The following is a 57,121-nucleotide window of genomic DNA, read 5'->3' on the forward strand; positions in this document are numbered from 1 at the left end:
CGCGGGCCTCAAACGGACGGGAGACGCGGATGGAAATCACGGCGCTCGGCTATGTCGGCATCCAGTCGTCGCAGCTTGACGACTGGTCGCGCATGGCGACGGGCCTGCTCGGCATGCAGCAGGTCGACCGTGGTGGCAAAATGCGCGCGTTCCGCATGGATGATCGCACGCAGCGGCTGATCGTCGATGGCGCCGGGGATGCCGGCCTTGCGGTGATGGGCTGGGAGGTTCCCACGCGCGCCGAGCTCGACCGTCTGGCGGGCCGGCTCGACGACCATGGCGTCGCGGTGACGCGCGGCACGCGCGCGCTCGCTGACGAACGCCACGTCGGCGACGTCATCCGCTTCCACGATCCCGCCGGCAATCCGCTGGAGGCGTTCTGCGCTCCGGCGCTCGCCACAGAACCGTTCCGGCCGGGACGGCCGATCACCGGCTTTCGCACCGGCGCGCTCGGCATGGGCCATGTCGTGCTCAATGTCGAGGACGTCGAGCCGCTGCTGCCGTTCTACCGCGACCTGCTCGGCTTTCATGTCTCCGATTTCGGCCTGACGCCGTACAAGCTGTACTTCTTTCACGTCAACGGCCGTCACCACAGCTTCGCCATGGTCGGCTCGGGCCGCCGCGCGCTGCATCACTTCATGGTCGAGGTCGGCACGCTCGACGACGTCGGCCAGGGCTACGATCTCGCGCAGCTCGACGACGGTCGCATCGCCTACACGCTGGGGCGCCACACCAACGATCACATGACGTCGTTCTACGTCCACACGCCGTCGGGCTTTTTCATCGAGTATGGCTGGGGCGGCCGCGTCATCGAACCGGAGACGTGGCAGCCGCACGAGACCTTTGACGGCCCCTCGCTCTGGGGGCACGAGCGCCTCCACCTGCCGGACGACCAGCGCAAGCGGCTGCGCGACATGCGACTGTCCGCCGCCGCGCGCGGTGTGCGGGTGGCGGACCCGAAGGTGCCGCCGCTCGACTGCCCATCATTGAATTGCCCATGGCTCGATGCCGTGATCGGGCGGGAGTAGAGTCAGCCGAGCAGCGCCTGCAGGCGGTCGAGGAACGGGCGCTGGCCGTCGAGCATCTTGGTGCGGGCGCTCGGCAAATCGAACCACCGGGCGCGGTCGATTTCGGGGAAGCTGCGGGTCACGCCGCTGTTCGGTGGCCATACCATTTCGAAGGTATTGCTGCGGATCGCCTCCGCATCGACCTCGCCGGCAAAGGCGAAACCGATGACGCGCTTGCCGCCGCGCTGGCGCACCTCACCGAGTGGTGTGAGCGGACCATCGATGATGACGCCGATTTCTTCGGCGACCTCGCGCCGCGCGGTCGCCTCGGCGTCGGCGCCGGGCTCAATCTCGCCCTTGGGAATCGACCAAGCACCGTCGTCTCGGTTGCGCCAGAACGGTCCCCCGGGGTGGACCAGCAGCACTTCCACGGCATTGTCGCGGGTGCGATGGATCAGCACGCCTGCGCTCAAGACCGGCATTTGCGCGTCCTCCGCTCCGGCACCATGGAACTTTGGGTTCCGGTCGCCGTTAGCTGTCCATGAAGCACGCCCCCATTCGCGAGATCAACGCCGAAGACGGTAAGGCCGTCGTGCCGCCGCCGCCGGAAATCCTGGAAGACGACCCAGAACTGTCGCCGGAGGAGCAGGAGGAGGCGCGGCGCGCCTATCTGCTGCAGCGGTTCTGGATCAGCGGCCGCGGCTTCTGGGGCAGGGGCGGAGGGCGCTGGGCGTGGGCCTTCACGGTCGGCCTGTTCGTGCTGATCGTTGCCAATCTCATCATCCAGTACCGCATCAACGTCTGGAATCGCTCGATCTTCGATGCGCTGGAGAAGCATGATTCCGATCGGGTGTTCTTCCTCACCTCGATCTTCATTCCGCTCGCGCTCGGCAGTGTCGCCCTCGGCGTGCTGCAGGTGTTTGCGCGGATGTCGATCCAGCGGCGCTGGCGCGGCTGGCTGAACGACGCCGTGCTGACGCGCTGGCTCGCCCATGGTCGCTACTACCAGCTCAATCTCGTCGGCGGCGACCACAAGAACCCTGAGTCCCGCATTGCCGAGGATCTGCGCGTCGCGACCGACGCGCCGGTCGATTTCGCCGCCGGGGTGACCTCCGCATTCCTGTCGGCCACCACCTTCATCGTGGTGCTGTGGACCATCGGCGGCGCGCTGACGCTGTCATACGGCGGCAGCACGGTGACCATTCCCGGCTTCCTGGTGATCGCTGCCGTGGCCTATGCGGTCGTCGCCAGTGGCTCGATGACCTGGATCGGCCGCAACTTCGTCGCAGTGTCCGAGAGCAAGAACCAGGCCGAGGCGGACTACCGCTATGCGCTGACGCGCGTCCGCGAGAACGGCGAGAGCATCGCCCTGCTCGGCGGCGAGGAAGAGGAGCGTGCCGGTATCGACCGCTCGTTCGGCAACGTGCTGCGGCAGTGGGCGCGGCTCGCCGGCCAGCACATGCGCACGACTGTGGTGTCGCAGGGCTCCAGCCTGATCGCGCCGGTGATCCCGATCCTGCTGTGCGCGCCGAAATTTCTCGACGGCAGCATGTCGCTCGGCGAGGTGATGCAGGCGGCGTCCGCCTTCACCATCGTGCAGGCGGCGTTCGGCTGGCTGGTCGACAACTACCCGCGGCTTGCCGAGTGGAATGCCGGTGCGCGCCGCATCGCCTCTCTGATGATGTCGCTCGACGGTCTGGAACGCGCCGAGCAGGGCGACGGCATCGGTCGCATCAAGCGCGGCGAGACCGACGACGAAGCAATGATGCGGCTGCGCGATCTTTCCGTGACGCTCGACGACGGCACCGCGGTGGTCGGCGAGACCGACGTGCGCATCGATGCCGGCGAGCGCGTGCTGTTCGCCGGCGAATCCGGCAGCGGCAAGAGCACGCTGGTGCGCGCCATCGCCGGCCTGTGGCCATGGGGCGGCGGCAATGTCGATTTCCACCCCGACCGCCGACTGTTCATGCTGCCGCAGAAGCCCTACGTGCCATCAGGCACGCTGCGCCGCGCGGTAGCGTATCCGGCGGCCGAGGACGACTGGACGGTGGAGGAGATGGCACAGGTGCTCGAGAAGGTCGGCCTCGGTCATCTCAAGGACAAGCTGGAAGAAGATGCGCCGTGGGACCAGACGCTGTCCGGCGGCGAGAAGCAGCGCCTCGCCTTCGCCCGGCTGTTCCTGCACAATCCCGACATCGTCGTGCTCGACGAGGCGACCTCCGCGCTCGACGACAAGAGCCAGGACAAGCTGATGCAACTGCTGGGCGACGAGCTCAGGAACGCCACCGTGGTCAGCGTCGCGCATCGCCCGGAGCTCGAGGCGTTCCACAGCCGCAAGATCGTGCTGGAGCGCCGCAAGGGCGGCGCGAAGCTGGTCAGCGACATCGATCTCGTGCCCCATCGAGGCCGGCGCCGCCTGCTCGGCCGCTGGCTGCGCCAGCGGGCCGCGCCGCGCCCGACCTGAGCGCATGCGTACCGTCGGGCGCGGGGGCCGCGGTCACGGTCGCGGCGTGTCGCGTGCCGGGATCATGCACAATGCGCCAAGGAATGGCCCGAGCGCGAGGATCGCGAACGCCACCGCGTAGGACTGCGTCGCCTGAAAGCCGATGCCGACCACCAGCGGCACCAGGCAGGTACCGATCGATCCCAGCGCGCTCGACACGCCCGCGGCGGTGCCGGCGGCCTGGCCTCCGGCTTCTGCGGCCATCGCGTTCTGCAGCGGGCTGTAGACGAACGCCGTGAGGCCAAGCAGCGGCGCGACGATCCACAGGGCCGTCGCACTTCTCAGCGTTCCCATTACCAGCAGCAGGGCCGCGAACAGCAGCAGGTCGATCATGACCAGGATGCGCCGCTTGCCGCCGAGCCAGTCCGACAGCCAGCCGATCGCCGGCTTGCCGGCGATCGCCACGAGGCCATAGGTCGCGACGATGCTGCCGGCGATGACCGGCGGCAGGTTCAGGCCGTGGATCATCAGCGCGCTGGCCCAGATCGCAAAGCCCCAGGTGCCCCACACGCCTCCCATACCGGCGAGCGCGGCCCACATGAACTGGCGATTGGTGAGTGCGGTGCGCAGCTCGCGCCAGCCGATCCGCGGTGTCGGCTCGCCGGTCGGGGTGTCGCGGATCAGCACGAAACACAGCACGCCGAATGCCGAGGTCACGAGGCCGGCCGCCTGGTAGATGCCGCTCCATGGCAGATGGGCGAGAAGTTGCGGCACCAGCGCGTTGGTGACGACGACGCCGAGCGAGGTCGAAGTCATGAACAGGCCCATCGCGCGGCCGCGGTCGCGCACGTCGAACCAGCTCATGATCAGCTTGATGCCGGCCGACAGGTCGGCGCCGGCGGTCAGGCCCATCAACGCCTGCAGCACGAGACCGGCGGTGACCGACGTCGTCATGCCGAACGCCGCCGTGAATACGCCGAGCGGGATCAGGGCCAGGGTCAGTGTCAGGCGCGGGCCAAGGCGGTCGCTGGCGAGCCCCGCCAGCGCCGTGGACACGACGTAGCCGAGATAGAACGCCGAGACGAACGAGCCGAGCGCCGCCAGCGACAACCCGAACGATGGCGCCGCCGCGCTGCCAACGCTTGTCCAGATCAGGCGGTCGACGAACGACAGCAGGAAGCCGAACCACACGAGCAGCAGGATGATCCAGCGATAGGCCGAGGTCGTGGTGGTGCTGCATTCCATTGTGGTGGGCGCGCCACTGGCCTCGTCGGCCGTCATGGTCGGCATCGAGATCCTCCCGGGATGTCGTTGTTGCTTGATGGCGCGCGTCGTTGTCGGCGGCCCTGCGTGGAACGCAGCGCCGCGCAGAGCCGCGTCGCCATGGTCTGGTGGCGTAGAATATTGACATCGGTGCGGGAGGCGAACGAGTAATGCTTATCGCGCCGATAAGGAAACCATATGCCGCGGGCCTCGCAACCGGCATGCGGAATTCCATCCGCATCGCTGGCTCGGCGTGTCTGATCTCCGGGACATGGATCGCGCTGCGGGGCGGCTGCTCAGCCCGTTGCGCGACATGGCGCTATCCGTGCGCTGCCGATCCGGTGATGGGTCCGTTGATGCTGGCGCCGCCCGGAGCAGAACGGGAAGCCGGATGGCTCAGTCAGCCACTCCGGTCTTGAGCTGCCGGGCATAGTTCCTGGCGGCGTCGATCAGCGCTTCCAGTCCCTGTTTCGAACGTGCGGCGCTGGGCTTGGCCAGTTCCTGCAAGATCAGGCCGTCGATCCCGGCCACCATGAACCGGGCAAGCGCGGAGCTCGCAGCCGGAGACAGGCCGTCGGCGACCTGGGCCAGATGATGCCGGTAGAGCTGAACGTAGGCGCTGTACTGCTGGTCGGCCAGCCATTGCGCGCCTTCACGCAGTGCGTAGAGCGTCAACTCGTACTGGACGATATGCAGGTCCTTGGTGCGTGTGATCGAGCGCCACGCCGTGCGGAGCAGCCGCTCGATGCAGTCGTCGAGGTCGGCGCTGCTGCGGGCCTCTTCCCGAAGCGCCGGCATGGCGTCGTCGATCAGCTTCTCCAGGACGGCGACGAGAAGCGCGCTCTTGCTTTCGAAATGATAGTGCAGCGTCGCCAGCCGCACGCCTGATGCCGCGGCGATCTTGCGGGTGGTCGTTCCGAGGACGCCTGTCTCGCACAACGCGCGGATCGCGCCATCGATGATCTGGGCGCGGGTCTTGTCGCTTTTCGTCGTCACGTCCGTCATGGCTGTCTTCTTTGCCGCCCTCCGGCGGTTTGTCAATTCCGACGCGGGCGGCGGCGCCGTTCGTGGCCTCAGCCGGTGGGGCCGATCGCACGCGGCCCAAAAACTGGTCGAATGACCAATTTGGTCGCTTGACCAGATATGGCCGGCGTGGATATGGTTCGGGAACAACGAACGAGCGGCCGCAGGCTTGCGTGCCGCAATCCCGGGGAAGACGCCAAAATGGACGTGACTGAAGACCTGAAAAACGACCGGCTGACAAAGGACATCCTGTATCCGTTCGCCAATGCCGGCTTTCTGGCGCAAAATCCGCCGCTGTGCATCGAGGGCGGCGAAGGCGTCTATGTCACCGATCGCAACGGCAAGCGATATCTCGATGGTCAGGGCGGACTCTGGAACGTCAATGTCGGCCACGGCCGGCCGGAAATCAGGCAGGCCATCGTCACCCAGCTCGACAAGCTGAGCTACTACTCGCTGTTCGGCAGCACGACGACCCTGCCGTCGGTCGAGTTCGCCGAGGTGCTGTGCCGCCTCGCCGCGCCCGAGGGCATGACGCGCGTGTTCTTTTCGTCCGGCGGTTCGGAGGCGGTCGAGACCGCGATCAAGATCGCGCGGCAGTACTGGCACCTGACCCAGCCGGGACGCACCAAGTTCATTTCGCTGCGCAACGCGTACCACGGCGTGACGCTGGGGGCTCTGTCGCTCAACGGCAAGGCGGTCTATCGCGCACCCTACGAGCCGCTGCTGCCCGGCTTCTCTCAAGTCGAGACGCCTCATCTCTATCGCAACCCCTTCACCACCGATCCGGAAGAGCTTGGCCGGATCTGCGCCATGCTGCTGGAGCGCGAGATCATCCATCAGGGGCCCAACAGCGTTGCCGCCTTCATCGCGGAGCCGATCCAGGGGGCCGGCGGCGTCATCGTGCCGCCGCGAAACTTCTGGCCGTTGGTGCGCGAGATCTGCGATCGCCATGGCGTGCTGCTGATCGCCGACGAGGTCGTCACGGGCTTCGGGCGCTCCGGCAGCATGTTCGGGTGCCGGGCGTTCGGCGTGAAGCCCGACATCATGGTGTTCGCAAAGGGGATCAACAGCGGTTATGTCCCGCTGGGCGCGACCATGGTCTCTGCGCGCATCGCCGAAGCCTTCGATACCGACGATCGCAACGAGTTCTCGCCGCGCACCTTCATGCACGGCAATACCTATGCCGGACATTCGCTGGCCTGTGCGGCTGGCATCGCCAATCTGCGCATCGTCGAGGCGGAAAATCTCCCGGCCAATGCCGGCAGTGTCGGCGGCTACCTGCTGGAGCGGCTGGCGGGTCTCGCACCCAGGCATCGCAATATCGGCGATATCCGCGGCATGGGCCTGATGGTCGCTGTCGAGCTGGTGGCGGACAAGGACACGAAGAAGCCATTCGAGCTGTCGGAGCGATTTGGCGCGCGTGTGTGGGAGCGCTGCGTCGAGAACGGCGTGTTGATCCGGAATATGGCGGATACATTCATCATGTCTCCGCCCCTGACACTCACGAGAGCCCACGTCGACGAGATGGTGGACGTCTTCGACAGGGCAATTTCAGCCGTGGAATGAAGCGCGGCGCCGGGCGCTGCGTGCGCGCCCGGCGTGCCAACCGATGCGGAGCCGTGCCGATCGGGCACGGCGGGAGGACGGCTGCGCCGATCCCGGCGCGTGCGGACGTAATGCTGGCAAGCCATGACGAGGAGCAGGAGCCCATGTTGAAAAGAATAAGCGCGGCGTCCGGGACAAGACCGGTCATCGTGGCGTGGTTCGCGCTCGATGCGATCGTCGGACTGTTTCCACCGATCTATTGGGCTGCGAGCGGAGCCGATCCGCGCGTGATCGGTTTGCCGTTGTCGGTGTTCTACTTCGTGGCGGTCGGCCTGTTCATCTCCGCCAGCCTTGTCGTCGCCTATTTTCTCGACGAGTCCGCGCGCCCGCGCGGCTGACGGTGCGTTTCAAAAAACAATAATGAGGGGAGGCGTGGCACATGGTGGTCACATATGGGGTGGTCGCGATCTTTTTCGCGCTCGTGATCTGGATTCTTCAGAGGTCTTTCGTCGCCGATAAGTCCTTCACCGACTATGCGGTCGGCGGCCGGTCGTTCGGTGGCTTCTATCAGGCGATGTCGTTTCTCAACACGTGGTATCCCGGCGCGACGTTTGTCGCCTTCGCCGGGCTGTCCGCGGGGGCCGGCGTGCTCGGTTTCTATGGACTGACCTGCGGTCTGCTGACCGTCGTGGTGATGTATCTGATGGCCCAGCGGGTATGGATCTGGGGCTCGCAGTTCGACCTGCGCACGCAGGCCGATCTGTTCGCGCTGCGCTACAATTCCAGACACATTCGCACCGTCGCGGCGGTGATCGGCATCGTTTCGAGTTTTCCCTGGCTGATCCTCGGGCTGCAGGCGCTGGGCGTGGTTTTTCATGCGCTGTCGCTCGGACAGATGAGCTTTCCCGCCTGCGTCGTGATCGGCGTGCTGGTGATGGTGGTCCGTCAGTTCTGGACCATCCGGATGGGAATGCGCGGGGTGGTGATCTCCGACATGTTCCAGGGCATCGTCGCCTATATCGGCGGGGCGATCCTGTTGCTCGGCATGACGATCTGGCTGGTGACGACGCAAGGGGCGGGCTTCGACAAAATGCCGGCGCGGATGTTCGACATTCCCGGCTTCGGCTCGCCCACGGGGCCGCTCTATCTGTTCGCGCTGATGTTCACCGGCGCGCTCGGCGGATGGTGCTGGCCGGCGGTGTTCGTGCGTCTCTACACCGCCGATGGCGTTCGCAGCCTGAAGCAGTCCGCAGCGATCGGTGTACCGCTGTCCTATCTGTTCTACCTGGCGCTGACGTTCTTCGCGTTCTTCGGATCGATTTTTCCCGAGGTCCAGGCTGCTCCGCACGAGGTGTTCTTCATCGTCAGCCAGAAGGCCGGCGGGACCTGGATGCTGGCGCTGGCGGGAACGGTGGTGCTGGCGGCGTCGATGGGCGCGATCGACGGCGGCATCCAGGCCAGCGGGGCGCAGATCGCCAACGATATCGTCGGCAACTACGCGAAGCTCGAACACAGGCAGATGCTGCTGTCGGCCAAGCTCGGCATGCTGGCGATGACCATCCTCGGCGCGGTGATCGCCTGCTTCGAGATTCCGCAACTGTTCGCGCTTGCCGTCCTCGCCTACCAGGGCGTCATCCAGCTCGCAGTGCCGCAGTTCGTCGGCATCTTCTGGAAACGCGGCAACAAGTACGGCGCGACCGCCGGCATGGTCTGCGGCTTCGTGGTGGCGGTGGTGCTGGAGATGGCGCATCCGACCTTCGTGCCGTGGGCTTATGGCCTGACGTCCGGGGTGATCGCGCTCGCCGTCAATCTCGTGATCTATGTCGCGGCGGCCTACCTGATCCGGATGCCTGACGCCGAGCGCAGGCGGGTGGACGACATGTTCGCGAGCGTCGCACGGCCCGCGCCGGAGGCATCGGCCGTGACAGGGGCGGCGGTCACCGTCCTGGCGGCAGAGAGTGTCGCGCACCGCTAGCACGCCCGGACAGCGGCGAGGCCTTGCTCACGAGGCCTCGTGCTGCGGACGCATGCCGGACGAACAAACATCGTCGCCGCCGGGGCGCCGACAATATCAACGAGACATCAAGGGAGGAAAGGACGATGCATCGGGATCTTTGGCGATGGTCGGCAACCGAACTGGGGCAGGCGATCGGCGATCGCAGCATTTCGAGCCGGGAGGCGGTTCAGGCGAGCCTCGATCGCATTGCGGCGGTGAACCCGACGGTCAATGCGGTGGTGCAGGTGCTGGCCGACGAGGCGCTGGCGGCGGCCGATCAGGCCGATGCGGCGGTCAAGGCCGGCCTCGCGCTCGGGCCGCTGCATGGCGTGCCGGTGACCGTCAAAGTCAACATCGATCAGCGCGGTTGCGCGACCACCGATGGCGTCGTCGCATTTCGCGACGGGATCGCGACCGAGGATCATCCGGTGGTGGCGAACCTGCGCAAGGCCGGGGCGGTAATCGTCGGGCGCACCAACACGCCGGCGTTTTCCCATCGCTGGTTTACCGACAACGACCTGCATGGCGCGACCCGCAATCCATGGAGCCGGCGATTGACGCCCGGCGGATCGAGCGGCGGCGCCGCGGCCGCGGTCGCGGCCGGCATGGGCGCGATCGCGCACGGCAACGACTTCGGTGGATCGATCCGCTATCCGGCCTATGCCTGCGGCGTCGCCGGGCTGCGGCCGACGCCGGGGCGCATCCCCCAGTTCAATCCATCCTGGAAGAAAGATGCCCCGCTCACCGCGCAACTGATGGCTGTGCAGGGGCCGCTGGCGCGCTCGATTGCCGATCTGCGCGCGGGCCTCGCGGTGATGGCTGCGGGCGATCCGCGGGACGGCAACTGGATGCCGGTGCCGCTCGAGGGCGCGCGTCTGCATCATCCGATCCGCGCCGCGATCGCGCCGGACCCAGACGGCTCCACCGCGCCTGAGGTCCGCGATGCGGTTCGCGCCGCCGGACGGGCCCTCGCCGATGCGGGCTATCTCGTCGAGGAGGTCACGCCGCCGCGGTTCAGCGAAGCGGCGCAGCTTTGGCACGAACTCGTCATCAACGAGGAGCAGCGTTTCCTTGCGCCTGCGATGCGCCAGTTCGGCGACGAGAAGAGCCGGCGCAACATGGACAGCCACATCGCCTACGCACCGAAGCTGGACGGCGACCAGATCCTGGCCGGCTTCGCGCGGCGGCTGGGAATCATGCGCGCATGGCAGCTGTTCATGGAGCGCTATCCCGTCGTCGTGCTGCCAGTGTCGCATCAGCTTCCGTTCCGAAACGGCCTCGACCAGGAGAGCGAGCCGGAAGTGCGCGCCATGATCGATGCCCAGCAGCCGCTGCTGGCGGTTGCGGTCGTCGGCTGTCCGTCGGTGGTGGTGCCGACGGGCGTGGTCGGCGACAGCCCGGTCGGCGTGCAGGTGGTCGCCGGCCGCTTCCGCGAGGATGTCTGCTTCGATGCGGCGCAAGCCATCGAGGCGCGGGCGTCGATCAGGACGCCGATCGATCCGAGAGAGTAGGCGCGCCGCGCGTTCGGCCGGAGCCGACGTTTTCGCAGTGCACATGATTCAGGACGGCGTAGCCGATGAGCGGCCGCGCCGGCAGATGCCGGCTGGGCGCGCGGAGATTCCGCCGTCCGCAAACGACAACTCAAGGAAATCGGCCGGCGCGCGTCGGCCGGGGCAGTCGCAAAATCGGTTGCGACCACGAAGAGGGGGAGCGTCATGAGAATGAAATCGGCCGCGGTCACCGCCGCACTTGTTTCGGCACTGTCATCCATGCCCGCGGAGGCCTATGAGTTCGGTTATCCCGGCTGGGCGCAGAAGCCGGGCATCGTGGTCGGCAACGCCGCGACGGCGCCGCCGCCTGGACTGTATATGTTCAACCAGGTGTTCACGTATCAGGCCAACATCGTCGGTCCCGGCGCTCCCAATGTCGGCGGCAGCGCGACCCCGGTTCATGCGGCGGTTGAGGCCTCCGGCCTGCTATGGGTGCCCGGCTGGACGTTTCTGGGCGGGACGTACAATGCCGTGGTCGTCCAGCCGTTCATCATGGCGGACGTCGGCGGGCCGCTGAACCTCCAGCAGGCCGGCATGCACAACACCTACATCGTGCCCGCGGAACTGAGCTGGAGACTTGGCGACAGCGGCGTCTTCGTCAAGGCGGGACTGGGGATCTATGTCCCCAACGGCACGGTCACCGGCATCAATGGGCTGGGCAACGTCGGCAATCCGTGGTGGACCTTCCAGCCCGAGATCGTCGTGTCCTACCTCAAGGACGGTTGGAATCTGACGGCGAACGTCTTTCAGGAAATGAACACCCGCAGTACCGTCACTAACTACAGGAGCGGTGACGTGCTCCACGCGGAATTCACCGCAACCAAAACGATCGGCAACTGGACCATCGGTCCGGTGGCCTACTATGTCGGCCAGGTCAGCAACGATCAGTCCAGTTCATTCTATGGCGGCGCCATCAATGTCAATCGTTACAACATATGGGCGGCGGGCGCGCTGGTCGGCTATAACTTCGGGCCGGCGACATTGAACGTGTGGGCGTTCGATGAGATCTCCGCCCATGCGTCCGGAGGAACGCCGATCGGCGGCGCGGACACCGCTTCGATCACGAAGGGATGGAGCGTCTTCGCCAGCCTCAGCTATCGGCTGTGGGCGCCGGATGAACCGGCTGCGGCGCCGAAGCGGCCGCAGTTCTTCAAGTAGATGGCCGGTCACGATATCTGAAAGGCGCCTCGGGGCGCCTTTCTCGTCATCGAAACACGATCTTCTTCGAAACACGGCGTTGGCGGTTCATCGCCAGGCTGCCGGCGCGGGCGCGCGGATCGGCTGGGGCGGCCGGCACCGCTGCGCATGCCTGGATCGCCCGCCCACGGCCCCCCGTAATATTGACATCGCGGCACGAGACGAACGAATAATGCCGAACGTGCCGGTACGACGGCAGATGCCGCGGACCGCTTCGCCGGTCGCGGGGCGCGGTACTTCGGGTTCTTATCGCGATGGCTCAGCGCTCGTCTCCCACCTCCGGATCACGCATCGAGCTGCGGCGCGGGCTGCGCAGCCCGTTGCTCGACATGGAGCTGATCCGGGCGTTCGTCGCCGTCGCCGAAGCCGGCGGCTTCACGGCGGCCGCCGATGGCCTGCATCGCACCCAGGCGGCGATCAGCCTGCAGATCAAGCGCCTCGAGGAGGTTGCCGGCGCCAGCCTGATCGTGCGCGGTCCCGGCCAGTTCCGCCTGACCGACAAGGGTGAGGTGCTGCTCGACTATGCGCGGCGGCTGATCGCACTCAACCAGGAGGCGCTTGGCAGCCTCGATCCCGAGCGGGTCGCCGGCAAGGTGCGGCTCGGCGCCACGGAGCACTACGCCAGCCGCGTGCTGCCGCCGGTGATCGCGGCATTCTGCAGCGCGTATCCTGATATCCAGATCGAGGTGCATTCCGACACCTGGGCGGCGATGCGCGCCGCGCTCGGCGCGGAAGTCGATCTGCTGATCGGCATGAGTCGCCGCGACGAGCGGCGCGGCGTGGTGCTGCGCACCGACGAGGTGGTGTGGGCGACGTCGTTGGAGAATTCGCCGCACTTGCGCACGCCGCTGCCGCTGGCGCTGTCAGCCCCCGGCGCGATGTTTCGCCAGCTCGCGATCTCGACGCTGGAAGCGATCGGCCGCGACTGGCGTCTCGCCTATCTCAGCAAGCACACCGCGGCGCTCGAGGCCGCCGTTGCCGCGGGCCTTGCGGTGTCGGTGTTCAACCACACCAGCATCGGGGATCGCCTGCGTATCCTCACGCCGGAAGACGGCTTTCCGGCATTGCCGCCGATCGATATCACCATCGAGACGGCGGCAAGCGATCCGCCGCTCAGCATCCGCCGCTTCCGCGACTTCCTGATCGCGCATCTCAAGGCCTGAGCCGCGCGCCATAGCGTTTGCTAATGGCGCGGATTAATCTTTCTCGTTCGCCAAGCCCGGCTGCCGCATGTCAAACGACGATGGCGGTCGGCGCATGATGCCCGATGCGCGGCCCATGCGGGGAGAGATGAGCGTGCTTCAATCGGGACGGCTGGCCAGCGAGCAGTTTCCCAATGGCGAGTTGCGCCTGTTTGGCCTTCTCGGCGATCCCGTGGCCCAGGTCCGTGCGCCATTCCCCGCCACCGAGCTGATGCGCAAGGCTGGCGCCAATGCCGCACTGCTGCCCATGCATGTGACACCGGCGGATCTCGCAGATGTGTTCGCGGCGCTGTGCAGGATCGGCAATCTCGACGGCCTCGTGATCACGGTGCCGCACAAGCTCGCGATGGCCGCCCTGGTCGACGACCTCACCGAACGGGCGCGGCTCGCCGGCGCGGTCAATCTCGCGCGCCGCGACGGTGATGGCCGGTGGCGCGGCGAGATGGTCGATGGTTTTGCGTTCGCGCGCGGCCTGGCGCAGAGCGGCTTTGCGCCGCGCGGGCAGCGGGCCCTGCTGGTCGGCGCCGGCGGCGCGGGATCGGCGGTTGCCGCCGAGCTGGTGCGCGAGGGGGCGGAGCTGCGGCTCTACGACGCGTCGCGGCCGCGCGCGCAAGCGCTCGCGGCCCATCTGGCGCGCGGCGGCTTTCCCGGCGTGATGGTGCTCGACCGTCCCGATCCAGCCGGTTGCGCGCTGGTGGTGAACGCCACCCCGCTCGGCATGAAGCCCGACGATCCGCTGCCGGTGGATCCGGCCGCGCTCGACCCGGCGATGCTGGTTGCGGAGGTGGTGATGAAGCCGCCGGTCACCGCGCTGCTGGACCAGGCGAAGCGGCGTGGCTGTCGCATCCAGCTCGGCGAGGCCGTGATGTTCAACCAGCTCGACGCCATGGTCGGCTTTCTGCTCGACGGCCGTGTCGCCGGCGGCAGTGCGGCCGGCGGACACTGAATGCGCCGGGCGAGGTTCTTGTTCTGGCTCCCCGGCGAAACGCCCGGGCGCCGCTTTTCGTAGTCCGTGAGGCCGGGGTGATCGAACGATGGTGAAATTGGCAAGCCGCTACGACGTGGTCGTCGCGGGCGGCGGATCGGCCGGCGTCGCCGCCGCCATCGGCGCCGCGCGCAGCGGCGCACGCACGCTGCTGGTGGAGCGCTATGGCTTTCTCGGCGGCGCGATCACCAACAGCAACGTGCCGACCTATTGCGGCTTCTTCCGCCAGGCGGCGGAGCCGGAGCGGATCATCGGTGGTGTCGGCGCCGAGTTGCTGCAGCGTCTGGCCGAGGCCGGGCAGGACGTGACGCCGCGCCGCTCGAAGTCCGGCAACTGGATCGTGACGCTGGATGTCGAGGTGCTCAAGGTCGTGCTCGACGAGCTCACCACGGTGGATGGCCTCGATGTGGTGCTGCATGCCATGGTCACGGGGGCGCAGGTGTCGGATGGCGCGCTCCAGGCGGTGACGCTGACCGATCATGTCGGGACCATCGAAATTGCGGCGTCGGCTTTCGTCGATGCCAGCGGCGAAGCCGACCTCGCCACCCGCGCGGGCCTGCGGCCGCGGTTGACGCGCGGTGGCGCGGATGGCGTCTATCCCGCGTCGTTTCCGATCCGTGTCGGAGGCATCGCCGACCCGGCGCTGCTGACGCCGACGGTGCTCGCCAGCGCCACTGCGGCACTGCGCGCGGTCCATCCGGATCTGCCGCTGCGCGACAATGGCGGCATCTGGTGGCCGCTGCCGGCGGGCGGCGAGCTGTGGTGCATGGCGATCGATCTCGATGTGCAGGGCGCCGATTGCACCAGCCAGAGCGATGCCGAGCGGCTCGGCCGCAAGACCGCCCATGCCTGGCTCGCGGCGCTGCGCAAGCAGCCGGGGCTGGAGCAGGCCTATGTCATTTCCAGCGGGCCGCAGGTCGGCATCCGCGAGAGCCGCCATGTCGAGGCGGAGGAAATGGTGACCGCCCAGGCCGCCGGGTGCGGCGAGCGCCGCGCCGACGGCATTGCCCGCGCCGGCTGGCCGATGGAGGTTCATGCCGCGCCGGGGCGCGCGATCTATCACGCCATCGGTGGCGACGGCTTCTTCGACGTTCCCTATGGCGCTCTGTGCGCGCGGGGCATCCGCAACCTCTGGCTTGCCGGCCGCAATGTCGGCAGCGATGCGCTGGCCTATGGCTCGTTGCGGGTGATGGGCACGGCATTCGCGACGGGGCATGCCGCCGGCGTTGCCGCGGCGCGCGATCCGCGTCGCATCGCCGGTGCCGCCGTGGTGCGCGAGGCGCTACAGGCGCAGGGCGCGCTGGTGTGAGCACGGCGATGTGCCGCAGACGACACATAAGGGGAGATAGATCACCATGTTCACTATCGTCGACCGTCGTGCCGCCGGCCTGTGGCGGACGCTCAGCCTTGCCGTCGCGGCCATGATCGCCACGCTCGCCGCCGCCAGCGCACAGACGCCACCACTGGACGCAGGTCCCGTCGTCGCCCCCGGCGCAACACTGGAGCGCGTGTTCGACGGCGGCTTCTGGACGGAAGGGCCGGCGGTCGGGCCCGACGGGCGCATCTACTTCTGCGATATCACCATGACCTTTGCGACCGGCATGGAGGCCGGCAACATCTGGGTGTTCGATCCGGCGACCGGCAAGGCCACGGTGTTCCGCTCGCCGAGCGGCATGGCGGCCGGCATCAAGTTCGATCGCGAGGGGCGCATGGTGGTGACGCAGGGCGCCGATTTCGGCGGCCGCGCCGTGGTGCGCACCGACCTCAAGACCGGACGCAGCACCATTCTCGCCGGCCTGTACAAGGGGCGGCCGTTCAATGCACCCAACGACCTCGACATCGACAGCCAGGGCCGCATCTACTTTACCGATCCCCGCTACTTCGGCCACGAGCCGATCGAGCAGCCGGTGTTCGGCGTCTACCGCATCGACACCGACGGCGCGGTGCATCTCATCCTCGCCGACGTCGCCAGGCCCAACGGCATCGCGCTGTCGCCGGACGAGAAGACGCTGTATGTCGCCGAGCACGACTTCCTGCTGTCGGACCGGCGCATCGACAAGGTGCCGCAGCGCAACGGCTTCATGCGCCTGCTGGCCTACGATCTCGCCGCCGATGGCACCGCCAGCAACCAGCGCGTGATCGCCGACTACGGCAAGGAAGCCGGACCCGACGGCCTTGCGGTCGACGCCAGCGGCAACGTCTATGCCGCAGTGCAGGCGGCGAGCCGGCGCGGCGTGCATGTCTACAGTTCGAAGGGCGAGGAAATCGCCTATATTCCTGTGCCGAACGAGCCGGCGATCACCAACGTGGCGCTGGCGACGCGGGATGGCCGCACCGATCTCTACATCACTGCGAAGAAGAGCCTCTATCGCATCCACACCCTCATCCCCGGCCGCCCGCGCTGACGCGGCCGGCGCGACCTCAAGCTGGATACACGGACGAGATGATCGAGATTCCTCCCGAGCTGCAGGAGCTGCGCGGCAGCGTCGACAACCTCGATGCGGCGCTGATCCATATCCTTGCCGAACGTTTCAAATGTACGCGGCGGATCGGCGCGCTCAAGGCGGAGCTGGGCCTGCCGTCCGGCGATCCCCGCCGCGAGAAAATCCAGATCGAGCGCCTGCGAAGCCTCGCCCGCGCCGCGCATCTCGATCCGGATTTCGCCGAGAAGATGCTGGCCTTCATCATCCGTGAGGTGATCCGCCATCACGATCTCGCCTGCAACGATACCCAGTGAAATGATCAAGACGATGACGACGAACGATCTGCTCCCCGGATTTGCCCGCCGTGATATCGATCTCGGCGACGCCTGTATCGCCGCTGTCGTCGGCGGCGACGGTCCGCCGCTGCTGCTGCTGCACGGCTATCCGCAGACCCACCTCGCCTGGCACAAGGTCGCGCCGGTTCTGGCGCAGCGCTACACCGTGGTGGCCGCGGACCTGCGAGGCTATGGCGACAGCACCGGGCCGCAGGGCGATCCGGACCATGTACGCTACTGCAAGCGCACGGTGGCGAACGACCAGCTCGCCGTGATGCGCCATCTCGGCTTCGCTCGCTTCGCCCTGCTCGGCCATGATCGCGGCGCCCGTGTCGCCTATCGCCTCGCGCTCGACCATCCGGATGCTGTGGCGGCGTTCGTGTCGCTGACGGTGGTGCCGTCGATCGAGCTGTGGGAGCGCGTCGACCGGACGTTTGCGCTCGGCGCGTGGCACTGGTTCATGTTCGCCCAGCCCTTCGATCTGCCGGAGCGGTTGCTGGCGAGCGATCCCGACTATTTTCTGGAATGGTCGCTGCGCAAGATGACGCGCTTTCGCGATCGCCTGTCGCCGGCGGCGGTCGAGGCCTATGTCGCGGCGTTCCGCCGCCCGCAGGTGCGCCATGCGATGATGGAGGACTACCGCGCGGGCGCCAACATCGATCTCGACCATGACCGCGCCGACCGCGCTGCCGGGCGCAAGCTGCAGTGCCCGGTGCAGGTGCTGTGGGACGACAGCCGCACCGTGTTCGGCGAGACGCCGGTCGAGGTATGGCGGCGCTGGGCCGATGCGGTCGAGGGTGCGCCGGTCACCGCCGGCCACATGCTGGCGGAGGAGGCGCCCGACGAGGTACTGGCGCACGTCCTGCCATTCCTGGCGCGGGTCTATCCGTCATGACCGCCGCGTCCCGCCTGTTGTCGCTGGCGCAGCTCACGCTCCTCGGCGCCGATCCGATCGACCTGATCGATGCCGCCGACGCGGCCGGATTCTCGCATATCGGCATGCGCATCGTTCCGCCGATGCCCGACGTGCCGATGCGGCCGGTGATCGGCGATCTGCCGTACCAGCGCGCCATCCGCGCGCGCCTCGCTGCATCTGCGCTGACGGTGCTGGACGTTGAGGCGTTCTGGCTGACGGCCGCGACCGATCTGCGCGCGCTCGAAGCGGCCATCGCGTTCGGCGCCGAACTGGGCGCGCGCTATGCGCTGGTGGTCGGGAACGATCCGGAACGGGCACGCCTCGTCGACAATTTCGCCGGCTTCGCCGCGCTCGCGCGCAGCTATGGCTTGATGACCGCGCTCGAGTTCATCCCCTACAGCGAGGTCCGGTCGGTCGGAGAAGCCGCCGGGCTGGTGACCGCGGCCGGGCAGGCGGGGGCGGGCCTGCTCGTCGATGCCCTGCATCTCAGTCGTTCCGGCGGCAGTGTCGCCGAGCTGGCGCGGCTTCCCGCGGAGGCGATCCACTACCTTCACCTGTGCGACGCGCCGGCGGTGCCGCCGTCCGATGTCGCGGCGATGCGCGACGAGGCGCGCGCCAGGCGATGCTATCCGGGCGAGGGCGAATTGCCGCTGCGCGCTTTGCTGGCGGCTGCTCCGGCCCGCCCGGTCGGCATCGAGGCGCCGGACCGCCGGCGGTCCCACCTGTCGTTCGCCGAGCAGGCCCGCGAGGTCCGCGCGACGGCACTCGCCGTGCTCGGCGTCGATGATCGCTGACGACCCACGATGTGGACGGCGGCGCTTGCCCGCTCCTCCGCGTCGGCGCCGGGATCGGGCGTCAGACGGGGCGCAGGCTGATGGACGAGCCGTCGCTGCTGAACTGGATGCCGGCCTGCTCCAGCGCGTTGTACAGCTGCAGCTTGCTGGAATCGCGCAGGCTGGTTTTCTCGCTCTCGAAACGCAGAATGGTCGCGACCGAGACGCCGGACGCTGCAGACAGCGTATCGACGGACCAGTTCAGCATGGCGCGCGCGCCGCGCACCTGGGCGCTGGTGAAGGCCCAGTCGCGCTTTTCCGTATTGTTCGGCGTCGTGATCGGCGCGTCGTGCCGGATGAGGCCGATCCATTCCCGCACGTTTCCGCTCTCGGCGAAAATCGGCGCGCCAGTCACCGTCACCCAGCGATGAAGCCCGTCAGCATGCTGCAATCGGTAGCGGACGTTGTAAGGGCGGCCGTTTTCGAACGAAGCCTTCCATTCGGTCGTCACACGGATGCGATCGTCCGGATGGATCATTTTCGTCCAGCCGGCACTGGTCTGGATTTCTGGCGGTTGCCCGGTCAGGGGTTGCCAAGCCTGCAGCTCGACGATCGCGCCGTTGATGTCGGTCGTCCAGACATAGTCACCCGTCAGCTTGACCAGCATGCGGAACCGGTCGTTCTCGCGTTCGGCCGCAAGCAGGAGTTCGCGCTCCCTGTCGATGTTGAGGAGTACGCCGACTACACGCCTCAGTTGACCATCGGCGCCGACAATTGCGTCGGTATCGACGCGAATCCAGTGCACCGAGCGATCCGGATGAACGATACGAAAATCGCGACAAACCGACTGGCCATCGCGCAGCAGTGCGAACATCGACAGGAAGATGTCCAGATCACTTGCATAGACAACCGACTGCCATTCCGAGAAGCTCAGCAGTGACCGGACGCCGAGTCCGAGCGAGCGATAAAAACCATCCGTTCCGTAGATTTCGTTGGCTGCAAGATCACCGGACCAGAAGCCGAGACCTCCTTGGCGTTGCGCGACAGCTAAGAGGTGGGCGGATGAGGTCCAAAGCGTTCTTGATCGTTGATGCATTTGAGAAGAACGAGCCGTCGCAATATCTCTGATGAATATGTATGTGCAGAATCATACCATAATTGGAACAGCGCGTTTTCATTCATGTTTGTTGCGAGTGATATAATTTGCCGCGTTTCAGTTGACTTTTGTTCCAATTGATCCCTTTTAAGTCACATTTACACATGTGCGGAAAGCAAAAAGCAGCCGCGTGCTAGAGCCCCTTTAAGCGGGCTCTTCCTACCTTGCGTTCATCAACGGGTGGGACGATGCGGCACGCAGCAAGATCGGTATCGCGGCAAGCGCTTCGAGCAGCGGATGACGCAGCATGGCGCGTTCACAATGGAACGCTCCAGGCGATTTCCAGCATCGCGCTCGCCGATGGCGAGCCGATCGTCCCGACCGCGGTCATCAACGAGTTCCCTCGCAGTCATTTGTCACGTCATCACGCGGCGCACGCAGTCCTGGCATGCAGGTCGCTCGATGGCGCGGCGCTGGAATAGGAATGTGTCATGCTTCGTCGCCTGCTTTCCGAAAAGACTCTCCCGCTGTCATCCGTCGAGGCGCTGCCAGTCCAGCTGATGATCGCGAACGCTGGTGGGGAGGTCACCCATCTCACCGCGGCGATGATGCGGCTGCTGGCGAGCATCGCGCCTGCGCTCCAGCAAATCGCTCCAGACCTCGGCGGCACGATGGTCGGACGGAATCTGTTCGGCTGGCTCGATTTGGCTCTCGGCCGGAAGCTGGGCTGGGAAAAGTTGTTCGAAGGCCAGGCGGAACTTGTCAAGGTCGGCAGCCACTGGTTCGAGCTTTCAGCCGTGCGCCTGCGAGACAGCGGCGGCCGCGCAGCGGGCTTCGCGGTCGGCTGGAGCGACGCCTCGTCGCAGCGGCGCCGGATCGAGCTCGAAGCGCAAGCGCAGGCGATCGGACGGGCGCAGATCGTCGTCGAGCTGGCGCCGGACGGGCGGATCACCGCGGTGAACGACAATTTTTGCAGGCTTATGGGATATACCGCGGAGGAGGTCGTGGGGCAGCACCATCGCATGCTCGTGCCTCTGGCGGAGCGCGACGCCGCGGACTATCGCGAATTCTGGGCAGCCATCAATCGCGGCGAGGATCGGACCGGCCTGTTCAGGCGACAAGGCAAGGACGACCGGGCCATCTGGATTACGGCCTCTTGCGTTCCGGTTCTCGACGATGCAGGGCGCACGGTCGGGGTGCTCGAGGTCGGAACCGACATCACCGCGAGAAAGCGCGAAGCGGTGGAACTCGCCAGTTGCATGGCGGCGATCGGCCGGTCACAGGCCGTGATCGAATTCGATCTCTCGGGCCGCATTCTCGATGCCAACGATAATTTTCTGCAGGCGGTCGGCTATTCGCTCGCGGACATTCGTGGCCGTCATCACAGCATGTTCGTCGATCCGGCGGAGCGAGACTCTGACGCCTACCGCGCGTTCTGGACGAAGCTCGGCGAGGGCAGCTACCAGGCAGGAGAATTCCGTCGCGTGGGCAATGGTGGGCGCGAGGTCTGGATACAGGCCTCATACAATCCGGTGCTCGATCCGGATGGCCGGCCATTCAAGGTCATCAAGTTCGCGATGGATACGACCCCGCAGGTCGTCGCACGCATGAAGAGTGAACACGTGCGAGGCCTGATGGAAACCGTCGCAGCCGGCGCCGAAGAGCTCAATTCGTCGGTGCGCGAGATCTCGGACGCCATGGTGCGCTCGCGCGACACCGTGGTCGATGCGGTTGCGCGGGTCGATGCCGCAGACGATCGGGCGAAGCGGCTGAGCGACGCGGCACGGTCGATGAGCGGCATCGTCGAGTTGATCCAGGAGATCACCGGGCAGATCAATCTCCTGGCCTTGAATGCCACCATCGAATCGGCGCGCGCCGGTGACGCCGGCCGCGGCTTCTCGGTGGTCGCGGCCGAGGTCAAGACCCTCGCCAACCAGACGCGCCAGGCGACGGAGCGGATCGGCAGCGAGATCGATGCGCTCAATGGCATCTCGTCGGAGGTGCTGTCGTCGCTCGGCGGCATCAAGTCGGCGATCGAGAACGTCAGCCAGTACGTCTCGACGACGGCAGCCGCGATCGAGCAGCAGAGCGCTGTGACCGGCGAGATGTCCGCGAGCATGCAGCGCGCAGCCATGGAGGCGGCCAGCATCGGCCGATGATTGCTCTCTCAGTGCCAGAATGAGCCAATTTGTGACGGAGATGATGAAATGAATGAAGTGATTCAGTTTCCCGCGATGCGGAGTGCGGCGCAGCCTGCAGGCCGCCCTCAGCCGGGCAGTGAGTCTTTCGGTCCGACACGCGATCTCGGCTGGTTGCTCTATGCGATTATCGAGATCGAGATCGCTCAGGCGTCGCTGGCCAACGCCATCAACCGGCTGCCACCCGGCGTGGGGCGGGACCACCTGCAGGGCGAGGTCACCCGACTGAAGCGGCAGATGAGGCTGGCGCGCGACGCGATGGAGGAACTGGTGCGCATGTGTGACGGGGGCCAGAACGCGCTGCAGCGAGTCTAGCGACGGGCAGGGGCGGACGGCGTACGGGAGGGGGATATGCGGGCAATCATGGGCGCGCTGGGGTTGATGGACGAAAGCCGCGACGATGTTCTGTTGGCGCAGATCGAGGCGTTCAAGCGGCGGGCGCCGCTGCTGTACTTCGTCCTGATCGTCAATGTCGTCGCGCTGGCGGCGACCCATTATGCGGCGGCACCATCGCTTCTCTCCGTCTACGTGCCGGCCGGAGTGACCGTGCTGGTCGCCGTGCGCATGGTGGCGTGGTATCGTCGCCGTGACGCCGCGTTCGATCTCGCGCAAGCGCGAAAGAATGTGTTGCTCACGGCTGTGCTCGGCAGTCTCATCGGCGTGGTGCTCGTGCTGTGGTCTCTGGCGCTCTATCCCTACGACATCGAGAGGTCCGGCGGCTATTTGACCGGCCATGGCCACGTGGTGCTGTTCGTCGGCATTACCATGGTGAGCTGCGTCTTCCTGCTGATGCACGTACGCGCCGCAGCGCTCGCGATCATCCTGATCGTTGTCCCGCTGTTCTGCGGTCGCCTCATCATCATCGGGCAACCGATCGAAATCGCGGTCGCCATCAACCTCGTCCTCGTCGCAGCGGGGATGTTCCATGTCGTTCTGGCGTTCTCCCGTGATTTTGAAGCCATGGTTCGCTCAAGGACCGAGCTCGCACGTCTCAGCAGGCAAAACGCCGAACTCGCCAATGTCGATGCTGCCACCGGCTTGCCAAACCGCCGCCGTTTCTTCTTCGAACTCGAAAGCATCGCCGGCGATTCAGTCGGCTTTGCTGTCTCGATCGGCGATCTCGACGGATTCAAGCAGATCAACGATCTCTACGGTCATATCGTCGGCGACCAGGTGCTGAGGGAGATCGCAGCACGCCTGGCGGCGCTGGCTCCCGCGGGGGCCTGCGTCGCCCGGCTCGGCGGTGACGAGTTTGCCGTGCTGTTGCGCGGGGAAGATGTCGAGGAAGCAGCGCCGGACGTGTGCCAGCGGCTCATTGCCGCCTGCGCCGCACCGGTGGTGATCGACCATCTCACGGTGCATGTCGGCCTGTCCGTCGGTCTCAGTATCGCCGCCGGAGATGGCAAGGGTCCACTCGAACACTACGAACGTGCCGATTACGCGCTATACCGCGCCAAGCAGAATGGCCGTGGGCGCGTCGAGCTGTTCTCGTCGGAGCATGAGCATCTGGTGCGCCAGACGAGCCGTCTGGAACAGGCGCTGCGGCGCGCGAACCTGGACCGCGAGATCGTCGTGATGTACCAGCCGATGGTCGACGCCCGGAGCGGCCGCGTCATCTCGTTCGAAGCGCTGGCGCGCTGGAACAGTCCGGACCTGGGCGCGGTGCAGCCGGACGCGTTCATTCCGATCGCCGAACGGTCCGCGCTGATCTATGCGCTGACCCGCACTGTGCTGCGCAAGGCCCTGCAGGACGCAGCGCAGTGGCCGCAGCACACCGGCCTCAAGGTCAATCTGTCGGTGCGCGACCTCACGTCGTCGGAACAGATTCTGGGCCTGATGAACATCATCCGCAGCTCGGGCCTGTCCCCTGGGCGCGTGACATTCGAGATCACGGAGTCGATCTTTGTCGATAATCTCAATCTGGTGCAGGCTTCCATCGCTGCGCTGAAGGCGCTGGGATGTTCGATCGCAATCGACGACTTTGGCGTCGGATACTCGAGCCTGAGCTACATCCATCATCTCGCGCCGGACATCATCAAGATCGACCGCTGTTTCGTCGCCGGCCTGTGCACGGATCCGATCAAGGCCGGTATCGTGAAAACGGTGATCGAGCTGTGCCAGAACGTCGGCGCGAAGTCGGTGGCTGAGGGCGTCGAGACGGTCGAGCAGGCCGAGGTGCTGCGCGCGCTGGGATGTTCGGAATTTCAAGGCTATTATTTCGGCAAGCCGCTGGCGCGCGACAAGGTCATGGCCTTCGCCGGATCCGGGGCGGTCGAGGTGGCATGACGACGATGGCCTGCCCGGGCGGCACTTTCTGCCGCCCGGTATGATCTGCTCGGCGCGCTGTCGCGTGCCTGTTACGGGTGACCACGCCACGCACGGTGTTTTCACGACGCATTTGCTGTCAGGCGCGGTGCCGGAGTTCGGCGGCCTTGTGGCACGGATTTCGCTTCTTGCAATCGGCAGAAGATCCCGAAGGCCGATGCACGACGCCCGCCGCCATCTGCGGGGGCGACGAAGCCGGCGGAAGCTGCGAGAGGCGACATGAGCTCCCTGACCTACAGCGCGATCGGCACTGCGCCGCAGTATCGCATCGACGTCTCGAAGGTGAAGCCCGGCAAGATGATGGTGACGGACGATCCCGCGCCGACCGCCACACAGGCCGCGCAGGACGCTGCGACGTCGGCAGGGCAGCAGATGCGCGCATCGCTGCTGAAGACCATGGGGTTGACGGAGGCCGACCTCGGCAAGATGCAGCCGGAGACGCGCACCGATCTCGAGCAGTCGATGGCCAGCGCGATCCATCAGCAGCTGTCGAGCGCAGGCAGCAAGCCGGGCTCGTATCTCGACGTCAGTGCGTGAATGCGCGCGTCGCAGGCCGCTCGAGGTCAGGCCGGCTGCAGGCGGGCGGCGCTGATGCGCGTGGCGTTCGGCCCTTCGGCCGTGCCACTGATCTCCACCACCTCGTCCCAGCGGGCGAGGAAAGCATCGATGCACAGCGGATCGAATTCGGTGCCCCTGCGCTGGGCCATGTAATCGCGGGCCTCGACGAGCGGCATCGCCTGCTTGTACGGGCGTTTCATGGTCAACGCGTCGAATACGTCGGCGACGGCGACGATGCGGGCGGCGATCGGAATTTCGCGGCCGCGCAGACCGTCGGGATAGCCGGAGCCATCCCAGCGTTCGTGATGGCCGCGGGCGATGACGGCAGCGAGCTGGATCAGCTCGCAGTGGCTGTCGGCGAGAATCTGGCTGCCGATGTCGGCGTGGGTGCGGATGGTCGCCATCTCCGCCGCGTCGAGACGGCCGGGCTTGAGCAGGATCTGGTCGGGAATTGCGACCTTGCCGACGTCGTGCAGCGGTGCGGCGAGGTAAATCTCGCGGCAGAAGCGCGGCGCCAACCCCAGCTCCTCGGCGATCAGTCGGCTGTAGCGGGCGACACGCAGGGTGTGTTCGCCGGTGTCGTTGTCGCGGTATTCGACGGCGAGTGCGAGGCGCAGGATGATTTCCTCCTCGCGCTCCTGCAGCTTGCGGGTCGCGGCGGCGACCTCGCTCGCGAGTATCTCGGTCTGGTTGTTGAGCTTGCGTACGGCGGCGCCGAGCTTGATCAGGTTGCGCAGGCGCACGTTCAGTTCGGTCGCCTGCGGCCGTTTGGGCAGGAAGTCGGTGGCACCGGCTTCGAGCGCCTGCAGGCGGACGGCCTCGTCCTCCACCGAGGTGATCATGACGACCGGCACGTCGACGAAGCGCGGAAACTCACGCAGTGCGCGAATGAAGGAGATACCGTCGAGCCTGGGCATCTGGTAATCGACGAGCACGATGTCGTAGTCGGTCGTGCGTGCGGCCTCCAGCGCCGCGAGCGGGTCCGCATGCGGATGCGCACGCACGCTGCCGTCGGCTTCGACGACACGCGTGAGAAGGTCGAGCATCGAGGGGCTGTCGTCGACCAGCAGGGCCTGTACGGTCATTTGTCCCGGTTTCCGGCATTAAAGTACGTCTGCTGACGCTAGGTGCGCCGGATTTAACGGGAACCTAAGCGCGGGCGTCCCGTGCGCTCGGGCGGCGGCACTCGTCATTGTTGTCTTAATGAAGCGTAAAGCAGCGACGCGTCATCCCCAATCGCGTTTGCTCCGTGAGTGTCCCGAAATGTGGCGGCCAGGCCATCGTCGTTAAAAGTTTGATAACGACTTTGGTAAATTCTTACTCCAGGCAAGGAGCCGGCGGGAGCAGTCCGAACGTTTGGACGGCAACCCGCCGACGGGCGGGCGTCGGGTTCGATGGAAAAGCAGTCAGGTTCGCATTCGGTCCGCCTCCCGGCGGACTGCAGCATCGGTGCAATCCGCAGCACCTACGAGATGGTGCGGGAAGCGTCGGGGCGCGAGCAGCAGCTCGACATCGACTGCTCCGCGGTCGAGAAGGCCGACGTCACCTCCGTCCAGCTTCTGTTGTCACTGACGAAGACCGCCGAGCAGCAGGGGCGTCGCATCGGATTGCGGGCGTTCTCGCAGGCGCTGCGCAACGCGCTTCAGCGCGCTGGCTTCGCGACAGGTTCGCGGCCTTATAATTCTCCACCAGCAGCGAACAACGGGTCCTGACCATGGCTACCATTCTCACCGTCGACGACTCGCCGAGCATCCGCCAGATGATCAAGGTCGTCCTCGGTCCCGCCGGCCATAGCGTGCTCGAGGCCGGCGACGGCGCGCAGGCGCTGGAGAAGGTCAAGGCAAGCAAGGTCGATCTCGTCATCACCGATCTCAACATGCCGGTGATGAATGGCCTCGAGCTGATCCGCGCGCTGCGCGGGATGCCGACGCTGGTTGGGCTGCCGATCGTATTTCTCACCACTGAATCCAGCGACGCCACCAAGCAGGAAGCCAAGAGCGCCGGCGCGACGGGCTGGATCACCAAGCCATTCAAGCCCGAGCAACTGCTCGCCGTGGTCGCCAAGCTGGTTCGTTCCTGACCATGATGGATCCCACCGAGGTTTTCCGCCAGGAAGCCAGCGAACTGTTCGAAGTGCTCGAAGCGGCACTGCTGGACCTCGGCCTTCGGCCGGATGACCGCGAGCTGATCGATGCGGCGTTTCGCGCGCTGCACACGATCAAGGGATCGGGCGCGATGTTCGGCTTCGACAAGGTCGCGGCCTTTACCCATGAATTCGAGACCGCCTTCGACCGTGTCCGCCGTGGCGAGATCACGCCGACGCAGGACCTGATCTCGGCCGCGCTTGGCGCAAAAGACTATATCCGGGCCCTGATCGAGGCGCCCGGCACTACCGACGACATCATCGGCGACGCGATCCTCGACGATCTGCGGCGGGTGATGCAGCCGCAGGACGGCGTGCCCGACGTGGCGCCCGCCGATGTTCTGCCCGCGATGACGGCGCCGGCCACCGCGCCCGGTGGCGGCTGGAAAATTCATATGGCCTTCGACGGCCAGATCCTGCGCAACGGGTCCAATCCGCTCGACTATCTCGACGACCTGCGCAAGCTCGGTGCCTGCTTCGCGGTGCCGCTGACCGACGATATCCCGACCCTCGATGAGCTCGAGCCCGAGTACTGCTACCTGACATGGGATGTGGTGCTGCACGCCGACTGCGACGAGGCGACGATCCGCGACGTCTTCATGTTCGTGCTCGACGAGATGAAGCTCGAACTCGCGCCGCTCGACGGCAGCCAGGAGCTGCCGCTGATCAGCCCCGTATTCGAGGAGAGCGTGCTCGACGCCGCCGCGCTGCCGACGACCGCGGCTCCGGCCGACGTCCCGGCCGCAGGTGCGCCGGCGCCGGCAGCGCCGGTCGCCGCCGTGGCCAAGCGTGACGAGACGAAGCGTGCCGACGAGCGCGGCATCGCCACGGTGCGCGTGCAGGCCGAGCGTCTCGACGAACTGATGGACCGGGTCGGTGAACTGGTGATTGCCCAGGCGCGGCTGACCCAGCTCGCGGCGGCCAGCAGAGATCTGTCGATCAAGCTCATCGCCGAGGAGATCGAACGACTGGCATCCAGCCTGCGCGACACCACCATGGGCGCGCGCATGATGCCGATGGGCTCGCTGTTCGGGCGTTTCCGCCGCCTGATCCACGATCTGTCGCGGGAGCTCGGCAAGCCGGTCGAGTTCGTAACATCGGGCGAGGACACCGAGCTGGACAAGACCATGATCGAGCGGCTCGCCGATCCGCTGGTCCACCTCATCCGTAACGCCATCGACCACGGCATCGAGGATCCGGCACGGCGCGCGGCCGCCGGCAAGACTGCGAGTGGCCGCATCGAGATGACGGCGGTCCATTCCGGCGCCCAGGTGCTGGTGACGGTGCGCGACAATGGCGGCGGCCTCAACACCGCGCGCATCCGCGCCAAAGCCGAGGAGCAGGGCCTGATCGCGCCGGGAACGCCACTGTCGGATCAGGAGATCCACCAGTTCCTGTTCCACCCCGGATTCTCGACGGCACAAACCATCTCGGCGCTGTCGGGGCGTGGCGTCGGCATGGACGTCGTCAAGCGTACCATCGAAGCGATGCGCGGCACGATCGACATGACGACCGTGCCGGGCGAAGGCACCACGGTCACGCTGCGGCTGCCGCTGACGCTCGCCATCATCGAGGGACTGCTGATCCGCGTCGGCACGCAGCGCTACATCATTCCGCTGTCGGCGGTCGAGGAGTGCGTCGAGCTGCCGCCTGCCGACGAGCGCGCCCGCGGCATGAACTTCCTGAACGTGCGCGGGGACCTCGTGCCGTTCGTGCGGCTGCGGCGCGTGTTCGGCCAGGCGGGCGAGGCCGAGCACCATCCCATGGTGATCATCACATCGACCGGCGACGGTCGCGTCGGCCTCGTCGCCGACCAGATCATCGGCAACCACCAGACCGTAATCAAGTCGATGTCCAAGCTGCATGCCGACGTCACCATGTTTTCCGGCGCCACCATTCTCGGCGACGGCTCGGCCGCGCTGATCCTCGACGTTCCGCAGTTGCTCGCAATCGCCCAGTCGGGCACGCAGACCGTTCACGAGGCCGCGTGATGTCGCAGACCAACACCGAAGCCGCCGAAGCGGCCCGTGCCGCCGGTCAGATGCAGGTGGTGATGCTCGGCCTTGGCGAGGAGACGGTGGCGCTCGACGCCGGCCTCGTCCGCGAGATCATCGATCCCGTGCCGATTACCGCGGTGCCCGGCGCCCGGCCGTTCCTGCCCGGCATCATCAACGTGCGCGGCAACGTCATTCCGCTCGCGGACCTGCATGCCCGCTTCGGCATGGCGAGGCCGGACACCACTTCGGATACCCGCATCGTGGTGCTCGAAGTCGAACTCGATGGTGATCCCGTGCTGGTCGGCGTCGTCGCCGACAAGGTGCACGAGGTCACCGAGCTGTCCCACGCCGATGTGCAGCAGACGCCCCGCGTCGGCATGCATTGGCGTCCCGAGTTCGTGCGCTTCATCGCCAAGTGGAATGAAGCGTTCGTCATCGTACCGAATATGCAGCGTATCCTGAACTGACACCTGTCGAGACCCTGAGGGCTGAGCAATGAGATTTTCCGTCAAAGCGAAACTGGCGAGCGCCTTCGGCGCGGTCATCGCGCTGTCCATGATCACCGGGGGCATCGCCTACAACAAGCTGGTGTCGCTGGAGACATCGCAGAACGACATCCTCGCGCAGACCCAGCGGCTGACCGAGCTCAACGTGCTGACGGAAAGTCTGCAGGGCCAGATCCGTTCGGAGAAGAATGCGGTGATGGCGCTGTCGGACAAGGACACCGACGGCTTCATCGCCGAGGCGGCCGAGCGGCGCGCCGCGGCGCTCAAGGGTTACGACGTGCTGTATTCGCATGCCACGGATGAGGGCCGGCGCCTTCTCGACATCGCGAACGCCAAGATGAAGAGCCTGAACGCGGTCGGCGATCAGGTGATGAAGAACGCCAAGCTGAACTCCAACAACCGCGCGGCGCAGCTCTGGGCGGACGAGGGCCAGCCGACGCTGAAGGCACTCAACGATGCCATCGAGGCGGCCTACGGCCAGATCGCGAAGGCCGGCGGTGCGGACGCAACGAAGACGCTGCTGTTGGTGCAGACCATGCGCCTGGAGGCGGCGCGCGCGACGCGCACGCTGACGATGACCTTCTCGGCGCAGAGCCTGCAGGATCTCGAGACCAACGCCGCGCTCGCCGGTCGTCAGGTCGAGGCGTTCAATGCCCGCTTCGCCGACACGGTGAAGGCGCTCGATGCCATCGACGTGTCGACCGCCGCGATGGCGGCGGAGAAGGACAAGCTGGTCAAGATGATCGGCCGCATTCTCGGCATCGTCGTGGAGGCCGGCAATCTCAAGGCCGCCACCATGAACATGACGGAAGGCAAGGCGCTGACCAGCGAGACGCTGGCCGCGTTCCGTGACTATGCCGTCTATGCCAACAAGCGCATGGACGCGATCTCGTCGGCGGCTTCGGCCGAGGCGGCGTTCGCCAAGACGCTGCTGATCAGCATCATCATCATCTCGCTGGTGATCGCGGTGGTATCGGCGGCCTGGATCGCCATCAACATCAGCCGCGGCATCGGCCGCGCGGTGGGCCTCGCCGATGCGGTTGCTCTCGGCGATCTCAGCCAGACCATCGACGCGTCGAGCAACGACGAGGTCGGCGATCTCATCAAGTCGCTCAACGCCATGACGGTCAACCTCAACGCCACCGCCAAGATCGCCGACACCATCGCCGACGGCAATCTGATGGTCGAGGCCCGTCGCCTGTCCGACAAGGATACGCTGGGCATGGCGCTGGAGCGGATGATCGATCGTCTGCGCACCATCGTGTCGGAAGCGCTGACTGCGGCGCAGAATGTCTCTGCGGGCAGCCAGGAACTCTCCGCCAGCGCCGAGCAGTTGTCGCAGGGCGCGACCGAGCAGGCGTCGTCGGCGGAAGAAGCATCGTCCTCGATGGAGGAGATGACCGCCAACGTGAAGCAGAACGCCGAGAACGCCGGCCAGACCGAAAACATCGCGCACCAGTCGGCCAAGAGCGCCGAAGCCAGCGGCGCGGCGGTCAGCCGTGCAGTCGAGGCGATGCAGACCATCGCCGAGAAGATCACCATCGTGCAGGAAATCGCCCGCCAGACCGACCTGCTGGCGCTCAATGCCGCAGTCGAAGCCGCGCGGGCCGGCGAGCACGGCAAGGGGTTTGCGGTCGTGGCTTCGGAGGTGCGCAAGCTCGCCGAGCGCAGCCAGGCTGCGGCGGCCGAGATCGGGACGCTGTCGTCGGAGACGGTGAAGGTCGCCCAGGAGGCCGGCACGATGCTGTCGCGGCTGGTGCCCGACATCAAGAAGACGGCCGAACTCGTCGAGGAGATCACCGCCGCCTGCCGCGAGCAGGACGTCGGTTCGGCCCAGATCAACCAGGCGATCCAGCAGCTCGACAAGGTCACCCAGCAGAACGCCAGCGCGTCCGAGCAGGTCTCGACGACCTCCGAGGAGCTCGCATCCCAGGCCGAGCAGCTGCAGGCAACCATCGCCTTCTTCAAGATCAACGCGCCTGCGCAGGACGAGCGGGCGTTTTCGCCGGACCGGGCAGTGGCGCAGTTGCGCTCGAAGTCGGCGACCATGGCGGCGGCCGTTCGGCCCGCCAAGCCCGCGGCACGGCCGGCGCGTTCGGCCAGGGCTGCCGGCGGCGGCGGTTTCGCCTTCGACATGGATGGCGGCGGCGACGACCGCGACGCCGACTTCCAGCGATAAGTCCACCAGGCCCGGCCCCGCTTGACGGGGCCGGGCGTCTTTTTTCGTTTGTCGCGCAGCGCCGCGCCGTTCGGAGCGACCGATGGCTGAAACCACCCAATATCTCACGCTCGGCCTCGACAAGGAGGTGTTCGGCATCGGCATCCGCAACGTGCGCGAGATTCTCGATCTGCGGCCGATCACCCGCCTGCCGCACGCGCCGGACTTTCTGCTTGGCATGATCGACGTGCGCGGCAGCGGCTATCCGATCGTCGATCTGCGCGTCAAGCTGGGATTGCCGGCGGCGACGCCGACGGAGGCGACGCGCATCATCATTCTCGACGTGCCGATGAATGGTCGCACCATCGGTGTCGGCTTCGTCGCCGACTGCGTCTTCGAGGTCACCGACATCGACGAGAGCCGGATCGAGGCGCCGCCCAATGTCGGTGGGCGCTGGAAGTCCGACTACATTGCCGGCATCGGCCGCAAGGGCGACAAGTTCGTGATCGTATTCGACCTCGCGCGGCTGATGGCGTCCGAGGGGATGCCGCTGGCCCCGCAGGCCGCGGCCTGATCCGGGACGGTGCAGCGATGTGGCAGGCCGCCGCGCATCTGACGGAGCAGCATTTTCGCTCCGTCGCCGATCTGGTGCAGGATCATGTCGGCATCCGCCTGCCGGCCGCCAAGCGCTCGATGATCGAGGGGCGGCTGCAGAAGCGGGCTCGCGCGCTCAACTACCGCAGCCTCGACGACTATGTCGAGCATCTGTTCGACGCGCGTAACTTCGACAACGAGCTGGTGCACCTGATCGACAGCGTCACCACCAACAAGACCGACTTCTTTCGTGAGCCGTCTCATTTCGAGTTCATGCAGCGCGTGGCGGTGCCGGAGCTGCTGAGCGGCCGTCGCGGCGCGCCGCTGCGGCTGAAGGTGTGGAGCGCCGCGTCGTCGACCGGCATGGAGGCCTACACCATCGCCATGGTGCTGGACGACATGGTGCGTCGCGGCGGCAAATTCCACTTCCGCATTCTCGGCACCGACATCTCCACCAACGTGCTGCAGCAGTCGAAGCTCGCGATCTATCCCCGCGAGGTCATCGCGCCGGTGCCCCCGGAATTTCGCAAGCGCTACTTCCTGTCGGCAAAGGACAAGTCGCGGGACGAAGTCCGCGTCGTGCCGGAACTGCGGGCCACGACGCATTTCATGCGCATGAACCTGATGGACGCGACCTATCCGGTGGACCGCGACGTCGACATCATCTTCTGCCGCAACGTGCTGATCTATTTCGACAAGCGAGTTCAGCAGCAGGTCGTCAAGCGGCTGTGCAGCCATCTGCGGCCGGGAGGCTTTCTCATGGTCGGGCACTCCGAATCGATGGTGCACGACGGCACCATCGGGCTGCGCCAGGTTCAGCCGACCATTTTCAGAGTATGAGCGATCAGATGTCCAAGCCAAAGCTGCGGGTTCTCATCGTCGACGACTCCGCCTCGGTACGCCAGATCCTGACGTCGATCCTCAACGAGGATCCCGAGATCGAGGTGATGGCGGCCGCCTCCGATCCGTTTGCGGCGGCACGCCGCATCCAGGACGAAATCCCCGATGTCATCATTCTCGACATCGAGATGCCGCGCATGGACGGCCTGACGTTCCTGCGCAAGATCATGGCGCAGCGGCCGATCCCCGTGGTGATCTGCTCGACGCTGACCGAGCGCGGGTCGGATCTGATGTTCGAGGCGTTCGCCGCCGGCGCGGTCGAAATCCTGCCCAAGCCGCGGGTCGAGACGCGGCAGGCGCTGATGGAATCGTCGACGCGATTGCGAGACGCAGTCAAGGCAGCGGCGCGGGCGCGTGTGCGCCAGCAGCCGGTGCGGCGGCGTCCGGTCGAGGCCAAGCTGACGGCCGATGCGATCATTCCGCCGCCGGTGGCCGGCCGGGTGCGGCCGGAGACCGACCGTATCGTCTGCATCGGCGTGTCGACCGGCGGCACGGAATCGCTGCGCGACGTGCTGGAAGTGCTGACGCCGGATTGCCCGGGCATCCTCATCGTGCAGCACATGCCGCAGGGCTTTACCGCGGCGTTTGCGCGGCGGCTCAATGGGCTGTGCGCCATCGAGGTCAAGGAGGCCGAGGATGGCGAGCCGGTGCTGCGCGGCTGCGCCTATATCGCGCCGGGCGCTCGCCACATGCTGCTGCAGCGCACCGGGCTGCGCTACAACATCGCCATCAAGGACGGCCCGCCCGTGTCGCGGCATCGCCCGTCGGCGGACGTGCTGTTCCGCTCGGCGGCCCAGCACGCCGGCCGCAACGCGCTCGGCATCATCATGACCGGCATGGGCGACGATGGCGCCAACGGCCTTCTCGAGATGCGCAAGCTCGGCGCGGCGACGCGGGCCCAGGACGAGGAGAGCTGCGTGGTGTTCGGCATGCCCAAGGAGGCGATCGCTCGCGGCGCGGTGGACAAGGTGGTGTCGCTGACCCAGATCCCGCGCGAGATCATGGCCTGGGGGACGGTTGGACAGCTGGTTTCGGCAGGTTGACGATGAGCATGGACAGAATGGCTGATGTCGCGGTCGGCGCGGCGGCGACCGTCGCGGCGGTGACGGCGCGTATCGAAGGCACCTTCGCCGATGTCGGCGACCGGCTCGGGCGCTCACATGCGATCTTCGAGGGGTTGCAGCGTGATCTGGCGGCGATCGCCGCGCAGCTCTCGGGCGCCGACATGGAGAGCGCCTCGACCGCGCTGCAGGCGATCGCGGAGCGGCTCACCGGCCTTGCCGACGCCCTGCCGCAGCAGAGCGCGTGGCTGAAGAACATCGCCGGCGGCTGCGGCGATATCGCCGGCCTGCTGCTGCGCCTCGTCAAATCGATCCAGATGGTGGCGGTGATCGCGCGCAGCGCGCGCATCGAGGCGGTGTCGCTCAGCAACAACCGCGGTCACTTCATCGACTTTACCCAGGAAGTGCTGGATCTGGCCAAGTCCGCGCAGGCGCTGGTCGATGCCTGCAGCCGCGACCAGGAGCAACTGGCGCAGGCGATCGGCGCGGCGCTGACGCGCCAGACGCAGTTCGAGCGCGCCTATGGCGGGCAGCTCGGCTCGGTCGGCGCGGAGCTCGTCGCCGCCTACAGCGAGATACGCCGCCGCCAGGGGCAGAGCTGCGAAGTGGCGCAGGCCGCGGCGGCGGGCGCGTCGCAGATCTCGGCAGCGGTCGGCGACATGATCGTCTCGTTGCAGGCTGGCGACAGCGTGCGGCAGCGGCTCGAGCATGTCGGCCTGGCGCTCGGGCTGGTGTCGGCGCCGGCGAATGTCAGTCTCGTGCCCGACCGCGGGACGACGGCGGGGGTCGCCGGCCTGATCCTGCAGCTGCAGGCCGAGCAGCTCAAGGATACGGTCTCGGGCTTCGAGGCCGATATCGGCCGCATCGCGCGCGGCCTGCAATTGCTCTCCGCCGATGCGGCGCGGATGATCGCAGGCGGCAGCGCGTTGTATGGCGACGATGGCGGCATGACCTCGTTCCTCGACGCGGTGAAGCAGGGCCTCGCCCAGGCATCGGCGCTGATCGCCCAGTGCGAGGGCGCGCGCCGGTCGGTGACCGAGGCGACCGCGATCTTCGAGGGGACGCTCGCGAAGTTTGGCACCACCATCGCGGAACTCAGCGAGGCGGTCGCGGATATCATCCTGGTCGGCATGAACGCCAGCCTCAAGGCGGCCCATCTCGGCAACGAGGGCCATGCGCTGGTGGTCATCGCCAACGAGCTCGGCAACACCGCGAAGGAGATTTCCGGCAGCGCCGAGCTGCTGAAGCCCGTGCTCGACCGGATCGGCGAAGCGGCGGCGGCGCTGAGGGATCTGCAGCAGAACGGCGAGGCCGCCGAAGTCGGCGATCTCGCGCCCTCGATCGCCCAGGTGGTGCAGGACATCGGCGCCGGCAATGCCGAGCTGTTTGCGCTGCGCAGCCGCCTGTCGTCGGAGGGCGAGCAGTTCGCCCAGCTGGTTCGCGCCGCGGAAGAGCGGCTGCGCGGCTTCGACCGCGAGCTGCAGGGCGCAAAGCACCTGGCCGCCGATCTCGCCGGCGCGGGCCCGGCCATGGCGACCGTGGCGCAGGACGAGCGCGAGGCGTTCGGCGCGCTGGTGCGCGAGCGGTTGTATCCGGCCTATACCATGGCCGGCGAGCGCGACGTCCACAACAGTGTCCTGCGCCGTCTCGCGCTTGCCGAAATGGCCGAGGCTGCGGCCGCGCCGGCGGCGGCTGACGACGACGTGCTGTTCTTCTGAACCGCGGCGCTATCGCCGCACCAGCCGCGCCAGCCGCCGGATGGCGGGATCAATCGCGGCGGTCTCGATCTGGCCGATGCCGAACACGAGGCCGTCGCCGCCGCGCCGGTCGCGGCGATAGTTGTGCGCCGCCTGGACGAGGATACCGGCCTCGCGCGCCCGCGCCGCCAGCGTCACGGCGCTCGCGCCCGGGCGCAGCAGCGCCGCGAGATGCAGGCCGCTCGACGATGGAATCCGTGTCATGGCGTCGCCGAGATCGCGGCCGATCGCCCGTGTCAGCGTGTCGTGGCGTTCGGCGTAGATCCGCCGCATGCGGCGGACATGGCGGGCGAGATCGCCGCCGTCGATGAAATGCGCCAGCGCCATCTGCTCCAGCAGCGGGCATTGCCAGTCGGCCAGCCGCTTGGCCGCGACCAGCGCCGCATGCAGCCATGGCGGCGCGACGATGAAGCCGAGCCGCAGCGCTGGAAACATGCTCTTGGAGAACGTGCCGACATAGATCACCTGCCCGGCGGGAGCGAGGGTCTGCAACGCGTCGAGTGGCCGGCCGTGATGGCGGAATTCGCCGTCGTAGTCGTCCTCGACGATCACCGCCGCGCGGGCCCGGGCGAACGCGAGAAGCGCGGTGCGGCGCCGGGCCGACAGCGTGGCCCCCAGCGGAAACTGGTGCGATGGCGTGGTGTAGATCAGTGACGCGGAGCGCGGCAGCGCATCGACCACGAGGCCCTCGTCGTCGACCGCCACGGGGTGCAGCCGCGCGCCGGCGGCGAGGAAGGCCTGCGCTGCCGGCGGATAGCCGGGATCCTCGACCGCCGCGACGGTTCGGTGCGGCGTCACCAGCACGCGGGCGATAAGGTCGAGCGCCTGCTGTGCGCCAGTGGTGACGATGATGTCGTCCGCCGTGCAGGCGACGGCGCGGGCGAACGAGATGTGGCGGGCGATCGCCGCGCGCAGGGCGGGCGCGCCGTCCGACGGGCCGAGGTTGCCGCCGTCGCGCGCCAGCGCACGGGCCGCATGGGCGATCGATCGCCGCCAGACGTCGTGTGGAAAGCGCCGGGTGTCCGGAATGCCGATGCGAAAGTCGTAGGCCGCCGAAGCGACGATCGGCCCGGTCAGGCCGCCCTCGCGCCAGAGCGGTCGGATGCGGGCCTGCAGCACGCGCGGATCGAACGCGCCCTGTGTTCGTGGCGGCTGCGCGGCGCCGTCGCGCACGAAGGTACCTGCGCCGCGTCGGCTGGCGATCAGTCCTTCGCTGAGCAGCAGGTCGTAGACAGCGAGGACGATGTTGCGGGAGACGCCGGCCTGCCTGCCGAACTGGCGCGTCGAGGGCAGGCGGGTGCCGCCCACCAGGCGTCCGCTGACGATCGCGCTCTTGAGGTCGCGGTGCAGCCGCTCGGTCAGCGTGTCGCCCGGGGTGGAAGCGGCCGCCGCCTTCGCGAAAATGGCTCCATCGAATTCGCCAAATGTGGACCTTTTCATGGGGCCAATTATCGCGGCACGATGGCGCCATGACAAGGGTCGAGACGATATCCTCCGCCGTGCCGCTGCGCTCCCGCCCGAACGCAGCCGCGCACCGCCTGCTGCAGGGGCCGGTGCTGCCGACGCTGTTGCGGCTGAGCGTGCCAAACGCGGTGTCGCTGTGTGCCGTCACCGCGATCAGCATTGCCGAGACCGGCTATGTCGGCCGGCTCGGGACCGATGCGCTGGCGGCGATCGCCTTGGTACTGCCGGTATTCATGCTGCTGCAGATGATGGCGATCGGCGCCATGGGCGGCGGCATCACCGCGGCGGTGGCGCGGGCGCTCGGCGCCGGCGACATGGTGCGGGCGACGGCGCTGGTGCGTCATGCGGTGGTGATCGCGCTCGGCGCCGGCGCTGTCTTTACGCTGGTTGTCGTCGGCTTCGGCCGGCCGATCTTCGGCTGGCTCGGTGGCGAAGGCGCGGTGCTGGAGGCCGCGCTTGCCTATGCGCGCATCGCGTTCGCCGCTGCCGGAGCGATCTGGCTGACCAACGCGCTGGCGTCGGTGCTGCGCGGTACCGGCGACATGACGGTGCCGTCGGCGACGTTCGTCGGCATCGCGGTGCTGCAGGTCGTGGTCGGCGGCGCGCTTGGCCTCGGGCTCGGCCCGCTGCCGCGGCTCGGCATGGCGGGCGTCGCCTGCGGCGTGCTGGTGGCCTACACCGCGGCTGCGATCGGGCTCGGTCTCTATCTCGCCTCCGGCCGCGCGCGGCTGCGCTTCGACTGGCGCCTCGCGCCACTCGATCCCAAACTGTTCGGCGCGATCCTGCGCGTGGGGGCGCCGGCGTGTCTTGCGGCTTGTCAGGCTATCGGCGCGCTGATGCTGGTCGCCCATCTCGCCGCGCAGCTGTCCACCGATGCGCTCGCCGGCTATGGTATCGGCGCGCGGCTCGAGTTGCTGATGATGCCGCTGACGTTTGCATTCGGTGTGTCGGCGACGCCGGTGGTCGGCGCCGCGATCGGCGCGGGCAATGTCGCGCGGGCGCGCGAGGCGGCGTGGACGGCCGGCCTGCTCGGCTTCGCCGCGACCGGGGCGCTCGGCATCGCCGTCGCGATCATGCCGTCGTTATGGGTCGGGTTGTTCAGCAATGATGCCGCCGTCGCGGCGGCTGCGGACACTTATTTGCGGTTTGCCGGGCCGGCATTCGCCGGGTTCGGCCTCGGACATTGTCTCTATTACGCATCGCAAGGCTCGGGCCGCATCGTGCCGATGGTGCTGGCGCAGTCGGTCCGCCTTGTCGTGGTCGTCGCCGGTGCGGTCTGGATCGGTCACGCCGGCCTGACGTCGACGCGACTGGTGCTGCTCGCGGCGGCGGGCTTTGTCGCCTACGGGCTCGCTGCGGCCGTCGCGATGCGTCTCAGCCGCTGGGGGACGCGACGCTGACATGGTTTGGCGATCCGCCGCGCCAGGGTGGATCCAGCAGAGGAGGCCTGGACATGGCAATGACGACCGCATCGATCCCCGCCGGCGCGAGCTGGTTTGTTCCCCGCAGCACGCTGCGGGCTGCTGCCGCCGGCGTTGCCGTCGCCATGGCCCTCGGCAGTGCAGCGGCGCCGCTGCAGCGGATGACGGCGCCACTGTCGGTGCTGTCCGGCATCATCTGCGTAGCCAGCGCCGCGGACGGCCGTGATGCGCGGCCCGATCCCGTCGTCACGCCGGTGGCGTCCCATGCGCTGCCGAACGTGCCGGGCAAACGCGTCACCGTGGTGCGGGTCAGCTACGGCCCCGGCGGCTTCTCGCCGCCGCATCATCACAGCGGTTCGGTGACCGCCTACATTGTCAAGGGCACTATCCGCTCGCAGCTCGCGGGCGGGCCCGTCGAGACCTTCAAGGTCGGCGAGAGTTTCTTCGAGCCCCCGGGTGCGGTGCATCTGGTGTCGGAGAACGCCAGCGTCACCGAGCCTGCGGAACTGCTGGCGGTGTTTGTCGCCGATGAAGGCGCGGAGCTGACGACATACCACCAGTAGGGCGGCGGGAACTCCTGGCAGGCTGCCATCGCATCATGGTGAATGCGCCATTTACCCTGTTCTTAACGAGTTGGCGTTAAGACCGTCGGCGTCGCGCGTGAGGCCGCTTTCCCGTACAGCGACAGGCGGCGTGGTGATGGGTGGTCGATGTCCGTGGTGAGATGGACGGCGCTGGGCGTCGTGGTTCTGGCGCTGGGTGGGTGCTGCACATCGGGTCTGTGTACCGCCCCGTCGCCGATCGGCGTGCCCGTGGCCTGGGACGGCACAGGAACACGGCCGTCGGACGAGGTGCGGCCGGTCAAGCGTCACCGTCGCGCCCGTCACGAGATCGTGCTCGGGCCGCTCAACGCCGTGGCGCCGTCGCCGGCGCCCGTCGCGCAGGGCGGCAATCCGGCGGATGCCTACGCGCAGCAGCAGAGCGAGGCGGAGATCGCCGAGCAGGAACTCAGGCAGCATCTCGTAATCTGCCAGGGTTGCCTCGCGCACTGAGCGGCGCACGGCCGGGCTTGCGCCGCCATCGCGATCGCGCGAGGCTCGGTGCGCTCCGTCCGGAGAGCAGCGCCATGACTGCGATCATTCAGGTCACCGATACCGTCGATCTCGCCGCGATGCAGGCGATCGGCGGCGGCCTCGCGCGGTTCAACGCGGAGGCGGCGGGCTATGACGATCAGCGTGGCCTCGCGGTGGTCGTCGTCGATCCCGCAACGGCCCAGCCGCTCGGCGGCGCCTGCGGACGGTCATCGCTGGGGCTGCTGTTCCTCGATCTCCTGTTCCTGCCGCCGGTGTTGCGCGGGCGAGGTCTCGGCTCGCAGGTGCTGCGACGCTTCGAGGCGGAAGGCGCTCGACGCGGCTGCCGGGCCGCCGTACTCACCACCATCAGCTTTCAGGCACCGGGCTTCTATGAGCGGCACGGCTGGCGGCGCTTCGGCGATATTCCCTGCGATCCGCCTGGCACCAGCCGGATCTTCATGACCAGGCCGCTGGGCGCGGCCTGAACACGGCGCCGCAGCGCGTTCACGACACCTTGATCAGGGGCATCGCGCGGGCGCCCGGGCGGAGCGCGGAGCGCCATGCCGACAGCAGTGCCGGCAACTCGCCGGCGGGAACAGGCGGGCTGAACAGGAAGCCCTGCGCTTCGCTGCAGCCTTCGGCACGCATGCGGTTGAGCTGCTCGAGCGTCTCGACGCCTTCCGCCGTGGTGCGCATGCCCAGGCTCTTGCCGAGGCTGATGATGGCGCGAACGATCAGATCGGAGCCATCGGTCGTGGTCGCGTCCTTGACGAAGGAGCGGTCGATCTTGAGCTTGTCGAACGGGAAGCTGCGCAGGTAGCTCAGTGACGAGTAGCCGGTGCCGAAATCGTCGAGTGCGATACGCGGACCGAGGCCACGCAGCTTGTGCAGCGTCGCCAGCGTCTCGACGCTGTTGGCGAGCAGCACCGACTCGGTGATCTCCAGTTCGAGACGCCGCGCCGGCAGCCTGGACAGCGCCAGGGCCTCGGCGACCGCATCGATCAGGCGCGGACTGCGGAACTGGACCGCGGAGATGTTGACCGCGACCTTCAGCTCGTTCGGCCAGCCCGCGGCTTCGTCGCAGGCGCGCCGCAGCGCCCATTCGCCGAGCGGGATGATCAGGCCGATTTCCTCTGCGATCGGCACGAACTGGTCGGGAGGTACGAGGCCGCGTGTCGGATGACGCCAGCGCAGCAGCGCCTCGAAGCCGCAGATCTCGTTGAGGGAGAGGTCGTACAGCGGCTGGTAAAACAGATCGAACTGGTCGCGCTCCATCGCTTCGCGCAGGTCGAGTTCGAGCGCGCGCCGCTCCTGCAGAATGGCGTCCATCTCCGGCTCGAAGAAACGCCATGTTCCGCGGCCATCGGTCTTGGCGCGGTACAGCGCGACGTCGGCGTTCTTGAGCAGCTTCTCGCCATAGGTGCCGTCGCCCGGCGCCAGCGAGATGCCGACGCTGCAGCCGATCACGATGCGCTGGTCGCCGAATTCGTAGGGTTCGGCGACGCACTCGACAATGCGGCGGGCGAGGCGGGCGGCATCCTCGGGGGTCTCGATGCCGGACTGGATGATGGCGAATTCGTCGCCGCCGAGGCGGGCGACGGTGTCGACCTCGCGGACGCAGGCGCGCAGGCGGTCCGCGACCGCGCACAGCAGTTCGTCGCCGACCGGGTGCCCCAGCGTGTCGTTGACCTGCTTGAAGTTGTCGAGGTCGAGGCAGAACACCGCGAAGTTCGAGCCGCGGCCGGCCTGGGCGATGGCCTGCTCGATGCGCTCGGCGAGCATCGAGCGGTTCGGCAGCTTGGTCAGCGCGTCGTGGCGGGCCATGAAGGCGATCTGGGATTCCGCCTTGCGCTGTTCGGTGACATCCTCGTAGGTGATCAGCCAGCCGCCGTCGGCGGTCGGGCGGTTGTTGACCTCGACGATGCGCTCGTCGCTGAGCTGCAGGAAATAGCTGGCCTTGTCGTGGGCGGCGCTGCGCTGGTGTTCGGCGAGCAGGTCCTCGGCGGTCTGGTCGCTGTGATTGCCGGCGGCGACGCTGAGGCCGAGCACCTCGGCGAAAGACATGCCGGGGCGCACGCGTGCGAACGGAATGCAGAAGATCTCGCAGAAGCGGCGGTTCACCACCTGCAGGCGTGCGTCGCGGTCGTACAGGCACAGGCCCTGCGACATGTTTTCGAGAGCCGCATCGAGCCGCAGGTTGGTGGCGTGCAACTGTGCTTCCTGCTCCTTCAGCGCGCTGATGTCGCCATAGACGATGATCGAGCCGCCTTCCTGCGTATGGGAGCGGCTGACGCGCAGCCAGCGCCCGTCCGGCAGTCGCGCCTCGCGGGTGGTCGCCGCGGCGACGGGGCCGTCGGCGGGTGAGGTGGCGTCTTCGGGCGACAGCAGCTCCGGATGCAGCAGTTGCGGCGCATCGTCGATGAACTGGCAGGCCTGAGCGTTGGCCAGCGCGATGCGGCCATCGGCGTCGAGCATCACGACGCCCTCGCGGGAGTTCTCGAGCGCGTCGGCGAGGCGCGCCTGCGCGGAGCGGCGCTGCGCGATCTCGCGCTCCATCATCGCGCGGATGTTGTCGCGCATCACGCCCATGGCCCTGAGCAGCATGCCGAGTTCGTCGTTGCCGCCCGACGGAATGCGGGTTTCGAGATCGCCGCCGGCGATGCCGCGGGCGGCCGCCGATGCCACCGCGACCGGGCGGATGATGCGCCGCGCCAGCAGCCAGGCGATCAGGGCGGACAGCAGCAGGGCGGTCGCGAGGCCGGCGATGTTGAGGCGCAGTTCCTTGTCGATCGCCGCCAGCGCGCGCTGGCGGAAGAGGAAGCCGTCGCCTGCGGTGTAGTTCACCAGCAGCTCGACTTCCTGGTCGACGATCCGGGAATACTGGTCGACGTCGCTGATCAGGACCGGCGCGCCATCGCTGGGGCCGGCGTTGCCGAGCGCCTTGAGATGCAGCTTCTCCCAGGCGGTTGCCGCATCCTGGGCCTTGCGCGCGGCGGCGGCGGCGCGCGCCGACTGCGAGCGTTCGGCGGCGATCGACAGATCCTCCGTCAGGGTCCTGGCAAGCGAGGTGATTTCGTCGTTGAGGGCCTTGCGCGCGGCCGGATCCTCGGTTGCGAGGCTGCGGGCGAAGGCCGCGCGCATCGCCGAGAAGTCGGCGGCGGCCGCGCGCGCATAGTTGATCGACATCAGCGATTCGTCGAACGTCTTGGCGACGAGCTCGCCGGCATGGCGGATGCCGAGCGTCGCGTAGGTGCCCATCACCGCGGTGACGATGCACATCGCCAAAAACGCGATCAGGATCTGGTTGCGGATCGTGCTGACGCTCGCCAGCAGGCGCGGCAGCCAGCCGCCCGCTAGGCGAGCGGCGGTGCTGTCGGCAGCTTTCTGGTCGACGGACGGATTCATCCAGACTCTTTATATAAGCATCGTGCGCAGCGCGCCTTGCACGTACGCTGCACGTATGCGCATCGGTAACGTGACGGCTTTCTCTTAAATTGACGTTGTAAATTGCCGCAACCGATTGCGTGATCGTTAAGGGTTTCTTACCGCCTTGGGCTATAGTGCGGCGCGTCCGGGCCATCGACGCCATGACGGTGTCCGGCGTGCAGGTATCCTGGGAGAGGCCGTAATGCGACGATGGGCTGGTCAGTTGGGGCTCGGCAAGGCGAGCGCCGCCCGTCTCGCGGCAATTGCGGCGGCCGGGCTTCTGGCCGGTGTCGCCCTCGGTGCGGCTCCGCACGTGATCTCGCAGAAGAACCGCGAATTCAGGCCGGGCGACATCGTCATTCAGCGCGGCGAAACTTTACAGTTCGTTAACGATGACGGCGATCTGCTGCATCACATCTACACGAACGCGGCCGCCTTCAAGTTTGATTCCGGCGATCAGCAGCCCGGCAGCAAGTATGACGTCACGTTCAACGTCGCCGGCGACTACACCGTGCTGTGCGCGATCCATCCCAAGATGAAGCTGTTCGTTCACGTCAAGTGAGGCGGCGGGGCGTCGCCGCGCGTCACAGCACCGCGGTGTTGAAGATCATGGCGTGGCCGACGTAGTAGACGGCCAGCGTTGCCGCGAGCGCCGCGCTCATGCCGAGCGGCGCCAGCAGCGGATGGCGCTTTTCGTCCGGCACGGTGCGGTTGTCGGCCATGATCGCGAACAGCACGGCGATGATCGCCGAGTGGCCGATGGTGTCGATCTTGCCGAACTCGAAGCACGCGCTGATGAACATGCCGGCGAGGATGATGGCGCCGATGCGCCGCACCAGCGGCGTCCACACCAGCGCGAACGCCAGCACGAATTCCACCATGCCGGCGGCGCGCATGTAGAACTCCGAGCTGAAGCCGAAGGTCAGCGCCGGATGTTCGATGAAGATCGGGAAGCTCCACTCCGGATAGGCCCACTTCTCGATCGACGCCCACATCAGCGTGATGCCGGTGGCGTAGCGCACGACGTCGATCGGGGCGATGCCGAACAGGTCCTTCTGCAGCCCGGTCAGGATGAGATAGGCGGCGACGCCGAGAAAGATCGGGTAGTCGGCGAGATGGAAGGCGCCATAATCGTGCACCGCGATGGCGAACAGCACGACGATGCACAGGCCTGTCAGCGGCATCGTCCGGCGCGAGACCAGGGCCGCCGCCGCGACCAGCTGGATGGCGGGAACGACCACCGAGGTGGTCTTGAGCTCGGGGGTTAGAATGATACCGCCCACAGCCCAAATGGAAACGAGGAAGAAGCCGACGACGGCGCGGATCATCACCTCGGTGTTGAGCCGGATCTGACGTGTCGCGGCATCGAGCGAGCGGGTCATCGCCGCGCCGATGAAGGTGCGCTCGACGAAGCAGCCGAACAGCAGCCAGAACAGGGCGATGCCGAGCAGCAGCTCGAAGTCCTGGCAGAGCACGTTCTCGAGGCCGCGCGGCTGGCCGGCGACATCGTAGGCGCAGAACCATTTGACATGGGCTTCGGCGCTGCGGGCGCCGAGCATCGACAGCGGCAGCGCCAGCAGCAGCCGGGCGAACGGTGGGATCATGCTGGAGGCACCGACCGCACGTGCGCCATGGTTAATGGTCGGTGAACTATTACTCGTCATTATACTTCAACCACAGCGTTTATTTTCGATTAATTATAACTGCATTTGATTTAACTTTCGACCATTGGTTTGGGCGTCGTTGGTTTGTGGTTAATGTTTGTAAACAACTTCAAATCGCGAAAAAGACACGCTGATTCAAACCGATGTTGCCGTGAATCGGTTGTGGCGCCGCCGCTCTGCACATGGCGCGCAGCTCTCATGATTGGTATTTGAGAACCGATGTAGGAATGTATACCTGGTGGTCTTCAGCCAGATGGATCGAATTTTAGCGATCGGACTCATCGGACTGGAAGGCGGGTCGCGTAGGGAAGGCTCCGTCAGTTTCGGAGCAGGTCAATGGCTGGGATCATCACCTTCGCGAAGGATTGTCGCGACACCGCGGATGCGGCTCTCACGCGAGCGCTGCGCTCGGATACCGTCGCGGCGTGCGTCGGCTGGACCATGATCGCAGGTCTCGGCAGCGTCGGCGCAGCGCTGCAGCACGTTCTCCAGAGCCATATTCTCTGAAAGCTTCGATGCCGCCGGCGCGGCGTCGTCAACGCAGCGGCGGCGGTGGGCTGGGCGTGACCGGCGCGCCGTCAAGCGTCTGCAGGAAGGCGATGAGATCCGCCTTCTCCTCGCCTGTCAGTCCCAGCGGCTTGATCTCGGGCGAGCGGCTCGGACGATCGATGCCACCCCGGTCGTAGAGGTCGATGACCTCACGCAGCGTCGCCGCCGAGCCATCGTGCATGTAGGGCGGGCGGCGTGCGACATCGCGCAGCGTCGGCGTCTTGAAGGCGTAGCGCAGCTTCACCGAAGTCGGAAACATCTGGCCGCGGCCGATGTCGTCGCCGGTGGCGGTGCCGATGTCGTGGAACGAGCCGTCGGTGAACGAGGGGCCGCTGTGGCAGGCGGCGCAGTTGGCCTTGCCGTTGAACAGCGCGAAGCCACGCTTGGCCTGTGCGCCGATGGCGTTGTCGTCTCCCATGATCCAGCGATCGAACGGCGCTTCGCCGGCGACGATGGTGCGTTGGTAGGTGGCGAGCGCCTGCTCGATCCGTGGCCGCGTCACCTTGCTGTCGCCATAGGCGCGCGCGAACGCATCGGCGTATCCCGGCGCGGCCGACAGGCGCTTGATCAGTTCGTGCTCGGTGATGTCCATGTTGGCGGCGCTGCTGAGCGGACCGAAGGTGACGGATTCGAGGTCGGCAAACTTGCCGTCCCAGCCGAGCGGCTCGATGAATGCGACGTCGATCAGCGTCGGCGAACGCAGCGGCATTCTCCTGGCGCCGATCGCGCGCGGCAGGCCATCGCTCCATGACAGCGCCGGATTGTGGCAGCTCGCACAGGAGATCGTCCTGGAGCCCGACAGCAACGGATCGAAGAACAGCTTTTCGCCGAGCGTGTGCTTGGCGGTGCTGAAGGGATTGCTGTCGGGGAAGGGGATGGTGGCCGGGCGGCGGTAGCTGGCGCGCACGGCAACGGGATCGGCTGGCTGGTCTGCCGCGATCAGTGCAACGGGCAAGGCCAGCAGCACCGCTGCGGCAATGGAATAGCCAGCCCAGTTTCTCATCGTAGCCTCTCGCGGCCACCTTGGCGGACTATGGTTGAGGATGTCTTAACGTTTCCGGGGCTGCGGCGTCCTGCCCCGGGGAGCGTTCGTGCGGGATCGGCGCGGCCACGAACGCCGCTGTCATCAAGGCGCGCAGCCGCGCGACCAGCGCGGGATCGGCCTTGTCGGGATGGCCGCTGTCGAACGGCGGATCGGGATCGTACTCGATGCCGAGCTGCAGGCCGTGCGCGACACGCTCGCCGGCGATCCGCGCCGCGAAGGCCAGCGCCATGTCGAGGCCGGCGGCGACGCCGGCCGAGGTGATGACCTTGCCGTCCTCGACCATGCGCGCGCTGGTCGGCGTCGCGCCGAAGGCGGCGAGGCGATCGAGCGCCGCCCAGTGCGAGGTCGCGCGCCGGCCGCGCAGCAGGCCGGCGGCGCCGAGGATGAGGCTGCCGGTGCACACCGATGTGGTCCAGCGCGTGGTGGCGTCGATGCGGCGGATCCAGTCGAGCGTCGCCGGATCGTCCTGCATCGCGGTGGCGTCACCCGCGCCGGGCACCAGCAGAATGTCGGCGTGCATGACATCGGCGAAGCCGGCGTCCGCGATCAGGCTGATGCCGGAATCCGTGTGCACGGGCCCGGCCTGTCTGGCGACGCGCATCGCGGTGACACCGGGCAGGCGGCTCAGGATCTCGTGCGGGCCGATCAGGTCGAGGGCGGTCATGCCCTCATAGAGCAGGAAGGCGAATTTCATCGGGGATCTCCTCGCGCGCCGTTCGGTGCGCGCCGTGTGATGCCGCGATGATGGGGGCCGGGTCCGCCGCTGACCATGACAAACGCATGGTCATTGCTGCCAGTGCGTGCGGCGTCAGACCGTCGGCGCGAACGCGCGGCGGTAGGTCGAGGGCGAGGCGCCATAGCGCCTGGCGAATGCCTTGCTGAAGGCGGTGGCGTCGGCGAAGCCGGCGCGCGCTGCCACAGTGCTGACGGGAATGGCGTCGTCGCCGAGCAGCGTGCGGGCGCGGTCGAAGCGCAGCTCGGCGAGCAGCTTGCCGGGCGCGAGGCCGAACACCTCGCGGCAGCGGCGATGAAACGTGCGCTCGCTCATGCCCATGGCGCCGGCCATCGCCTCGACCGTGACGTCGTCGTCGAGGCGCGTTTCCAGCCACGGCACGAGGCGGTCGAGGTCGGGGCCCGGCCGCGCCTGCAGCGACAGCGGTGTCGAGAACTGCGACTGTCCGCCCGGGCGCACCAGGTGCAGCACCAGCATGCGTGCAATGGCGAGAGGCACGTCGGCGCCGAGGTCGCGGCCGACGATCGCCATCGCGAGATCGATGCCGGTGGTGACGCCAGCCGAAGTCCAGACATGACCATCCTCGACGAACAGCGCCTCGCGCTCGACCGTTGTCCCGGGGAAGGCGCGGGCCATCGTGTCGAGCGCGAGCCAGTGGGTGGTGGCGCGGCGGCCATCGAGCAGGCCGAGCGCGCCGAGCATGAACGCGCCCGAGCACACTGAGATCACGCGGGCGCTGCGGCGCGTGGCGCGCGCGATCCAGGCCATCAGCGCGCGGTCGCGCAGCGCCGCGCGCAGCGGCGCTTCGGTGGCGCCGGGGATGACAAGGGTGTGGATGGTCTTCGGGGCGGTGTCGAGCGGCGCGCCGCCAAGCGGCAGCCCGGCTGACGACGTCACCATGCCGCGGGCGCTGACGAAGGAGAGGTCGTAGGCCGGCCGGCCGGTGAGCTGGCCGGCCAGCGCGAACACCTCCGCCGCGCCGGCAACGTCGAGCAGCTGGACGCCGTCATAGAGCACGAAGACGACAGATCGGGGCTTGGCAGCTTTGGACATTTATTGGCCATAGCAGCCAATGCGGTCTGCCGTCCATCCGCGCGGCGGTCGCGGCGGGGCCGGTCAGATCACCTCGTACTGGACGCGCTCGCGGGCGGCGAGTTTCGGCAGCGCCTGTTCGACGATCAGCTCCTTGAAATGCGGTGTCTGCTGGTGATCGGCGTAAGCGGCCTCGTCGCGGAATACCTCATAGAGAAAGTAGCGGGCGGGGGTCGCGCGGGCGCGATGCACCGTGACGCTCAGCGTGCCCGGCTCCTTCCGCATTTGCGGCACGAAGCGGCTGAGAATGTCGGCGATCGCGGTTTCCTCGCCCGGCTTGGCCTCCCACAGCGCGGTCACCACGAAGCCGTCCTGCGTATCCCTGGTCATGTCCAGTCTCCTGTCTCGATGGCGGCCGCGGCGATGGGCCGGCGGCGGCGATGACAGGCGTAGCAGGGGCGGCGACAGCGGTGCTTCGATGGTGCTCGAAGCGTTGGCCGGCGCCCAGCGAACGCGAATGGCCGTCGCCGCTGAAATGGCATACCATTGATATGGCTGCGGAATTTCAGTCAACGGATGCGGAATTGACTTTTGTCAATTGAAATGAATAATGTCGAAAACACAACGACGGAAGGGAGACCATGGCCGTTCGCGCGACCGATCGGATCATGCACAAGGCCGCCTGGCTTTATTATATGCATGGTCTGCGGCAGGACGAGGTGGCCAAACACCTCGACATCTCGCGCGCCTCGGTGGCGATGTATCTGCGCCGCGCCCGCGACACCGGCATCGTCAACATCTCGACCTCGACCCAGCTGTTCGCCGACGAGGTACTGGCCCGCGAGCTCGAGGACGTCATCGGCCTCGACGCGGTGTGGGTCGTGCCGGACGACAAGGCCCGCGATCCGTCTGCCGACATGCCGGTGCTGGCCGCGGCGGTGTTCCTCGAACTGATCAAGACCGGCGATCGCGTCGGCATCGCCTGGGGCAATACCGTCTACCAGATCGCCGACGTCATGCCGTTCGCCGATCTGCAGGGCGTCACGGTGGTGCAGCTCTGCGGTAATCTCGGCGCGCCCTATGCCTATCGTCCCGACCAGTGCACCACGGAAATCGCCCGCCGTCTCAATGCCAAGGGCATGAACTTTTATGCGCCGCTGGTTCTGAGTTCGCAGCGGCTCGCCGACGAGCTGCGTCGTGAGCCGGTGATCCAGGAGCAACTCGCGACCATCGCCGACTGCGCGGTCGCGCTGTACTCGGTCGGCGGCATCGAGGCCGACAGCCATCTCGTGATGTGCGGCGCGCTGACCGCGGCGGAGATGCTGGCGATGGGCGAGGCCGGCGCGGCCGGCGTCATTGCCGGCCAGCTCATCGATGCCAATGGCCAACTGCTCGACTGCGACCACAACCGCCGTTGCATCTCCGCCGACCTCGCCTCGCTGCGCGCGATCCCGCGCCGCATGCTGGTGGTGCAGCAGGAGGAGAAGCTCGACGCGCTGACTGCCGCCCTCAAGGGCGGCTTCGCCTCGCACCTCGTCGTCACGGCGGCGCTGGCGCGGCGGCTGCTCAAACGCTGGCGCGCGGAAGGCCTGACCCGGCCGGCGGCGTGACCTCAAAATCATCTCGATGAAAGAGGCGGCGGAGCGTGTCCGCCGCCGACGATGCTCAAGGAGTGAAGGGTATGGAGAATCTCTGGCGCGACAGCGACGCGGAGGCGATGGCCGCGCAGTACGCCAAGAAGGGCGTCAGCCGCGATCTCGCGCTGCGGGTCTACACCACGCGGCTGCTCGGCGGCGATCCGCGCCTCGTGCTGCATGGCGGCGGCAACACCTCGCTGAAGACCACGGTCACCGATCTCGTCGGCGACAGCTGGGATGTGCTGTGCGTCAAGGGCAGCGGCTGGGACATGGGCATCATCGAGCCGCAGGGCCTGCCGGCGGTGAAGCTCGGCGCGCTCTTGAAGGCGCGCAAGCTCGATCGCCTGTCGGATGAAGACATGGTAGCGCTGCAGCGTGCCAATCTGATCGATCCGTCCTCGCCCAATCCGTCGGTCGAAACGCTGCTGCACGCCTTCCTGCCGCACAAGTTCGTCGACCACACCCACTCGACCGCGATCCTCGCGATTGCCGACCAGCCCGACACCAGGCCGATCGCCGACGCCGTGTTCGGGCCGAAGATGGGCTTCGTGCCCTACATCATGCCGGGCTTCGATCTCGCCAAGGCGGCGGCGGAGATCTACGAGCAGGATCCGAGCGTCGAGGGCCTGATCCTCGACAAGCACGGCATCTTCACCTTCGGCGACACCGCCAAGGAAGCCTATGGCCGCATGATCCACTATGTCACGCTGGCGGAAGAGCATGTGCGCACGCGCCGCAGCCCGCTGACGCCCGTGACGCTGCCGGCCCAACTGGCAAAGCCCGAAGAGATCGCGTCGATGCTGCGCGGCGCCGTCGCGGTGGATCGCGGCGAAGGCCGCTTCGACCGCATGGTCAGCGAATTCCGCACCTCGCCGCAGGTGCTGGAGTTCGTCAACTCCGCGCAGGCCGAGGACATCCTCGCCCGCGGCGTGTCGACGCCGGACCTGTCGATCCGCATCAAGACCGGGCCGATGATCTTGCCGGCGCCGGAGGCCGACAAGCTCGGCGATTTCCGCAAGGTCATCGACGAGCGCACCGCGGCCTACGTCAAGGCCTATACGGCGTACTTCAACGACAACGATGCCAACGACGACATCAAGCGCACCATGCTCGACCCGATGCCGCGCCTGACGCTGGTGCCGGGCCTCGGCATGTTCGGTCATGGCCGGACGCTGAAGGATGCAAAGATCGCCGCCGATGTCGGCGAGATGCTGATCGAGGCGGCGCGCGACGCGGAAGCCGTCGGCCGCTTCCAGCCGCTCAGCCGTGCCGACCTGTTCTCGCTGGAGTACTGGTCGCTGGAGCAGGCCAAGCTCGCCGGCGCCAAGCCCAAGCCCCTCACCGGGCAGGTCGCGCTGGTTACCGGCGGCGCCGGCGCCATCGGCGCTGCCACCGCGAAGGCGTTCGCGCGCGAGGGCGCTCATGTCGTCGTGGTCGATCTCGACGGCGCCAGGGCGGCTGATGTCGCCAAGAGCGTCGGCAACAACGCGATCGGTGTCGCCTGCGACGTCACCGATCCGGCGTCGGTGCGCGCGGCGTTCGATGCCGCGGTCAAGACCTTCGGCGGTGTCGATATTGTGGTGTCGAATGCCGGTGCGGCCTGGGAAGGCGCGATCGCGACCCTCGACGATGTCCTGTTGCGCAAGAGCTTCGAGCTCAACTTCTTCGCCCATCAGCATGTGGCGCAGAACGCGGTGCGGGTGATGAAGGCGCAGGGCACCGGCGGCGCGCTGCTGTTCAACGCCAGCAAGCAGGCGGTCAACCCCGGCGCCAGGTTCGGCGCCTACGGCCTGCCCAAGGCGGCGACGCTGTTCCTGTCGCGCCAGTATGCGCTCGAACACGGCGCTGATGGCATCCGCGTCAATGCGGTCAATGCCGACCGTATCCGTTCGGGCCTGCTCAGCAACGACATGATCGCCAGCCGTTCCGCCGCGCGCGGCCTGTCGGAGAAGGACTACATGTCCGGCAACCTGCTGGGCCAGGAGGTCACCGCCGACGACGTCGCGCAGGCCTTCCTGCACCATGCGCTGGCCGAGCGCACCACCGCCGACGTCACCACCGTCGACGGCGGCAACATCGCCGCGGCGCTGCGGTAACGTTGCAGCGGTTCATCATGCGGGGCGGCGTTACGTCGCGATATCCGACACCGTCATGCCCGGCCTTGTGCCGGGCATCCACGTCTTTGCGGTCTGGATTTGCAGCAAGACGTGGATGGCCGGGACAAGCCCGGCCATGACAAGTTCAACAACAAAGGCCTTGTTTCACTGACTTCTTTTTAAGGCAGACTCTGAGGAGCTCGCACCGCGGGCGTCTCGAAGGATGAGGCCGAGGCACGGGCCTCATGGTTCGAGACGGCGCTGACGCGCCTCCTCACCATGAGGGGAGAAGGTGCCGCCTACATATTCTGCGTCATCACCGGGCCGGCGCGACAGCGCCGAGACCCGGTGATCCAGTTTCAAGAGCTTGCATTGCACGGTGAGAAAGCTGGATGCGCGGGTCAAGCCCGCGCATGACGCCTGTCAGAAGTCAAACAAGAAGGGCGGCCCATGGGGCCGCCCTTCTTTCTGCTTGATCGATCCGAGAGCGCGCGATCAGCAATCAGTGCGTGATCGCGCGCTGACCGCGTCAGCTCACTTCTTGCTCGGCAGCGGGATCCAGGCTGGGACGGCGACGTCGGCATGGGCGAACTGCGGCAGCTTTACCGCGAGTTCTTCCATGTTCTTGATGTCGGCGCTCTTGAGCTGAGCCTGGGTGATCAGGGTCGGCGGCACCACGACATTGTGGCCGGGGTCCTGCCCTGCGAGCAGCATGGCGAGGGCGCGCACCGAGACCTGGCCGACCACGGCCGGGTTGGTCGCGGCGGTCGCGGCCCAGGCGCTGTTGGGCTCGCGCATCGCGGCGATGTCCGAGGTCGAGATGTCCGCCGAGTAGATCTTGATCTTGGTCGACAGGCCGGCCTCGTCGACAGCGATCTTCACGCCCTTGGCGAACTCGTCATAGGGCGCGAACATCACGGTAATGTCCGGGTTGGCGGTCAGCACCGAACGCGCCTGGTTGGCGACGGAGTTGGCGATGGGGTTGTCCATGGTGCCGAACATCGCCGCTTCCTTGATGCCGGGATACTTCTTCTTGAAGCCGACCCAGGTCTCGTGGCGGCGGTCGAGCGGCGCGATGCCGGCGACGTAGACATAGCCCGCCTTGAAGCTCTCGCCATTGTCCTTGATCGCCTGCTCCAGCGCGAGGCGGGCGAGGTCACGGTCGGACTGCTCGATCTGCGGGATGTCCTTGTTGTCGACGTTGACGTCGAAGGCGACGACCTTGATGCCGGCCTTGACGGCGCGGGCGGCGGCGTCCTTCATCGACTCGGTCAGGCCGTGCTGGATGATGATGCCGTTGACGCCGAGCGCGATCGCCTGGTCGACCATGTCGGCCTGCAATGCGGCGTCCTGGCGGCTGTCGAACACGCGCAGATCAACGCCGAGCGCCTTGGCCTGAGCCTCGACGCCGGAGAGATAGGACTGGAAGAAGTCGCCGGTCGAGAGATAGCGCACCAGCGCGATCTTGACCTTGCCGGGATTGTCGAACGGCTTGGGCGCGCCCTGGGCGAAGGCACCGCCCGCGAAAGCGGTGGCGCCGATCAGGCCGAGAGCCAGCTTGCCGAGTGTTCGTCGTGTCGTCTTCATTATTGTCTCCTCCACAAAAAGTTCAGGTCGTCCTTGGTTTGAAAAGCGATGCGCGGCCTCAGCGGTTGCGGCGCGACAGCGAGAAAGTGAAGACGAGGGCGATCACCAGCACCGCGCCCTTGATGAAGTCCTGGGTGTAGTAGGGCGCGTTCATCATGGTGAGGCCCTGGAGCAGCACGCCGACGAACAGCGCGCCGACGGCGGTGCCGAGCGCGTTGGGCTTGGCGGCGCCGAGCACGGCGAAGCCGATCAGCGCGGCGGCGACCGCATCGAGCAGCAGGTTGTTGCCCGAGGCGATGTCGCCCCGGCCGAGACGGGCGGCCAGGAGAATGCCGCCGATCGAGGCGAACACCGCCGAGATGACGTAAGCGAAGATCTTGTAGGCCCTGACCGGCGCGCCGGCGAGCTGCGCAGCGCGCTCGTTGGAACCGACGGCGTACATCATGCGGCCGAAGCGGGTGTATTCGAGGAAGAACCAGATCAGCACCGCGAGCACGATCAGCACCACGACGGATACCGGCACGAGGTTCGGCAGGATGAAGTCGAGCCGCTGGCGGCCGAGCGCGAGGAACGCCGGGCTGAAGGTGCCGGTGGCGACGCTGCCGTCGGGCAGGGTCATGCCGGTGGCGATCGAGCGGCCCTCGGTCGGGATGCGCTGCAGGCCGAGCAGCAGGAACATCATGCCGAGCGTTGCCAGCAGGTCCGGCACGCGCGTGTAGACGATGAGGAAGCCGTTGATCAGGCCGATCAGGACGCCGATGGCGAGGCACACCGCGGTGGCGGTCAGGGCGTCGCCGCCGAGAATGACCATGACATAGGACGACGCCATCATCGCGGTGGTGGCGACCGAGCCGATCGACAGGTCGAAGCCGCCGACCACCAGCGTCGCAGTGACGCCGAGCGCCAGGATGCCGGTGATCGACACCGACTGCAGGATGAACACGGCGCTTTGCGGCGAGGCGAAGCCGTTGGTCTTGACCGAGAAGTAGACGATGAGGCCGGCGAGCAGCAGCAGGAAGCCGTAGCGGATCGCCGCATCACGCAGGTTGAAGCCGGCGGCGGCGAGGGGCGGCGCGATTTTCGCGGGCTCGGCGCCGGCGGTCTTGGTGTCTTGTGTCGTCATTCAGGTCATCGTTCCATGCCGGCCGGCGATCTCGGCCAGCAGCTTGTCCACATTGATTTCGGCGTTGCGGTGCTCGCCGACGATCGTCTGTTCCGACATCACCAGGATGCGGTCGGCGATCTCGAAAGCCTCGTCGAGCTCGGTAAGAAAAACCAGCGTCGCCCGTCCTTTCGCGGAGGCGCGCAGCTTGCCGGCGATGTCGCGCCGCGCGGCGATGTCGACGCCCTGGAACGGCTCGTCGAGGATCAGAAGCCGCGCCGGCTGGCTCAGCCAGCGCGCCACCATCACCTTCTGCTGGTTGCCGCCCGAGAGCGTGTCGAGCTCGTCACGCTCGCTGCGGCAGACGATGCCGAGCGATGCGATCTGCGCCCGCGCCTGCTGGCGCTCAGCGCGGCGGCTGGTGACGCCGAGCGTCGACAACCGCGGCAGGAACGGCAGGCTCATGTTCTCGAAGATGTTGAAGGTCGGCACGATGCCGCTGCTGGCGCGGTCCTTGGCGACGAGATGGACGCCGCGCGCGATCGCCTGCTGCGCGGTGCGCGGCCGGTAGGCCCCGCCGTCGAGCCGCATCGTGCCACCGGCCGGCTGGCGCACGCCGAACAGCGTTTCGGCCAGCGCCGTCTTGCCGACGCCGACGAGGCCGGTGACGGCGACGATCTCGCCGTCGCCGAGGCTGAGCGAAAACGGTGCGGTCGTTGCGCCGAGCTGCAGCCCCTCCGCCTGGAAGATGGTGTCGCCGGCGTCACGCACGGTAACACCGCCATGATTCACGGTCTTGCCGAGCATGGCATTGACGGCGCCTTCGTAGTCGAGGTCGGGGCCATCGAAGCGCCCGGTGATGCGGCCGTCGCGCAGGCTGACGATGCCGTCGGCGAGGCGGCGGATGTCGGACATGCGGTGCGAGATATAGAGAATGGCGACGCCGCGCGCCTTCAAGCGCTCCACCACCTGGAACAGGCGTTCGGCCTCGGCGCTCGACAGCGACGACGTCGGCTCGTCGAGGATCAGCACCTTGGGTTCGTGCGCCATGGCGCGGGCGATCGCCACCATCTGGCGGTCGGCGAGCGCGAGGTCGGCGACTTTCGCCGAGAGATCGAGCGTCAGCCCCATGCGCTCGGCGACCTTGCGCGCCTCGGCGCGGACGCGGCGGGGATTGAACAGCAGCCGCGCGCCGCGGCCGTTGAGACGGTCGAGCGTGAGGTTGGTGGCGACGTCGAGATCGGCGACGACACCGTCATTGATGTTCTGATGCACGGTGACGACGCCGGCGCGAATGGCGTCGGCCGGAGACGCCGGCGAGAAGTCCTGATCGGCGAGGGTGATGGTGCCGGCGTCGCGCGTGTAGACGCCGCTGACGATGCGCACCAGCGTCGACTTGCCGGCGCCATTGGCGCCCATCAGCGCGATGACGGTGCCCGCACGCAGTTCGAGATCCACGCCCCCGAGGACCTGGATCCTGCCAAACGCTTTCCGCAATCCGTCGACCCGGAATACGGGCTTCTCGTTCATTGTGTTCCTCCCGGCGGTCAGGATGCTAGGCGGTCGCCTCGTCAAATGTCAAGTCGATTGACATTTGCCAAAATTGGCCACATCAAATGTCCAGCGCGTTGGCAATCGCCTGCGCGCCGACGTTGCGCTGGAAGGGAATCCTCGCGCCGCGCCATGGCGTCGCCACCGCGACCGGCCATGGCGGCAAGAGATCCGGCCCGCGCGACGGCGTGGCGGTTCGCCGGTACAGCCGGCGATACCGTCGCGACTTCAGGTCAAACCCAAGAAGGACAATCCGGGGAGAGCGACATGGGGGAGACGACAGCGATGGGGGACACGAAAGTATTCGAGGCGCTGACGCCCGAGACCCTGCCGCAGCGGCTCGGCAGCTTGCCGGCCCTCAGGGACAGGATCGGCGCCGATACCACGCGCTGGCGCGTGCGCGAGGTCGGCGACGGCAACCTCAATCTGGTGTTCATCGTCGACGGCGGCGCGGGCAGTGCCATCGTCAAGCAGGCGCTGCCGTATGTGCGCCTTGTCGGCGAGAGCTGGCCGCTGCCGCTCAAGCGCACCTTCTTCGAATATCACGCGCTGGTGCGCGAAGGGCAGCGCGCCCCCGGCATGGTGCCGGAGATCTTCTACTTCGACGCCGCGCAGGCGATCATCGTGATGGAATTCCTGTCGCCGCACATCATCCTGCGGCGCGCGCTGATCGAGGGTCAGCAGCTGCCGAAGATCGGCCGCGACCTCGGCCTGTTCGCTGCGCGCACGCTGTTCCGCGGCTCCGACCTTGCGATGGAAGCGCGCAAGCGCAAGGAAGACCTCGCGCTGT

51 protein-coding genes (1 of these 51 cut by a window edge) are annotated in these 57,121 nt (G+C 67.1%); 36 read left to right on the forward strand and 15 right to left on the reverse strand.

Going from position 1 to position 57,121, the window contains the following annotated elements; translation table 11 throughout:
- Positions 1-29 precede the first annotated feature (29 nt).
- Positions 30-1,028 (forward strand): VOC family protein, encoded by a 999-nt coding sequence (locus tag JQ639_RS27020; RefSeq protein WP_211962295.1) that lies wholly within the window; start codon positions 30-32, stop codon positions 1,026-1,028.
- A 2-nt stretch (positions 1,029-1,030) separates the two neighbouring features.
- On the opposite strand, the gene JQ639_RS27025 is transcribed toward JQ639_RS27020, so the two are convergent.
- Positions 1,031-1,489, reverse strand: coding sequence for an NUDIX hydrolase (locus JQ639_RS27025; protein WP_211962296.1), 459 nt, complete (start codon positions 1,487-1,489; stop codon positions 1,031-1,033).
- Positions 1,490-1,548: 59 nt separating this feature from the next.
- Here JQ639_RS27025 and JQ639_RS27030 point away from each other — a divergent pair, with 59 nt between their 5' ends.
- Positions 1,549-3,471: an ABC transporter ATP-binding protein/permease gene (locus JQ639_RS27030; protein ID WP_211962297.1), complete on the forward strand. Its 1,923-nt coding sequence runs from the start codon at positions 1,549-1,551 to the stop codon at positions 3,469-3,471.
- Positions 3,472-3,504: 33 nt separating this feature from the next.
- Here the strand turns inward: JQ639_RS27030 and JQ639_RS27035 are convergent, their stop codons facing one another.
- The gene (locus JQ639_RS27035) at positions 3,505-4,740 is read right to left on the reverse strand and encodes an MFS transporter (protein WP_211962298.1); all 1,236 of its coding nucleotides are present in this window, start codon (positions 4,738-4,740) and stop codon (positions 3,505-3,507) included.
- 369 nt (positions 4,741-5,109) lie between these two features.
- Complete coding sequence (locus tag JQ639_RS27040; RefSeq protein ID WP_211962299.1) at positions 5,110-5,718, reverse strand: TetR/AcrR family transcriptional regulator; 609 nt, start codon at positions 5,716-5,718, stop codon at positions 5,110-5,112.
- Positions 5,719-5,937: 219 nt separating this feature from the next.
- Here JQ639_RS27040 and JQ639_RS27045 point away from each other — a divergent pair, with 219 nt between their 5' ends.
- The 12 genes from JQ639_RS27045 to JQ639_RS27100 all read left to right on the forward strand — a co-directional run bounded on the left by JQ639_RS27045 (position 5,938) and on the right by JQ639_RS27100 (position 18,679).
- Positions 5,938-7,302, forward strand: coding sequence for an aminotransferase class III-fold pyridoxal phosphate-dependent enzyme (locus tag JQ639_RS27045; protein WP_211962301.1), 1,365 nt, complete (start codon positions 5,938-5,940; stop codon positions 7,300-7,302).
- A gap of 143 nt (positions 7,303-7,445) precedes the next feature.
- Positions 7,446-7,679, forward strand: a complete 234-nt coding sequence (locus JQ639_RS27050) for a hypothetical protein (protein ID WP_211962303.1) — start codon at positions 7,446-7,448, stop codon at positions 7,677-7,679.
- A gap of 41 nt (positions 7,680-7,720) precedes the next feature.
- Complete coding sequence (locus JQ639_RS27055; RefSeq protein ID WP_211962305.1) at positions 7,721-9,256, forward strand: sodium:solute symporter family protein; 1,536 nt, start codon at positions 7,721-7,723, stop codon at positions 9,254-9,256.
- Positions 9,257-9,381: 125 nt separating this feature from the next.
- On the forward strand, positions 9,382-10,788 hold the full coding sequence (locus JQ639_RS27060) for an amidase family protein (RefSeq protein ID WP_211962306.1): 1,407 nt from the start codon (positions 9,382-9,384) through the stop codon (positions 10,786-10,788).
- Positions 10,789-10,992: 204 nt separating this feature from the next.
- Entirely contained in the window at positions 10,993-11,985 is a 993-nt protein-coding gene (locus JQ639_RS27065; RefSeq protein WP_211962307.1) for a SphA family protein, read from the forward strand.
- 293 nt (positions 11,986-12,278) lie between these two features.
- Entirely contained in the window at positions 12,279-13,187 is a 909-nt protein-coding gene (locus JQ639_RS27070) for a LysR substrate-binding domain-containing protein (protein WP_211962308.1), read from the forward strand.
- A gap of 133 nt (positions 13,188-13,320) precedes the next feature.
- Positions 13,321-14,172, forward strand: coding sequence for a shikimate dehydrogenase family protein (locus JQ639_RS27075; RefSeq protein WP_211990944.1), 852 nt, complete (start codon positions 13,321-13,323; stop codon positions 14,170-14,172).
- Positions 14,173-14,260: 88 nt separating this feature from the next.
- A complete protein-coding gene (locus tag JQ639_RS27080; protein WP_211962310.1) occupies positions 14,261-15,520 on the forward strand; it encodes an FAD-dependent oxidoreductase in 1,260 nt (419 codons plus the stop codon).
- A 46-nt stretch (positions 15,521-15,566) separates the two neighbouring features.
- Positions 15,567-16,616 (forward strand): SMP-30/gluconolactonase/LRE family protein, encoded by a 1,050-nt coding sequence (locus JQ639_RS27085; protein WP_211962311.1) that lies wholly within the window; start codon positions 15,567-15,569, stop codon positions 16,614-16,616.
- Positions 16,617-16,654: 38 nt separating this feature from the next.
- Positions 16,655-16,948, forward strand: a complete 294-nt coding sequence (locus tag JQ639_RS27090; protein ID WP_211962312.1) for a chorismate mutase — start codon at positions 16,655-16,657, stop codon at positions 16,946-16,948.
- A 13-nt stretch (positions 16,949-16,961) separates the two neighbouring features.
- Positions 16,962-17,864, forward strand: coding sequence for an alpha/beta fold hydrolase (locus tag JQ639_RS27095; protein ID WP_211962314.1), 903 nt, complete (start codon positions 16,962-16,964; stop codon positions 17,862-17,864).
- Complete coding sequence (locus JQ639_RS27100) at positions 17,861-18,679, forward strand: sugar phosphate isomerase/epimerase family protein (protein ID WP_211962316.1); 819 nt, start codon at positions 17,861-17,863, stop codon at positions 18,677-18,679. Before JQ639_RS27095 ends, JQ639_RS27100 begins: the two co-directional genes overlap by 4 nt.
- A gap of 61 nt (positions 18,680-18,740) precedes the next feature.
- On the opposite strand, the gene JQ639_RS27105 is transcribed toward JQ639_RS27100, so the two are convergent.
- Positions 18,741-19,754: a PAS domain-containing protein gene (locus JQ639_RS27105; RefSeq protein WP_211962318.1), complete on the reverse strand. Its 1,014-nt coding sequence runs from the start codon at positions 19,752-19,754 to the stop codon at positions 18,741-18,743.
- 491 nt (positions 19,755-20,245) lie between these two features.
- Between JQ639_RS27105 and JQ639_RS27110 the strand changes: the two genes are divergently transcribed.
- The 4 genes from JQ639_RS27110 to JQ639_RS27125 all read left to right on the forward strand — a co-directional run bounded on the left by JQ639_RS27110 (position 20,246) and on the right by JQ639_RS27125 (position 24,814).
- The gene (locus JQ639_RS27110; protein ID WP_211962320.1) at positions 20,246-21,913 is read left to right on the forward strand and encodes a methyl-accepting chemotaxis protein; all 1,668 of its coding nucleotides are present in this window, start codon (positions 20,246-20,248) and stop codon (positions 21,911-21,913) included.
- Positions 21,914-21,961: 48 nt separating this feature from the next.
- Positions 21,962-22,267: a hypothetical protein gene (locus tag JQ639_RS27115; RefSeq protein ID WP_211962322.1), complete on the forward strand. Its 306-nt coding sequence runs from the start codon at positions 21,962-21,964 to the stop codon at positions 22,265-22,267.
- Between the two features lie 36 nt (positions 22,268-22,303).
- Positions 22,304-24,238 (forward strand): putative bifunctional diguanylate cyclase/phosphodiesterase, encoded by a 1,935-nt coding sequence (locus JQ639_RS27120; RefSeq protein WP_211962324.1) that lies wholly within the window; start codon positions 22,304-22,306, stop codon positions 24,236-24,238.
- Positions 24,239-24,496: 258 nt separating this feature from the next.
- Positions 24,497-24,814: a hypothetical protein gene (locus JQ639_RS27125; RefSeq protein WP_211962326.1), complete on the forward strand. Its 318-nt coding sequence runs from the start codon at positions 24,497-24,499 to the stop codon at positions 24,812-24,814.
- 26 nt (positions 24,815-24,840) lie between these two features.
- Here JQ639_RS27125 and JQ639_RS27130 read toward each other — a convergent pair whose 3' ends face one another.
- Positions 24,841-25,920, reverse strand: a complete 1,080-nt coding sequence (locus JQ639_RS27130; protein ID WP_211962328.1) for an HD domain-containing phosphohydrolase — start codon at positions 25,918-25,920, stop codon at positions 24,841-24,843.
- A 309-nt stretch (positions 25,921-26,229) separates the two neighbouring features.
- Here JQ639_RS27130 and JQ639_RS27135 point away from each other — a divergent pair, with 309 nt between their 5' ends.
- From JQ639_RS27135 to JQ639_RS27175, 9 genes are all read left to right on the forward strand, one after another.
- A complete protein-coding gene (locus JQ639_RS27135; RefSeq protein WP_211962329.1) occupies positions 26,230-26,547 on the forward strand; it encodes an STAS domain-containing protein in 318 nt (105 codons plus the stop codon).
- A gap of 2 nt (positions 26,548-26,549) precedes the next feature.
- Positions 26,550-26,915, forward strand: coding sequence for a response regulator (locus tag JQ639_RS27140; RefSeq protein ID WP_211962330.1), 366 nt, complete (start codon positions 26,550-26,552; stop codon positions 26,913-26,915).
- A complete protein-coding gene (locus JQ639_RS27145) occupies positions 26,912-28,969 on the forward strand; it encodes a chemotaxis protein CheA (RefSeq protein WP_211964838.1) in 2,058 nt (685 codons plus the stop codon). Before JQ639_RS27140 ends, JQ639_RS27145 begins: the two co-directional genes overlap by 4 nt.
- Positions 28,969-29,442 (forward strand): chemotaxis protein CheW, encoded by a 474-nt coding sequence (locus tag JQ639_RS27150; protein ID WP_211962331.1) that lies wholly within the window; start codon positions 28,969-28,971, stop codon positions 29,440-29,442. The genes JQ639_RS27145 and JQ639_RS27150 overlap by 1 nt, the downstream gene beginning before the upstream one ends.
- A 28-nt stretch (positions 29,443-29,470) precedes the next feature.
- Positions 29,471-31,660 (forward strand): HAMP domain-containing methyl-accepting chemotaxis protein, encoded by a 2,190-nt coding sequence (locus tag JQ639_RS27155; protein ID WP_211962332.1) that lies wholly within the window; start codon positions 29,471-29,473, stop codon positions 31,658-31,660.
- Between the two features lie 82 nt (positions 31,661-31,742).
- On the forward strand, positions 31,743-32,213 hold the full coding sequence (locus JQ639_RS27160; protein WP_211962333.1) for a chemotaxis protein CheW: 471 nt from the start codon (positions 31,743-31,745) through the stop codon (positions 32,211-32,213).
- A gap of 17 nt (positions 32,214-32,230) precedes the next feature.
- Complete coding sequence (locus JQ639_RS27165) at positions 32,231-33,073, forward strand: CheR family methyltransferase (RefSeq protein ID WP_211962335.1); 843 nt, start codon at positions 32,231-32,233, stop codon at positions 33,071-33,073.
- Between the two features lie 8 nt (positions 33,074-33,081).
- Positions 33,082-34,176, forward strand: a complete 1,095-nt coding sequence (locus tag JQ639_RS27170; RefSeq protein ID WP_211962337.1) for a protein-glutamate methylesterase/protein-glutamine glutaminase — start codon at positions 33,082-33,084, stop codon at positions 34,174-34,176.
- Between the two features lie 8 nt (positions 34,177-34,184).
- A complete protein-coding gene (locus JQ639_RS27175) occupies positions 34,185-35,912 on the forward strand; it encodes a chemotaxis protein (protein ID WP_211962339.1) in 1,728 nt (575 codons plus the stop codon).
- Positions 35,913-35,921: 9 nt separating this feature from the next.
- Here the strand turns inward: JQ639_RS27175 and pdxR are convergent, their stop codons facing one another.
- Positions 35,922-37,391, reverse strand: a complete 1,470-nt coding sequence (pdxR, locus tag JQ639_RS27180) for a MocR-like pyridoxine biosynthesis transcription factor PdxR (RefSeq protein WP_211962341.1) — start codon at positions 37,389-37,391, stop codon at positions 35,922-35,924.
- Between the two features lie 29 nt (positions 37,392-37,420).
- On the opposite strand from pdxR, the gene JQ639_RS27185 reads away from it, so the two are divergent.
- From JQ639_RS27185 to JQ639_RS27200, 4 genes are all read left to right on the forward strand, one after another.
- The gene (locus JQ639_RS27185) at positions 37,421-38,815 is read left to right on the forward strand and encodes an MATE family efflux transporter (RefSeq protein WP_211962343.1); all 1,395 of its coding nucleotides are present in this window, start codon (positions 37,421-37,423) and stop codon (positions 38,813-38,815) included.
- Between the two features lie 59 nt (positions 38,816-38,874).
- Entirely contained in the window at positions 38,875-39,399 is a 525-nt protein-coding gene (locus JQ639_RS27190) for a cupin domain-containing protein (protein ID WP_249122896.1), read from the forward strand.
- A gap of 147 nt (positions 39,400-39,546) precedes the next feature.
- Positions 39,547-39,888: a hypothetical protein gene (locus tag JQ639_RS27195; protein ID WP_211962345.1), complete on the forward strand. Its 342-nt coding sequence runs from the start codon at positions 39,547-39,549 to the stop codon at positions 39,886-39,888.
- Positions 39,889-39,962: 74 nt separating this feature from the next.
- Positions 39,963-40,394 (forward strand): GNAT family N-acetyltransferase, encoded by a 432-nt coding sequence (locus tag JQ639_RS27200; protein WP_211962347.1) that lies wholly within the window; start codon positions 39,963-39,965, stop codon positions 40,392-40,394.
- Between the two features lie 19 nt (positions 40,395-40,413).
- On the opposite strand, the gene JQ639_RS27205 is transcribed toward JQ639_RS27200, so the two are convergent.
- Positions 40,414-43,314: an EAL domain-containing protein gene (locus tag JQ639_RS27205; RefSeq protein WP_211962349.1), complete on the reverse strand. Its 2,901-nt coding sequence runs from the start codon at positions 43,312-43,314 to the stop codon at positions 40,414-40,416.
- Between the two features lie 244 nt (positions 43,315-43,558).
- Here JQ639_RS27205 and JQ639_RS27210 point away from each other — a divergent pair, with 244 nt between their 5' ends.
- On the forward strand, positions 43,559-43,897 hold the full coding sequence (locus JQ639_RS27210) for a methylamine utilization protein (protein WP_249122809.1): 339 nt from the start codon (positions 43,559-43,561) through the stop codon (positions 43,895-43,897).
- Between the two features lie 22 nt (positions 43,898-43,919).
- Here JQ639_RS27210 and JQ639_RS27215 read toward each other — a convergent pair whose 3' ends face one another.
- Positions 43,920-44,939 (reverse strand): hypothetical protein, encoded by a 1,020-nt coding sequence (locus tag JQ639_RS27215; RefSeq protein WP_211962351.1) that lies wholly within the window; start codon positions 44,937-44,939, stop codon positions 43,920-43,922.
- A gap of 396 nt (positions 44,940-45,335) precedes the next feature.
- Between JQ639_RS27215 and JQ639_RS27220 the strand changes: the two genes are divergently transcribed.
- Positions 45,336-45,506 carry a hypothetical protein gene (locus JQ639_RS27220; protein ID WP_211962353.1) on the forward strand — a complete coding sequence of 57 codons (171 nt, stop codon included), beginning with the start codon at positions 45,336-45,338 and terminating at the stop codon, positions 45,504-45,506.
- A 28-nt stretch (positions 45,507-45,534) separates the two neighbouring features.
- Here JQ639_RS27220 and JQ639_RS27225 read toward each other — a convergent pair whose 3' ends face one another.
- The 4 genes from JQ639_RS27225 to JQ639_RS27240 all read right to left on the reverse strand — a co-directional run bounded on the left by JQ639_RS27225 (position 45,535) and on the right by JQ639_RS27240 (position 48,748).
- Positions 45,535-46,551 carry a cytochrome-c peroxidase gene (locus JQ639_RS27225; RefSeq protein WP_211962355.1) on the reverse strand — a complete coding sequence of 339 codons (1,017 nt, stop codon included), beginning with the start codon at positions 46,549-46,551 and terminating at the stop codon, positions 45,535-45,537.
- Positions 46,552-46,579: 28 nt separating this feature from the next.
- A complete protein-coding gene (locus JQ639_RS27230) occupies positions 46,580-47,287 on the reverse strand; it encodes a DJ-1/PfpI family protein (protein WP_211962357.1) in 708 nt (235 codons plus the stop codon).
- 114 nt (positions 47,288-47,401) lie between these two features.
- On the reverse strand, positions 47,402-48,379 hold the full coding sequence (locus JQ639_RS27235) for a GlxA family transcriptional regulator (protein ID WP_211962360.1): 978 nt from the start codon (positions 48,377-48,379) through the stop codon (positions 47,402-47,404).
- A gap of 63 nt (positions 48,380-48,442) precedes the next feature.
- Positions 48,443-48,748, reverse strand: a complete 306-nt coding sequence (locus JQ639_RS27240) for a putative quinol monooxygenase (protein WP_211962362.1) — start codon at positions 48,746-48,748, stop codon at positions 48,443-48,445.
- A 251-nt stretch (positions 48,749-48,999) separates the two neighbouring features.
- Here JQ639_RS27240 and JQ639_RS27245 point away from each other — a divergent pair, with 251 nt between their 5' ends.
- Positions 49,000-49,968 (forward strand): sugar-binding transcriptional regulator, encoded by a 969-nt coding sequence (locus JQ639_RS27245; RefSeq protein WP_211962364.1) that lies wholly within the window; start codon positions 49,000-49,002, stop codon positions 49,966-49,968.
- A gap of 71 nt (positions 49,969-50,039) precedes the next feature.
- On the forward strand, positions 50,040-52,091 hold the full coding sequence (locus tag JQ639_RS27250; protein WP_211962365.1) for a bifunctional aldolase/short-chain dehydrogenase: 2,052 nt from the start codon (positions 50,040-50,042) through the stop codon (positions 52,089-52,091).
- A 534-nt stretch (positions 52,092-52,625) separates the two neighbouring features.
- Here JQ639_RS27250 and JQ639_RS27255 read toward each other — a convergent pair.
- From JQ639_RS27255 to JQ639_RS27265, 3 genes are read right to left on the reverse strand one after another with little or no spacing between them, the layout of a single operon-like run.
- Complete coding sequence (locus JQ639_RS27255) at positions 52,626-53,678, reverse strand: substrate-binding domain-containing protein (protein WP_211962367.1); 1,053 nt, start codon at positions 53,676-53,678, stop codon at positions 52,626-52,628.
- A gap of 58 nt (positions 53,679-53,736) precedes the next feature.
- Complete coding sequence (locus JQ639_RS27260) at positions 53,737-54,801, reverse strand: ABC transporter permease (protein ID WP_211962369.1); 1,065 nt, start codon at positions 54,799-54,801, stop codon at positions 53,737-53,739.
- Positions 54,802-56,310 (reverse strand): sugar ABC transporter ATP-binding protein, encoded by a 1,509-nt coding sequence (locus JQ639_RS27265; RefSeq protein ID WP_211962371.1) that lies wholly within the window; start codon positions 56,308-56,310, stop codon positions 54,802-54,804. It abuts the gene before it with no gap.
- Between the two features lie 288 nt (positions 56,311-56,598).
- Here JQ639_RS27265 and mtnK point away from each other — a divergent pair, with 288 nt between their 5' ends.
- Positions 56,599-57,121, forward strand: partial view of an S-methyl-5-thioribose kinase gene (gene mtnK / locus JQ639_RS27270; protein WP_249122810.1) — the start only. The gene runs 767 nt beyond the window's last position; only the first 523 of its 1,290 coding nucleotides appear in the window; it begins with the start codon at positions 56,599-56,601; its stop codon lies off the right edge, out of view.

Source organism: Bradyrhizobium sp. U87765 SZCCT0048 (assembly GCF_018131225.1).
Taxonomy (GTDB): domain Bacteria; phylum Pseudomonadota; class Alphaproteobacteria; order Rhizobiales; family Xanthobacteraceae; genus Bradyrhizobium_A.

Coding starts and splice junctions, on each gene's coding strand:
- JQ639_RS27020 (WP_211962295.1), top strand. CDS start 30: ATGGAAATCACGGCGCTCGGCTATGTCGGCATCCAGTCGTCGCAGCTT.
- JQ639_RS27025 (WP_211962296.1), bottom strand. CDS start 1,489: ATGCCGGTCTTGAGCGCAGGCGTGCTGATCCATCGCACCCGCGACAAT.
- JQ639_RS27030 (WP_211962297.1), top strand. CDS start 1,549: ATGAAGCACGCCCCCATTCGCGAGATCAACGCCGAAGACGGTAAGGCC.
- JQ639_RS27035 (WP_211962298.1), bottom strand. CDS start 4,740: ATGCCGACCATGACGGCCGACGAGGCCAGTGGCGCGCCCACCACAATG.
- JQ639_RS27040 (WP_211962299.1), bottom strand. CDS start 5,718: ATGACGGACGTGACGACGAAAAGCGACAAGACCCGCGCCCAGATCATC.
- JQ639_RS27045 (WP_211962301.1), top strand. CDS start 5,938: ATGGACGTGACTGAAGACCTGAAAAACGACCGGCTGACAAAGGACATC.
- JQ639_RS27050 (WP_211962303.1), top strand. CDS start 7,446: ATGTTGAAAAGAATAAGCGCGGCGTCCGGGACAAGACCGGTCATCGTG.
- JQ639_RS27055 (WP_211962305.1), top strand. CDS start 7,721: ATGGTGGTCACATATGGGGTGGTCGCGATCTTTTTCGCGCTCGTGATC.
- JQ639_RS27060 (WP_211962306.1), top strand. CDS start 9,382: ATGCATCGGGATCTTTGGCGATGGTCGGCAACCGAACTGGGGCAGGCG.
- JQ639_RS27065 (WP_211962307.1), top strand. CDS start 10,993: ATGAGAATGAAATCGGCCGCGGTCACCGCCGCACTTGTTTCGGCACTG.
- JQ639_RS27070 (WP_211962308.1), top strand. CDS start 12,279: ATGGCTCAGCGCTCGTCTCCCACCTCCGGATCACGCATCGAGCTGCGG.
- JQ639_RS27080 (WP_211962310.1), top strand. CDS start 14,261: ATGGTGAAATTGGCAAGCCGCTACGACGTGGTCGTCGCGGGCGGCGGA.
- JQ639_RS27085 (WP_211962311.1), top strand. CDS start 15,567: ATGTTCACTATCGTCGACCGTCGTGCCGCCGGCCTGTGGCGGACGCTC.
- JQ639_RS27090 (WP_211962312.1), top strand. CDS start 16,655: ATGATCGAGATTCCTCCCGAGCTGCAGGAGCTGCGCGGCAGCGTCGAC.
- JQ639_RS27095 (WP_211962314.1), top strand. CDS start 16,962: ATGACGACGAACGATCTGCTCCCCGGATTTGCCCGCCGTGATATCGAT.
- JQ639_RS27100 (WP_211962316.1), top strand. CDS start 17,861: ATGACCGCCGCGTCCCGCCTGTTGTCGCTGGCGCAGCTCACGCTCCTC.
- JQ639_RS27105 (WP_211962318.1), bottom strand. CDS start 19,754: ATGCATCAACGATCAAGAACGCTTTGGACCTCATCCGCCCACCTCTTA.
- JQ639_RS27110 (WP_211962320.1), top strand. CDS start 20,246: ATGCTTCGTCGCCTGCTTTCCGAAAAGACTCTCCCGCTGTCATCCGTC.
- JQ639_RS27115 (WP_211962322.1), top strand. CDS start 21,962: ATGAATGAAGTGATTCAGTTTCCCGCGATGCGGAGTGCGGCGCAGCCT.
- JQ639_RS27120 (WP_211962324.1), top strand. CDS start 22,304: ATGCGGGCAATCATGGGCGCGCTGGGGTTGATGGACGAAAGCCGCGAC.
- JQ639_RS27125 (WP_211962326.1), top strand. CDS start 24,497: ATGAGCTCCCTGACCTACAGCGCGATCGGCACTGCGCCGCAGTATCGC.
- JQ639_RS27130 (WP_211962328.1), bottom strand. CDS start 25,920: ATGACCGTACAGGCCCTGCTGGTCGACGACAGCCCCTCGATGCTCGAC.
- JQ639_RS27135 (WP_211962329.1), top strand. CDS start 26,230: ATGGAAAAGCAGTCAGGTTCGCATTCGGTCCGCCTCCCGGCGGACTGC.
- JQ639_RS27140 (WP_211962330.1), top strand. CDS start 26,550: ATGGCTACCATTCTCACCGTCGACGACTCGCCGAGCATCCGCCAGATG.
- JQ639_RS27150 (WP_211962331.1), top strand. CDS start 28,969: ATGTCGCAGACCAACACCGAAGCCGCCGAAGCGGCCCGTGCCGCCGGT.
- JQ639_RS27155 (WP_211962332.1), top strand. CDS start 29,471: ATGAGATTTTCCGTCAAAGCGAAACTGGCGAGCGCCTTCGGCGCGGTC.
- JQ639_RS27160 (WP_211962333.1), top strand. CDS start 31,743: ATGGCTGAAACCACCCAATATCTCACGCTCGGCCTCGACAAGGAGGTG.
- JQ639_RS27165 (WP_211962335.1), top strand. CDS start 32,231: ATGTGGCAGGCCGCCGCGCATCTGACGGAGCAGCATTTTCGCTCCGTC.
- JQ639_RS27170 (WP_211962337.1), top strand. CDS start 33,082: ATGTCCAAGCCAAAGCTGCGGGTTCTCATCGTCGACGACTCCGCCTCG.
- JQ639_RS27175 (WP_211962339.1), top strand. CDS start 34,185: ATGGACAGAATGGCTGATGTCGCGGTCGGCGCGGCGGCGACCGTCGCG.
- pdxR (WP_211962341.1), bottom strand. CDS start 37,391: ATGAAAAGGTCCACATTTGGCGAATTCGATGGAGCCATTTTCGCGAAG.
- JQ639_RS27185 (WP_211962343.1), top strand. CDS start 37,421: ATGACAAGGGTCGAGACGATATCCTCCGCCGTGCCGCTGCGCTCCCGC.
- JQ639_RS27190 (WP_249122896.1), top strand. CDS start 38,875: ATGACGACCGCATCGATCCCCGCCGGCGCGAGCTGGTTTGTTCCCCGC.
- JQ639_RS27195 (WP_211962345.1), top strand. CDS start 39,547: ATGTCCGTGGTGAGATGGACGGCGCTGGGCGTCGTGGTTCTGGCGCTG.
- JQ639_RS27200 (WP_211962347.1), top strand. CDS start 39,963: ATGACTGCGATCATTCAGGTCACCGATACCGTCGATCTCGCCGCGATG.
- JQ639_RS27205 (WP_211962349.1), bottom strand. CDS start 43,314: ATGAATCCGTCCGTCGACCAGAAAGCTGCCGACAGCACCGCCGCTCGC.
- JQ639_RS27215 (WP_211962351.1), bottom strand. CDS start 44,939: ATGATCCCACCGTTCGCCCGGCTGCTGCTGGCGCTGCCGCTGTCGATG.
- JQ639_RS27220 (WP_211962353.1), top strand. CDS start 45,336: ATGGCTGGGATCATCACCTTCGCGAAGGATTGTCGCGACACCGCGGAT.
- JQ639_RS27225 (WP_211962355.1), bottom strand. CDS start 46,551: ATGAGAAACTGGGCTGGCTATTCCATTGCCGCAGCGGTGCTGCTGGCC.
- JQ639_RS27230 (WP_211962357.1), bottom strand. CDS start 47,287: ATGAAATTCGCCTTCCTGCTCTATGAGGGCATGACCGCCCTCGACCTG.
- JQ639_RS27235 (WP_211962360.1), bottom strand. CDS start 48,379: ATGTCCAAAGCTGCCAAGCCCCGATCTGTCGTCTTCGTGCTCTATGAC.
- JQ639_RS27240 (WP_211962362.1), bottom strand. CDS start 48,748: ATGACCAGGGATACGCAGGACGGCTTCGTGGTGACCGCGCTGTGGGAG.
- JQ639_RS27245 (WP_211962364.1), top strand. CDS start 49,000: ATGGCCGTTCGCGCGACCGATCGGATCATGCACAAGGCCGCCTGGCTT.
- JQ639_RS27250 (WP_211962365.1), top strand. CDS start 50,040: ATGGAGAATCTCTGGCGCGACAGCGACGCGGAGGCGATGGCCGCGCAG.
- JQ639_RS27255 (WP_211962367.1), bottom strand. CDS start 53,678: ATGAAGACGACACGACGAACACTCGGCAAGCTGGCTCTCGGCCTGATC.
- JQ639_RS27260 (WP_211962369.1), bottom strand. CDS start 54,801: ATGACGACACAAGACACCAAGACCGCCGGCGCCGAGCCCGCGAAAATC.
- JQ639_RS27265 (WP_211962371.1), bottom strand. CDS start 56,310: ATGAACGAGAAGCCCGTATTCCGGGTCGACGGATTGCGGAAAGCGTTT.